The organism is Nocardiopsis valliformis DSM 45023, from assembly GCF_000340985.1.
GTDB lineage: Bacteria > Actinomycetota > Actinomycetes > Streptosporangiales > Streptosporangiaceae > Nocardiopsis > Nocardiopsis exhalans.
This window is the reverse complement of the sequence record NZ_ANAZ01000002.1, coordinates 230687-287456: the sequence shown is the minus strand read 5'-3', so window position 1 is coordinate 287456 and position 56770 is coordinate 230687. Positions and strand designations below refer to the sequence as shown.

Below are 56770 nucleotides of genomic sequence, written 5' to 3'. Positions count from 1 at the left end.
AAACCTCCGCGCACAGAGCACCCACCTCAGGAAAGTCGCCCCTGTCGTCCCTGTCGAACTTCCTGGTGAGGTTGATGCGTGGGTCGTGACCACCCACGAGGCCGTCACCCAGGCCCTGGCCGACCCGCGCATCCAGAAGAACAAGAAGTACTGGACGGCCTTCAACAACGGTGAGATCCCGGCGGACTGGCCGCTGATCTCCTGGATCATCAACGAGAACATGCTGTCCAGGGACGGCGAGGACCACAGCAGGCTGCGCCGTCTGGTCTCCAAGGCGTTCACGCCGCGCCGCGTCGAGCTGCTGCGCGGGAGCGTCGTCGCCATCGTCGAGTCGCTCCTGGACGACCTGGAGCGGGCGGCCGAGGCCAGCGAGGACGGGGTCGTGGACCTGCGCGCCATCGTCTCCCAGCCGCTGCCGCTCACCGTGATCAGCGACCTGTTCGGGGTGGACGAGGAGACCCGGCCCAAGCTGCACGGCCCGGTTGGCGTCTTCTTCGACCAGAGCATCACGCCCGAGCAGGCGATGGCGACCTTCTTCGAGCTGTGGGGCGTGCTCACCGAGCTGGTGGCGGCCAAGCGCGCCGAGCCCGGCGACGACCTCACCACCGCCCTCATCGCGGCCCGTGACGAGGAGGACAAGCTCACCGAGGACGAGCTCATCTGGAACCTGGTGCTGTTCATCAGCGCCGGTTACGAGACCACGATGAACCTCATCTCCAACGCCGTGCGCGCGCTCACCCACCACCGCGACCAGCTGGAGCTGGTCATGGAGGGCAAGGTGGAGTGGTCCAAGGCCATCGAGGAGGTGCTGCGCTGGGACCCGCCCGGCCAGTACGTGCCCATGCGCTACACGACCGAGGACATGGAGCTGGCGGGGGTTCCCATCCCCAAGGGTGAGCCGCTCCTGCTGGGCTACGGCTCCGCCAGCCGGGACGAGGCGCACTACGGTCCCACCGCCGAGGAGTTCGACATCACCCGCGAGGACAGCTCGCACCTGGCCTTCTCCCACGGGCGGCACTACTGCCTGGGGGCGAGCCTGGCCCGCATGGAGATGAACGAGGTCCTGCCGCGCCTGTTCGAGCGCTTCCCCAAGCTGGAGGTGGCGGTGGCCGACGAGGAGCTGGTCCCGGCGCCGTCGATCATCTCCAACGGCGTCGAGGCCCTCCCGGTCCGCCTGCGCTGACGCCCCGCCCACGCTCGGGCCCTCCCGGACGGACACCACCGCCCGGGAGGGCCGCTCCCCCTTGAAAACCCCCTACCCCCCACCCGAGGTCCCCCTGTTATGGGATGCCCCCGAGCCCGACTCCATCACGACGAACCCCACCCCGACCCCTACGCCGTGTACGCCCGGATGCGCGCCGACCACGGCCCGGTCATCCCGGTCGAACTCGAACCGGGCGTCCACGGATGGATGGTCACCGACTACACCACACTGATCACGTGGTGCCGCGACACGATCGCCTTCGGGCACGACGCCCGCCTGTGGAAGGACTTCCGGGAGGGGCGGGTCCCGCCTGACTCCGCTCTGCTCCCGATGATGGCCCCCAGAACGAACGCGTTGTTCACCGACGGCGCCGAACACACCCGCTACCGGAAGGCGATCACCGACGCCTTCCACCCGGTGGGCGTCGAGCAGCTCACCCGCATCACGGAGCAGCACGCCAACGGCCTCATCGACACCTTCTGCGAGAAAGGTGCTGCCGACGCCCTCAACGAGTACGCGCGGGCCCTGCCGCTGCTGGTCATGAACGACCTCTTCGGCTTCGACGAGGAGCAAGGGAACCGGTTCGTCTCGGCGATGCGCGACCTCTGGTCCGGGGTGGACGTGGAGAAGGCGGACGCCGAGTCGGAACGGGTCCTGTCCGAGGTCCTCTCAGCCAAGCACCGCCAGCCCGCCGACGACGTCACGACCCGCCTGATCCAGCACCGCTCGGCGCTCAGCGACGAGGAGGTGATCATGCAGCTCCTCCTTGCGGTGGGCACCGCCAACGAACCGGTCGCCCACCTCATCGGCACGGGTGTCCGGGCGCTCCTGGAGGACCCCTCGGTCAACGGCGTGCCCACCCGGGCGTACCTGTCCGAAGTGATCGACCAGGTCCTGTGGCGGGACCCGCCGATCACCAACTATCCCGTCATCTACCCCAGGGTGGATGTCTCCTTGGAAGGCGGCGGGGTGATCGAGGCGGGCTCGCCGGTGCTGCTCGCCTTCGCCGCCGCCAATCGCTTTTACCTGGAGGAGAACGCGGAGCAGCTCCTGGACACCGCCAACCGGGCCCACGTCGCCTGGGGAGTGGGGGACCACCGGTGCCCGGTCCGGGATGAAGCGACCACGATCGCCGCCATCGCCCTGCGCACCCTGTTCTCCCGGCTGCCCGACCTGCGCGGGGCCGTCCCCAACGACCGAATGCGCTGGCGGCTGACCACCCTCTTCTGGGTGCCGGTCGACCTTCCGGTGTACTTCACCCCGACCCCACCCCCCAACCGGCCCCTGGCCGCAGCGGAAGGAACACCTTGCCCACCCAGCGACTCCTCCCGGGAAACCTCCACGCCCAAGCGGCCCGGTTCAGGGAACAGGGGCCGGTCGTCCCTGTCGAGCTTCCTGGCGAGGTGGACGCGTGGGTCGTGACCACCCACGCGGCGGTCTCCGAAGCTCTCACCCACCCGGGTGTGCGCAAGGACAAGCGGCACTGGCGGGCCTGGCGGGAGGGGCGGATCCCGATGGAGTGGCCGCTCATCTCCTGGGTGATCAGCCAGAACATGATGTCCAGCGACGGCGGGGATCACACCCGGCTGCGCGGGCTGGTGTCCAAGGCGTTCACCCCGCGCCGGGTCGAGGATATGCGCGGGGGAGTGGTCGACCTTGTGGAGTCGCTCCTGGACGACCTGGGGCGGGCCGCGGCCGAGAGCGCTGACGGCACGGTCGACATCAAGGCGGGCCTGGCCGAGCCGCTCTCGGTCGCGGTGATCAGCGAACTGTTCGGGGTCGACGAGGGCGTCCGTCCGGAGCTGGGTCGCCTGGTCGGCATCACCTTCGACCAGAGTGTCAGCCCCGAGGAGACCATGGCGGCCTACGGGGCCATGGAGGGCGTGCTCACCGAGCTGGTGGCGGCCAGGCGGGCCCGGCCCGGGGACGACCTGACCTCCGCCCTGATCGCCGCCCGGGATCGGGAGGACCGGCTCAGCGAGCAGGAGCTGTTGTGGACCCTGGTGCTGCTCCTGGGCGCGGGCTTCGAGACCACCATGAACCTGCTGACCAACGCGGTGCGCGCCCTGGCCACCCACCGGGACCAGCTCGATCTGCTCACCTCGGGCAAAGCGGAGTGGTCGCGCGCGGTCGAGGAGGTGCTGCGCTGGGACGGCCCCGCCGGATTCATGCCGCTGCGCTACACCGCCGAGGAGGTCGAGCTTTCGGGGGCGCGGATCCCCGCGGGTGAGGCCCTCCTGCTGGCCTATGTCGCCGCCGGGCGGGACGAGGCACGCCACGGGCCTACCGCCGCAGTGTTCGACCTCACCCGGGAGGACACCGCACACCTGGGCTTCGCGCGCGGCCGTCACTTCTGTCTGGGGGCGAGCCTGGCCAGGATGGAGGTGGGGGAGGCGCTGCCGCGGTTGTTCGCCCGCTACCCGGGGCTGGAGCTCGCGGGGGAGCCGCAGCCGCAGCCCTCCTTCGTCGCGGTCGGAGTCGAAGCCCTTCCGGTCCGGCTGGCGGCGGGGGTCTGACACGCCCGGATTGGCGGGTCCCGTCACGGGTCACTTCGGTGGCCCGGGGCGGGATCTTCGCTTTTCAGGAGGGTTTTGGGAGGGTCTGTCAACTTCTGGGAACACTGTTGGCACTTTCGGGGGAGCACCAAAGAACGGGCCCGGGCTCCTAGACTCAGCAGGGTCCCCCACGACCCCCGACACCATCCCCCTGTACTGGCCCCTGTACCGTTCCCCCTCCACTGGCCTGCCCTCCTGCTACGGAAGGCCCCCTTCCCCGAAGAGGATTGCGCGCACACATGAACAGTTCGGAAGCCGACCCCGGCCGCATCTTGGTCAACCGGTACCGCCTGGACGAGATCATCGGCGCGGGCGGTATGGGCCGGGTCTGGCGGGGCACGGACACCCTGCTGGGCCGGACGGTCGCGGTCAAGGAACTCACCACGCCGCCGAACCTGCCGCCGCACGAGGTCGAGGTCCTGCGCACCCGCATGATCCGCGAGGCCCGCAGCGCCGCCCAGCTCAGCCACCCGGCCATCATCACGGTGTTCGACGTGGCCGAGGAGGACGGGCGCCCGTGGATCGTGATGGAGCTGGTGCGCGGCCCCTCCCTCGGCGACGTCATCAAGGACCAGGGCGTCCTGGACGTCCGCCGCGCGGCCAACATCGGTGAGCAGATGGCCGCCGGTCTGGCCGAGGCACACGACCGGGGCATCGTGCACCGCGACATCAAGCCGGGCAACGTGCTCATCGCGGGGAACGACCGGGCGGTCCTCACCGACTTCGGTATCGCCCACCTGGACGGGTCCACCCACCTGACCAGCACCGGGCTGCTGATTGGCTCGCCGAGCTACCTGGCGCCGGAGATCGCGCACGGACACTCGGCCACGTCCGCCTCCGACATGTGGGCGCTCGGCATCACCCTCTACCAGGCGGTGGAGGGCGGACTGCCCTTCGACCGGCCCACCCCGATGGCCACGCTGACCGCCATCGTCACCCAGGAGCTGCCGGAGACCCCCAACGCGGGCGCGCTCCGCCCGGTCCTGGAGGCTCTCACCGAGAAGCGCCCCGAGGACCGCCCGAGCGTGCTCGAGGTGCGCACCCTGCTGCGGGAGATCCGGGACTCGGCCGGGGCGGCCACCACCACGGTCGCACCCGCCCTCGCCCCGACCGAACCCGCGCTGGAGCCCGCCGACCCGGCGGCCGAACCGGACTGGAACAAGGTCACCGACCAGGGCACGGTGGACCGCGCGGTGAGCGCCGCCGTGTCGGCCCCGGTCGCCGCCCGGTCCGCGGCCGGGGCCGCCCCGCCGCCCGCCGACGTCCCCCGGCACACCCGTGAGGAAGCGGCGGCCTCCCGCAAGCGCATGCTCATGGTCGTCGCGGCCGTGTTCGTCCTGCTGGTCGCCGCCGCCGCGACCACGCTGTTCGTCAGCATGAACCGCCCGGGTGACCCGGACGCCGGGCTGGCCGGGTCCAGCGAGGAGCAGCCCGCCGCCGGTGCCACCGAGGAAGAGGAGCCCGAGGACGACAGCGATGCCGAGGCCGCCGCGGGTGGTGACAGCGACGGTGGGGACGAGGGCGCCGACGAGGAGCCGGAGGACGCGGAGGAGGAAGACGAGGACGACCGGTGGGACTTCCTCGTCCGCCACGAGGACTCCACCGGCTTCTCTGTGGACGTGCCCGAGGGCTGGGACGTTGAGCGCCGGAACAGCTCGGTCTTCTTCCGCAACCCGGACGGCGGCTACCTCCAGGTCGACCAGACCTCCAACCCGAACGACGACGCCGGTGACGACTGGCGCGACTTCGAGCCGACCGGCCGCCAGAACTTCTCCGGTTACTCGCTGATCGGGATCGAGGACGTGGACGCGGACTGGGCCGACGACTACGTCAGCGCCGCTGACTGGGAGTTCACCTTCCGCGGCCGCAACGGCGAGATGCACGCCATCAACCGCGGCTTCCACACCGAGAACATCGGGTACGCGCTGTTCCTGGTGAGCGGTGAGGACCAGGACTACAACCACGACCTCCTCGACCGCCTCGCGGAGTCCTTCGAACCCGCCGGCTAGCGCCGCGTTCGGACCCGGGGCGGCGGGACCGCCCCGGGGCCCGGGGCGTCCCTCAGAACACCGAGCAGCTGGTGATGTCGGTGAAGGCCTCCAGAGCCACCGCCGCCGACACCGAGTTGCCCTTGGGACCCAGGCCCGGGCCCCACGCCGCCAGTGAGTAGTGGCCGGGCACGATCGCGAGCATCCCGCCGCCGACCCCGCTCTTGCACGGCAGGCCGATCCGGAACGCGAACTCGCCCGCCGAGTCGTAGGTGCCGCAGGTGAGCATCAGCGCCATGATGCGGCGGGCCTCACCGCGGCTGAGCAGGTCGGAGCCGTCGGCCCGCCGCCCGTGCCGGGCCAGCAGGAGCCCGGCCAGGGCCAGCTCCTCGCAGCTGACGGTGATCGAGCACTGCCGGAAGTAGTGGTCGAGGACCTCCGGCACCGGGTTGCGCATGTTGCCGAAGCTGGCCATCAGATAGGCCAGGGACCGGTTGCGGTCCCCCGTGTCCCGCTCGGAGGCGGCGGTCACCGGGTCCGCGTCCAGCTCCGGGTTGCCGCTCTCCGTGCGCAGCAGGTCCCGCAGCGCGCCGAACGCGTCGCCGGTGTTGCTGAGCAGCTGGTCGGTGACCACGATCGCGCCCGGGTTGATGAACGGGTTGCGGGCGATGCCGTTCTCGAACTCCAGCTGGTACAGCGAGTTGAACGCGCTGCCCGAGGGCTCGCGGTGGACCCGTGTCCACACGTTGTGGTTCCTGCGGCTCATCACCAGCGCCAGGGTGAACACCTTGGTGATGCTCTGCATCGAGAACCGGGTGGTCGCGTCGCCCACCGAGTGCACGCGGCCGTCGACGGCGGCCACCGCGAACCCGAACTGGTTCGGGTCCACCCCGCCCAGCTGCGGGATGTAGTCGGCGACGGTACCGGCCCCGATGTGCGGCCGGGTGTGCTCGGCGACCTGGGCCAGGACGTGCTGGTAGTAGTCCTCGCTCATCCCCGGCCGCCCCCGCCGAGGGAGGGTCCGGGCGCGGAGCGGGCGCCGTGGTTGAAGCCCCCGGCCTCGTCCTGGTCGAGTGAGGTCGCGGGCGGGTGCCTGCGCAGGTGCTCGATACTGCGGACCAGGTCGTCCAGGAGCAGGTCGGCCATGTCGCGGCTGAACCCGTGCCGCACCAGCACACGCTGGACGACCTCGTCCTGGCGGTCGGCGGACAGGGGGTAGGCGGGCACGAGCCAGCCCCGGGTGCGCAGCCGGTCGGCGAGGTCGTAGGGAGTGAAGGGTTCGTCGCCGGTCATCCGCCAGGCCACGGCGCTGATGCCCCGGTCCGGGTCACCGCCGTGGATGACCTCGAACGGCCCCAACGCGCTGATGCGCTCGGCCAGGTGCTGTGCGGTCTCGTACAGGGCCGAGTGCACGAGCCGGTAGCCCTCGCGGCCCAGCCGGACGAAGTCGTAGTACTGGGCGACGACCTGGCCGCCGGGCCGGGAGAAGTTCAGGTTGAAGGTCGCCTCGTTCCCGCCCAGGTAGTCGACCCGGAAGACCAGGTCCTCGGGCAGGTCCTCCTCGGTGCGCCAGATCGCCCAGCCCGCGCCCAGCGGCGCGAGTCCGCTCTTGTGGCCGGAGGCGTTGATCGAGCGCACCCGCGGCAGCCGGAAGTCCCAGACCAGGTCGGGGTTGACGAACGGGGCGGCGAAGGCGCCGTTGGCAGCGTCCACGTGGATCCGGATGTCGTGGCCGGTGCGCTCCTGGAAGCGGTCGAGGGCATCCGAGATCCCCTTGACGTCCTCGAACAGCCCGGTGAAGGTCTGACCGAAGTTGCAGACGACCATGACGGTGTTCTCGTCGCAGTAGCGCTCGATGTCGTCCGGGGTCAGGAAATACGTGTCGCCGCTCAGCGGGACCTGCCGGATCTCGACGTCGAAGTAACGGGCGAACTTCTCCCAGCACACCTGGACGGGCCCACAGACGAAGTTGGGCCGGTCAGCCGGCCTGCCCTCGGAGCGGCGGCGCTCGCGCCAGGCGAACTTGGCGGCCAGCCCGCCGAGCATGGCGGCCTCGCTGGACCCGGTGGTGGAGGTGCCCGCGGTTCCGGCCGGGTCGGGCGCGTGCCACAGGTCGGCGAGCATGCGCACGCAGCGCCGCTCCAGCTCCGCGGTCTGCGGGTACTCGTCCTTGTCGATCATGTTCTTGTCGAGTGACTCGTCCATCAGCTTGTGCACCTCGGGCTCGGCCCAGGTGGTGCAGAAGGTGGCGAGGTTCATCCGGGCGACGCCGTCGAGCATGAGCTCGTCGTGGACCAACTGGTAGGCCAGGCGCGCCTCGGTGCCCCGGTCCGGGAAACCGGTCTTGGGGGCGCCGTGGCGCATCAGCTGTTCGGTGTAGACGTCGGCGTCGTTCCTGCTCTCGTGCCTGCCCATCGAAGCCCCCGCGCTCGTCGTCATGGTCCGGTCACGCCAAGTATGCGAGCTGGGGGCGGTCGGAACCGGGAAGGCCAGCGGGGGTCCGGCGTGTCCGGGACGACCGGGCGGGTCAGCCCTGAGCCTCGTCCACGAGGTTCGCGTCGTGTACCAGCAGGGCGACCTGCACCCGGTTGTTGAGGTCCAGCTTGGTGAGGATGCTGGACACGTGGGTCTTGACGGTCGGCACGCTCAGGAACAGCCGCGCGGCGATGTCCGCGTTGGAGCGGCCCTGGCCGACCGCCACCGCCACCTCGGTCTCCCGGGTGTTCAGCACGGACAGCCGGTCGCGGGCCCGGCCCGCGCGCTCACTGTGGTCGGCGTGGGCGACCCGGTCCATCAGCCGCCGGGTCACGGCGGGGGACAGGACGGGGAAACCCCGCGCCACCCGCCGGACCGACTCCACGATCTCCTCGGGCGGGGTGTCCTTGAGCAGGAATCCGGCCGCCCCCGCCCGCAGGGCGCGCAGCACGTGTTCGTCGGCGTCGAAGGTGGTGAGCACCAGCACCTCCGGCGGGTCGGGCAGGGCGCGCAGCCTTTCGGTGGTGGTCAGCCCGTCCACCGTGGGCATCCGGATGTCCATCAGGACGACGTCGGGCGAGTGCCGCTTGACCAGGTCCAGGACCGCGCCGCCGTCCTCGGCCTCGGCCAGCACGCGCACGTCCGGTGCGCCGCCCATCATCATCACCAGGCCGACCCGCACCAGGGCGTCGTCGTCGACGATCAGCACGCCGATCCGTCGTTCCGCGCCCTGCCCGGTGTTCTGCTCTGCTTCGCTCATGAGGGCCACGGTAGCCACGCTGACAGACTCCAGCCACCATCGGCGGTCCGGCCGTACTCCAGCCGGCCGGAGGCAAGGGAGACACGTTCAGTGAGCCCGACCAGGCCCTGGCCGTTCCCGGGGCCGCGGTTGGGGGGCTCCGCGGCACGGGTGGCGGGCCCGTTGAGCACGTCCACGTTCAGCCCCCGGCCCGGGGAGCCGGAGACGCGCACTGACGTGTGGGCCCCGGGCGCGTGCTTGCGGGCGTTGGTCAGCGCCTCCTGGACGATCCGGTAGGCCGTGCGGCCGGTCCGCTCCGGGACGGTGCCCGTGTACTCCTCGACGAACTCCACCCCCGCGCCCGCGTCACCGGCCTCCTCGACCAGCTGCGCGAGGTCGGCCATGGTCGGCTGCGGAAGTTCGCCCACGGGGGCGCGCAGCACCCCGATCACCTCGCGCAGGTCCTGGAGTGCCTGGTGGGCGCTCTCCCGGATCACCTTCGCGGACCGGCCGACCTCCTCGGGCGAGGCGTCCGGGCGGTACTCCAGGGCGCCCGCATGCACGCTGAGCAGGGATAGCCGGTGGCCGAGGACGTCGTGGATCTCGCGGGCGATGGACTCGCGCACCCGGTGCTGGGCGTGCTCGGCGCGCAGCTGGGCCTCGGCCTCGGCGTGCACGGCCCGCTCCCGCAGCGACGCGTACAGCTGGCGGCGGTGCTGGACGGAGATCCCCCACCCGGCGACCGCGCCCAGGAGGACCGTGCTCAGCAGAAACATCACCAGGAAGGGCGCGCCGTGCTCGGCGGGGTGGAGCAGAAGGTTGACGTAGGAGGCCAGGACACCCAGTGCCAGTACCGCGAGCCCCACCTTGGGCGGACGGTGCACGCACAGCGAGAACAGGGCGGCGAGCATAGCCCCGCCCACCAGCGGGAAGACCGCTGAGAGCAGCACCAGCACCACCGCGATCCGCACGGGCCAGCGGCGGCGCCACCACAGGGCCAGGCAGCCGCCCAGCGCGACCAGTTGGTCGGCCATGGTGAACAGCTCGGGTTTGGGCGGGGGCGGTGGTTCGCCAGGGACTGTCACCGCGCCGAGCAGCCCGAACCCCAGGGCGATCAGGAACATCAGCGAGTCCACGACCCAGTCGCGCGCACTGCGCCGGTAGGCCTGGCGGGACAGGGTCGTGTCGTTCATCGCTGAGAGTCTAAGAGCGGACACTCCGCGGGAGGAGTCTCCGGCCAGGGAGCGGTACCAAGGACGCACGATTCCCTACTTTGGTCGAACCCGCAGGTGGTGGCGGTAGACCTGGGTCAGGAAAGGAGAGGCCATCGGCTGATGCGGAAGGGGAGCGGCGCTGCCTAGGTTCGACGGTATGCGTCAGTTCCTCCAGGGCCTGGGAGCCCTCCTGGCCCTCATGGGGGTCAGCGGTGCGATCGACCATCTCTGGACCCAGCCGATCCTCGGTATCGTGCTCAACGCCTTCAACCGCCTGGTGGTCCAGAACGTCGCCGTGCTCCAGGAGAGCGCCCTGTTGGCAAACCTGGGTCTGGGCGCCTGCGGGATCGTGCTCGTCATCGCGGTGGAATCGCTGGCTTCCTCCCGGCAGCGCGACTGAACCCCGGCCCCGAAACGGCCCGGTACGCCGTTTCGCGCTCGTTCCGCGCACGGGAGTAGGTAGCGTCAGCAGGCGGAGCACCCGCGCGTGAACCTGGGGGATCACCCGATGAGCACACTGGTCACTGGCGCCACCGGACAGGTGGGCCGACGTGTCCTGACCGAACTGCGCAGACGTGGCCTGCCCGCCGCCGGTGCCTCCAGGGACGGTGAGGTGCGACTGGACTGGACCGACACCACCAGCTGGGAACCGGCGCTGAAGGACGTGGAGAGCCTGTTCGTGACGGTCCCCATGGCCAGCGGGCTCTCCGACCGGGTCGGGGCCTTCCTCGAACGGGCCGCCGAGGCGAAGGTGCGCACGGCGGTGCTGACCACCGCGATGGGCACCGAGAGCGGGCCGCCCGACTCCGAACAGCGCGTCCTGGAGCGCCGGGTCCGTGAGCTGTTCGACCACTGGACGGTGGTCCGCCCCAACTGGCTGGACCAGGACTTCACCGAAGGCCTCTTCGCCCGACTGGCGCGCTCGCGCAACGGACGGCTGGAGCTTCCTCTGTCTAAGCGCGCTTCGGTCAGCTTCGTGGACGCTCGCGACGTCACCCACACCGTCGTGGCCGCGCTCACCGACGAGGCGCACCACGGCCGCGAGTACACGCTCACCGGCCCGGCACCGGTCACCTTCCGCGAGGTGGTCCGGATGACCAAGGGCACGGAGAGCCCGGTGTGGCGGTTCAAGAAGGTCGACGAGGCCGGGTTCTACTTCCGGGCCACCGACATGGGCTGGTCGGACCGGTACGTGGACACCCTCAACGAACGGTTCCGGGCCATCGCCAACGGCCAGGCCGCGATCGTCACCGAGGACGTCCGCCGGGCTTTGGGTCGCGATCCCGTGCCCATGGCCAAGTTCGTCCGCGAAGCGGTGAAGTAGCCGGGCCGGAACAGGGACGGAAAGCCGAACGCCCGCCTCCACCAGGGGAGACGGGCGTCCGGGGCGGGCTCTGTCAGCTCTTGGGGTCCGTCAGCGGCTTACTTGAGCAGCTGGCGGGCCATCACCATGCGCTGGATCTGGTTGGTGCCCTCGTAGATCTGGGTGATCTTGGCGTCGCGCATCATGCGCTCCAGCGGGAAGTCCTTCACGTAACCGGCGCCGCCCAGCAGCTGCACGGCGTCGGTGGTGATCTCCATGGCGGCGTCGGAGGCGTAGCACTTGGCAGCGGCACCGTAGAAGGCCAGGTCGTCGTCGCCGCGCTCGGACTTGGCGGCGGCAACGTAGACCATCTGGCGGGCGGTCTCCAGCTTCATGGCCATGTCGGCCAGCATGAACTGGATGCCCTGGAAGTCGGCGACGGCCTTGCCGAACTGCTTGCGCTCCTTGACGTAGGCCACGGCGTGGTCCAGGGCGCCCTGGGCGATGCCGACGGCCTGCGCGCCGATGGTGACACGGGTGTGGTCCAGGGTGCGCAGGGCGATTTTGAGGCCCTCGCCCGGGGCGCCGATGATGCGGTCACCGGGGATGTGGACGTCGTCGAAGAACAGCTCACGGGTGGGGGAGCCCTTGATGCCGAGCTTGCGCTCGGGCTCGCCCAGGGTGAAACCCGGGTCGTCGGCGTGCACGACGAAGGCCGAGATGTTGCGGCCGCGCTTGCCCTCGGGGTCGGTCACGGCCAGCACGGTGTAGTACTCGCTGACACCGGCGTTGGTGATCCAGGACTTCTGGCCGTTGAGGACCCAGTCGTCGCCCTTGGGGGTGGCCAGGCTGCGCATGGAAGCGGTGTCGGAACCGGCCTCGCGCTCGGACAGGCCGTAGGAGAACATCGCCTCGCCGCGCGCGACGGGGGTCAGGTAGCGCTGCTTGACCTCCTCGGAGCCGCCCAGGATTACCGGCATGGTGCCGAGCTTGTTCACTGCGGGGATCAGGGAGGAGGAGGCACAGACGCGGGCCACCTCCTCGATGATGATGCAGGTGGCGAGCGCGTCGGCGCCCACGCCCTCGTAGTCCTCGGCGATGTGCGCGGCGTGGAAGTCGGTGGCGACCAGGGCGTCGAGGGCGTCCTGCGGGAAGGCGGACTTCTCGTCCACCTCGGCGGCGTGCGGAGCGATCTTGTCCTCGGCCACCGAGCGGACCGCCGCCCGCAGCTCCTCGTGCTCCTCGTTGGTCTTGAACAGATCGAAGTCGCCCATCACGCTCTCCTTGCTTTGGCACCGCGTGCCTGGATATGGCATTCAGTGCCAGGGTAAGAGATGATCGGTGTGAAGTACACAGACAGGGTCGGATACCTTGTCGCCGGACGAGTCGCCGGGAAAGGTGAGGAGGTGGGCATGGCACCGACACGTGTGTCGACCCGCGAGGCCGTACTGGCGGCCGTGCGGCTGTTCACCGACGAGGGTTTCGACAGCACCACCATGGACGGCATCGCTGCCGCCACCGGGGTGAGCCGCCGGAGCCTCTTCCGCAGGTTCGGCTCCAAGGAGGACCTGCTCTTCGCCGAGCACGACGAGCTCTTCGAGACGGTCGTGCGGTACATGGAGGCCTCACCGGAGAGCCCCATGACCACGGTGGTCGCCGCCGCGCGCCTGGTCTTCCAGGGGTACGTCCGCGACCCCGAGATCACCGTGCCGCGGTACCGGCTGGTGCGCGCCCACCCTCGGCTGCGGGACCGGGAGGTGGCGATGACGGCGCGGTACCAGGCCGCTTTCAGCCGTTACCTGAGCCAGAGTGTCGGTGGTGACCGCCCGTCCCTGGAGGTCGAGGTGGTCGCGGCGGCCCTGATCGCTGCGCACAACCACGTGCTGCGCGGGTGGCTGCGCGAGCCTGACGGGGGCCGGGTGTGGGAACGCTTCGACGAGGCGATGGCCAGGGTCGCCGACCTGGCCGCCCCCCTGCTCGATGGCGGTCGGAGCCCCGGGACGGGGGAAACCGAGAGCGTCGGGAAGGCCGGGAAGGTCCACGGAACGGGAGACGAACGCGTGCTGGTGGCGGTCTACCCGCGCGGGGCCTCCACTGCCGACCTGCTGCGCAGGGTCTCCGAAGCGGTCGAGGGCGACTGGTAGGCGTCGGTAGAGAGCGGTAACGCCTGGTAGACGCCCCGGAATGCGGCCGCCCGCCCGCACGTTGTTCTTGCTGATCCCCCACACCGACGCAGCCCGCCTACGGGTCCCTCACACGGGTCCCAGCCACACCCGCGCGCGCGTAGGCTGGACGGGGCCCGAAACAGGGTGACAGGCGACCAGGGCAGTACACGAGGCGAGGCGGAAAGCGCAGATGAGCGTGGACACGGCGGGAGCGACCAAGCAGGAGTCAGAGGTCGCCCACGAGGCGGAGCGGCGGCGGACCTTCGCGGTCATCTCCCACCCCGACGCCGGTAAGTCGACGCTGACCGAGGCTTTGGCGCTGCACGCCGCCGCGATCTCCTCCGCCGGTGCGGTGCACGGCAAGGGCGACCGCAAGGGTGTGACCTCGGACTGGATGGACATGGAACAGGACCGGGGGATCTCCATCACCTCGGCCGCCCTGCGGATCGACTACGACGACCGTGTCCTGAACCTGCTGGACACCCCTGGTCACGCCGACTTCTCCGAGGACACCTACCGGGTGCTCTCGGCGGTGGACTGCGCGATCATGCTGCTGGACTCGGCCAAGGGCCTGGAGCCGCAGACCCTCAAGCTCTTCGACGTGTGCCGGGCCCGCAAGATGCCGGTGATCACGTTCGTCAACAAGTGGGACCGGCCGGGCCGTGAGCCGCTGGAGCTCCTCGATGAGATCGAGCAGCGCATCGGCCTGCGCCCCACCCCGCTCAACTGGCCGGTGGGTATCGCGGGTGACTTCCGCGGCCTGGTCGACCGCACGAGCGGCACCTACACCAAGATGACCCGCACCCCCGGCGGTGCCCAGAAGGCGATCGAGGAGGTCCTGGACGCCGACCGGGCCGCCGAGGTCGAGCTGGACGCGTGGGAGCAGGCACAGGAGGAGATCGAGCTGCTGGAGGCGCTGGGCGCCGACTTCGACCATGATTCCTTCATGGCGGGCGAGTCCTCCCCGGTGCTGTTCGGCGCCGCGCTGTCCAACTTCGGTGTGGGCCAGCTGCTGGACACGATCGTGGGCCGCGCCCCCGCGCCGTCGGCCAAGGCCGACGACAAGGAGAAGCCGCGCGAGGTGGAGAAGCCGTTCTCCGGCCAGGTCTTCAAGATGCAGGCCAACATGGACAAGAACCACCGGGACCGGATGGCGTTCGTGCGGGTCAGCTCGGGCCGCTTTGACCGGGGCATGGTGCTCACCCACGCGCCCACCGGCCGCCCCTTCGCCACCAAGTACACCCAGGCGGTGTTCGGTTCGGACCGCTCCACCATCGACACCGCCTACCCGGGTGACGTGATCGCCCTGGTCAACGCCCATACGCTGGCGGTGGGCGACACCCTCTACGCCGGCCCCAAGGTCTCCTTCCCGCCGATCCCGAGCTTTGCCCCCGAGCACTTCGTGGTGGCACGCGCGGTGGACGCGGGCAAGTACAAGCAGTTCCAGCGCGGTATCGCCCAGCTCGACGCCGAGGGCGTGGTGCAGGTGCTCACCTCCGACGTGCGCGGCGAACAGGCCCCGGTGCTGGCGGCGGTCGGCCCGCTCCAGTTCGACGTGGTCAAGCACCGCATGGAGCAGGAGTTCCGCAGCCCCATCGAGGCCTCCCCGCTGGAGTACTCGGTGGCGCGGCGCACCGATGCCGAGTCGGCTCCGACCCTGCACGCGCTGTCCGGGGCCGAGGTCCTGCGCCGCCGCTCGGACGGTGAACTCCTGGTGCTGGTGCACAACAAGTGGCGCCTGCGGGTGATCGAGCGGGACAACCCCTCCCTGTTCATGGAGGCGTTGCTGGCCGGCGGCGTCGACGAGGGCGAGTAACCCCCGAGAAGGTTCGTCACCTCCGCGCAACCTCTTCGGGGCGCGTGCCGTCACCGGGTCCGCCACGGGTGCTGGATTCTTCGGCAAAGAGTGTTCGCATTGTTTACCCCGAGTGAATGCTGGTTACTCGTTGTCGACTTTGGTCCTGTTCGGTGGGGAATTCTCGTGCCGCTTCGAGCCTGTCAGCAGGGGTCCCGGCGAGGGGGAGAAATGCCACGTCCGGCTCGTGTGTGAAATCTCGTGCCGGGGGCACATACTCAGGTCCCTGGAGCGGGGGGAGGGGGCGCTCCGAGGGGCGTCCCGGGCCGCCGGGCGGCGTGGCAGAGGCCAAGATCACCGAGCCAGGGCCACCCCGTGCCAGCCCTTGTGATCAGGGCGAAGGTACCCTGATAACAGGCCACTAGGGCGCTTGCGAACAGCTGGCCGCACCGGGCTCTGTTCGGGTATGTCCGCATCTGTGAAGTGCGGGCCGACGCGACGGGGCCGGGCGGAGATCGCGTGTGTTCGGGGCGCCCAGGGGACCGGTTCAGGAGACGAGGGACGGACGGCGGGAGACCCCCGTCGCCGTCCGTGAAGTCTCAGGGCGATCACGGCGTTATCGACGTTCGGCAAAGTCTGTAAATCTTCACTCTGCGGTAATTCTGACCACGTCTGGGTATGTGTTGCATGTCACCTGTTCGTGAATCGGTGAAACTTATATGATTTTGCTTAACCGTCGTTTAACAAAACAGAACAATAACGAGTGAATCAAGAACGTGGAGGCGGATCGCCTCGCGTCTGACACACCTCACGTATCCCCCGCCTGGAAAGGTTGACCTCGGGCATGAGCGATGACAAAGAGCGCACGGTGGAGCTCCACTACGAGGGCGGCGTGCTGAAGCTGCCGGTTTTCACCGGTACCGAGGGTGAGAGCACCATCGAGCTGAAGACCCTGCTGGGGTCGACCGGTATGACGACCCTGGACCCGGGGTTCGGCAACACCGCCTCGTGTAGCTCGAAGATCACCTATATCGATGGGGCCGCGGGCATCCTGCGTTACCGGGGGTACCCGATCGAGGACCTCGCGGTGCACAGCACCTTCCTGGAGACCGCCTACCTGGTGATCTACGGCGAGCTGCCGGAGCCCGGCCAGCTCAAGGAGTTCTCCGAAAAGCTGCGCGACAACTCCGACATCCCGGCCGAGATGGGCGCGTTCATCGACGCGATGCCCCGTAACGGCCACCCCATGACGCTGATCGCCAGCGCCGTGAACACTCTCGCCGCCTACTACGACGACAGCGTCGACCCGGGCGACGAGAACCAGGTCGAGCTCGCCACGATCCGGCTGATGGCCAAGCTGCCGACGATCGCGGCCCGCATCTACCGCAACTCGATCGGCGAGGCGCCGATCGCCCCGGATACCTCGCTCGACTACGTCGACAACTTCATCCGGATGACCTTCGGTGACAAGGCGCCCACGGGTGAGCTCGGCGAGCTGTTCAACAAGGCCGTCGGCATGCTGCTGGTGCTGCACGCCGACCACGAGCTGAACTGCTCCACCGCCACCGTGCGCGTGGTCGGTTCCTCGCTGGCCGACATCTACTCCAGCGTCTCCGCCGGTATCAACGCCCTGTCCGGCCCGTCCCACGGCGGCGCCAACCAGGCCGTCCTGGAGATGCTCGAGGAGATCCGCGACTCCGGTATCTCCATCGAGGACTTCCTGGAGAAGGTCAAGGCCCGCGAGATGCGCCTCATGGGCTTCGGGCACCGGGTCTACAAGAACTTCGACCCGCGCAGCAAGGAGATCAAGGTTCTGGCCAGCCAGATCCTCGACCGGCACGAGAACCCGGACGAGCTCTTCGCGCTCGCCCTCAAGCTCGAGGCCGCCGCGCTCCAGGACTCGTACTTCACCGAGCGCAAGCTCTACCCGAACGTCGACTTCTACACCGGCGTCATCTACCGCACCATGGGCTTCCCGACCAACATGTTCACTGTGTTGTTCGCGATCGGCCGTCTGCCCGGCTGGGTCGCCCACTTCCGCGAGCAGGCAGTCGACCCGGCCTTCCGGATCGCGCGCCCGCGCCAGCACTACATCGGCGCCGCCGAGCGCCGTTACCCCGGCCAGGGCTAAGCCCCTCCGGAGTACCTCGACCGCCCGCCCACGTCACCGACGAGGGCGGGCGTTCGTGTGCCCGGGGGTGGTGGCCCGGACCGGTGCGCACAGGGTCACACCGGAGCAGAACCTCCCTTTCCCTGCATTTTGCGTACTTTCTGTCATCGGTATGCGACGTTGAGGGAAGTTCCAGAGGGTGGTCCCGCACACGAGCGGGACCGCGCAAGTGAGGGGGCTGGCTATGGTCCGGTACGCGTTGGCCGGCAACATGCTCGCAGAGCTGAGCCGTAACTGGTGGGTCCTGGTTGTACGCGGTGTCGCCGCGGTGATCTTCGGTGTGCTCGCTCTCGTCTGGCCGGCGGCCAGCTTGATCGCCTTGGCGATCATCTTCGGTGCGTTCGCGCTCGTGGACGGAGTCGTGCTCGCCTTCACCGCCTTCCGCGCGGGGTCGGGGAACAGGATGCCTCTGGGAGTCCAGGCCGGACTCAGTATCGCGCTGGGTCTGATGGCCCTGATCTGGCCGATGGCCGCGGTCATCGCGCTGGTCTTCCTCATCGGTGCCTGGGCCATCGTCACCGGTGTCGCGGAGATCGTCACCGCGGTGCGGCTGCGCGCCCAGATCAGCTCCGAGTGGCTGCTGATCTTCGTCGGCGCGCTCTCGGTGATCTTCGGTCTCCTGGTGTGGTTCTGGCCGCTGGCCGGTGCCCAGGTGATCATGTGGGTCGTCGGTGCCTACGCGATTGTGTTCGGTGTGGTCATGGCGGCCGCGGGCTTCCGGCTGCGGGGTGCCGCCGACGGCTTCAGCACAGGAGAAGAACAGGCGATGGCCGCCGACACCGAGGACTTCGGCGGGTCCGGCGACGTGGGTGGATCCACGGCGGAGTCCGGTGCGGAGCCCACGGGCGAGGAGCGCCCGGTGAGCGCCTTCGACGAGGGTTACGCGGGCGGCTACAGCGACGGCTACCGCGGCGACCAGCGGAACCCCGACCAGATCCCGGAGGTGGCCGAGGACGAGACCGCGGCGCCCAGAGCCGGTCGGCACCGGGCCCAGAAGGAGCGTCCCGACGACCCCGGCACCCTGTAACGCCACAACGGGTTCGCAGGACCGCGCAGGACCGTGAAGGGTCTCAGCCCTCGCTGACGAGGAGGGGGCCGAGCCGGTTGACCTGGCTTCCGGGGACGACCAGCTCGGCTTTCTCCTCCTGCCATGCCAGGAAGTGCGGGGTGAGCCGGTGCGCGGCCAGCGCGTCCTCGTCCGCGAAGACCTCGTACACCCAGAAGGCGTCCGGGTCCCCGGGGTCGCCGACCACGTCGAAGCGCAGGCAGCCCGGTTCGTCCCGCAGCGCGTACGAGGCGTTGCGGGAGATCCCGGCGAGGAACGCCGCACGCTGCCCGGGCAGGGCCCGGAGCGAGATCACCAGCGCGACGGGGGACGCGGGGGACACGGGCACGACCTGGCTCTTCTCTGTCACGTGTGCGCCCGGAAAAGCGTTGGACGCCGGGCGCAGGGCTGCCCTAGCCTAGGGCGCATGTGCTTCCACCAGATCTACGGCTAGGACCCCCGGCGTCCCCGACCCCCCGCGCCGTCCCCTCCATCCACGCGAACACAGGGGACAGGCGCCCGCCAGTCCTACCCGTAGAGAGCCCCTGGAGAAGCACCTTGACTCGCCGCCTGCACATCGCCATGGTCGGGGTCCCCGCCGTGAGCCACGTCCTGCCCAGCCTGGAGATCATCCGGGAGCTGATCGCCCGCGGCCACCGCGTCACCTACGCCAACGACCCCGTGGACCGGGTCGGAGACTTCATCGCCTCGACCGGCGCTGAACTCGTCCACTTCACCACCACCCTGCCCACCGGGGACGAGGAGTGGGGTGACGACCCGATCGAGGGGATGGACATCTTCCTCGACGACGCCATCAACTCCTTGCCCGTGCTCCGCGAGGCCTACGAGAACGACCGCCCGGACCTGTTCCTGTACGACATCGGCGGCTACGCGGCCCGGGTCCTGGCGATCAACTGGGGCATTCCGTCCGTGCAGCTCTCCCCGACCTACGTGGCCTGGGCCGACTACGCGGACACCGTCCTGGAGTGGCTGCGCGAGCAGCCCGGCGCGACCGGGCACTTCGCCAAGTTCGATTCCTGGCTGACCGAGAACGGCGTCACCGAGCTGGACCACACGAACTTCGCCGGGGTCCCGGACCGCGCGCTGGCGATGATCCCGCGTGAGATGCAGCCCTTCGCCGGCACCGTCTCCGACGCGGTCACGTTCGTGGGCCCGTGCCTCGGTGAGCGCGCGTACCAGGGCCACTGGACCAGGCCCGCGGACGCCGAGCGAATCCTGCTGGTCTCCCTGGGCTCGGCCTTCACCCGGCAGCCGGAGTTCTACCGTTCCTGCCTGAAGGCCTTCGGCGACCTGCCCGGCTGGCACACGGTGCTCCAGGTCGGCGAGTACGTGAACGCCGACGACCTGGGCGCGATCCCCGCCAACGTCGAAGTCCGCTCCTGGGTACCGCAGCTGGACATCCTCCGCCAGGCGGACGCCTTCGTCACCCACGCGGGGATGGGCGGTTCCAGCGAGGGCCTGTACACGGCCACGCCGATGATCGCGGTGCCCCAGGCGGCCGACCAGTTCGACAACGCCGACCGCCTCCAGGAGGTCGGGGTGGCCCGCCGGATCGACACCGCGGACGCCACTCCCGAGGCACTGCGGGCGGCCCTGCTCGACCTCACTTCCGACCCGGCGGTGGACGAACGCCTGGCTGGGATCAGCGCCCGGCTCCAGGAGAGCGGCACCTCCTACGCGGCCGACCTCATCGAGACCGAAGCCCGGAAGGCGGCCGAGGCGGCCGGAACCGCCGAGTAGCCCTCTCCGCGACACCTCTTCCCATGACGGCGGTGCGCCGTGCCCTTGGCGGGTACGGCGCACCGCCGTGCTTCGTCGACGCCACACCACCAGCCACGCATCACTAACAGCAGGGAGCGCGCATGGACCACCTCGTCGTCGTCACCGGCGGACCGGGATCGGGCAAGACGACCCTGATCGACCACTTGGCCGGGCTCGGGTACGGGCGCACGGTCGAGGCGGGCCGGGCGATCATCCGCGACCAGCGGGAGATCGACGGCCCCGGCCTGGCCTGGCGGGACGACACCCTGTTCGCCGAGCTCATGCTCTCCTGGGACATGCGCTCGCACCGGGAGGCCGCCGGACACGACGGACCGGTGTTCTGCGACCGCGGCGTGCCGGACACGGTCGGCTACTTCCGGCTGCGCGGCCTGCCGGTCCCCGAGCACGTGTGGGCGGCGACCCGCCGCTTCCGCTACCGCCGCACGGTGTTCCTGGCACCGCCCTGGCCGGAGATCTTCACCGGGGACACCGAGCGCCACCAGTCATCGGAGGAGGCCGAACGCACCTGTGAGGCGATGCGCGAGGCCTACCCGGCCTGCGGGTACGAGCTGGTTACCCTGCCCCGGGTGCCGGTCGCCGAGCGCGCCCGTTTTGTACTGGACCACCTGGGCGAAGCCCTCGGCCAGACCTCCGGGCCTAGGCCTCCACGGAGCACACCCTAGGCCTCCAGGGACATACCCCGGGCGTTCAGCAGGTCGCTCAGGATGTCGGTGCCCGTGGGGCCCATCCCCTGAAGCTCCAGCAGGTCGCTCTCGCTCACCCCGTCCAGCTGCTCCAGTCTCGTGTATCCGGCGTGTGCCAGGGCCCGCTGGGCGGGGGCACCGATGCCGGGGAACTCTTCTTCCGCTCTGTCCTCTGTTCTGGCCATGGGGGTGTCCTACCCAGCGCATGGGATGCCGCAGATGACGTGTGTGTTGCGGTTGTGGCCGCTCGTGGCCGGAAAACGCGTAGTCCCTTGTGGATCGAGGTGGGCCCGGCCACACTCTTGTCCTAGGTAAAGAGAGAGTACGGAGCGGCTCGGGCAGCCGGGGGTGATACGTCAGGTGGCGAGGGCTTCAGGGTCGGGTGTGCCGCCGATGAGCTGGGAGGGCGTCGACCACGCGCTCAACCGGATCCGCGGCGAAGCCGACCGCATCGCGCTCAACCTCGCCGATCTGGACCGGCACGTGGGATACCAGCTGCTCAGGGAGGCCGACCTGGTTGGCGGGACCAGGAGCCGCTGGGACCAGGCCTCGGTGCACGTCCACAGGCTGTGGACGGTACACGGCGCCTTCGCGGCGGTGATCGACCGGGCGGTCCGGGTGCGTGCGAACGGTGGCGAGGACCCGCTGGGCGAACTCACGTTTCTGCTCCTGGGCGAGTCCGTCACGCTCCCCCTCGCCGAGCAGCCCCTGCACGAGCGCGGACTGCTTGACCCCGACACCGAACACATCACCCTCGCCGAGGCCGTCGCGCGTATGTCCGCCGACTACGAGGAGGCCACGGAGGTCATCTCGGCAGCGGAGACCGCCTGGGACGCCCTGCACCCCAGGCTCGGTGAGCTGGAGTCCATGTGGCAGGAGGTCTGCACCCTCTCGGACCAGGTCGAACTGGGCGACGATCAGCACGAGAACCTCCGCGAACAGCTGTTCCGGGTGGGCGAGACCGTCCGCCGCGACCCCCTCTCCCTGGTCGTCGACGCCCGCGTCGACACCTCGTCCCTGGACCGCCTCAGGGGCCTGCTCGACCGCACCCGCGGCGAACTCCGCGACGCCCTGCGCATGCGCGACTCCTACACCGAGAGCATCGAGCGCCTCGTGTCGGCCATCGACGACGTGGAACAGGTCGTCCGGCGCGCCGGTGAACTGCGCGCCCGGGTCATCGCGAAGATCTCCTCACCCCGGGCCATCGATGTCCCCGACCCCGTGCCGGGGCTGCGCGCCGCCGTGGTGGAGATGGACATCCTGCGCTCCCAGAGCGACTGGTGGGGGCTGGGCGCCCGGCTGGGACAGCTGCAGCGCTCCGTCCACCAGGCCGGTGACGACGCGAAGGAACGGGAGGAGAACCTCACCGGGCTCCTCCAGCGCCGGGCCGAGCTCCGCGGCCGACTCGACGCCTTCCGGGCCCGCTCGGTCCGCCTCGGTCTGGCCGAACACGAACGGCTCACCGAACTCCATGGCCGCGCCCACTGGGAACTGTGGAACGCCCCCTGTGACCTGCGAGCGGCCACCGTGGCGCTGTCCGCCTACCAGCGGAGGCTCCAGGAACTTTCGGGAATCGAACCCCCGGGAAGTAGAACCACACCGGGAAAAGGGGCGTCAGATGGCGAGACTGATGGTGGTGTGAGCAGATGACCAAGTGCACTTCTCCCGGCTGCCAGGGCCAGATCGAGGACGGCTTTTGTGTCGTGTGCGGTCTCGCCCCGGTGGAAACACAGCCCTCTGTGCCCCAGCCGGGTGCCGGGGCGCCGACCGGCGGTCCGGCACCCGGACCTCCCGGCTACCAGGGCCCCTCGGGGCCCCAACGCCCGCCCGGGTACCAGCACCCTTCCGGCCCCCAGGCTGCCCAGCACCCTTCCTGGCCCCAGCCGTCCCAGGCGCCCCCGGGACAGCAGGGACCGCCCGCCCCGCGGTCCCCGACCTCCGGACCCCAGACCGTCTTCGGAGTGCCCCAGCAGGCGAGCCATCCGGGTTCGGGTCCGCACCCCTCCCCGGCCCCCGGCCCCTCCCCGTCCGGGAGCGGTGCCACCGACCAGTGGTTCTCCTCCAGCCCCTCCCTCCGGGACCCCGCGGGCAACGACATGTCCGTGCACTCCCACCCGATCAGCTCGGGCAACATCCGCCTGTCCGGCCGTTCCGGTCCGGGCAGTATCGCCGGGATCGTCGGCAGCTCGCGCACCGGGAGCAGCTCCAGCCGCGGTTCCAAGCGCGGCATGCTGGGCCTGGGCATGGTCCAGGTCCCGCTGGTCCCGGCCCGCGACCCCTCCGAAGCGATCATGACTAACCCGGTCGTGTCGGAGAAGAACCGCTTCTGCGGCAACTGCAGCGAGAAGGTCGGCCGGGCCCGCGGGGGCCAGGACGGTCGCACCGAGGGTTTCTGCCGCCAGTGCGGTACCCAGTTCTCCTTCACCCCCAAGCTGGCTAAGGGCGACATGGTCGGCGGTCAGTACGAGGTCCTGGGCTGCCTGGCCCACGGCGGGCTCGGCTGGATCTACTTGGCCAGGGACCGCAACGTCAACGACCGCTGGGTGGTTCTCAAAGGCCTGCTCAACGCCGGTGACGCCGAGGCGCACAAGGCTGCCGCGGCGGAACGGGCCTTCCTCTCCGAGGTCGAGCACCCCAACATCGTTAAGATCATCAACTTCTCCCAGCACCCTGACCCGCGCACCGGAATCCCCGGCGGCCACATCGTCATGGAGTACGTGGGCGGCAAGTCGCTGCGGGAGCTGCTCGTCGAACGCCGGGAGGACGGCTCCGGAGAGGAGGTCCTCCCCGTCGAGCAGGTGATCGCCTTCGGCCTGGAGTGCCTGCGCGCCCTCGGCTACCTGCACTCCAAGGGTCTGCTCTACTGCGACTTCAAGCCGGACAACGTCATCCAGAGCGAGGAGCTGATCAAGCTCATCGACCTCGGCGGCGTCCGGCGCATGGACGACACGCTCAGCCCCGTCTACACGACCCCCGGCTACCGGGTGCCTGAAAACGAGCTCCGGGGGCCGGGCCCCACGATCAGCGCCGACCTCTACTCCGTCGGCCGCGCCCTGGCGGTGCTCAGCTTCCACTTCAGCTTCATGCGCCAGCACCCGCACAGCATCCCGCCGCGGAACGAGGTGCCGCTGCTCCAGCGGTACGAGTCCTACGACCGCTTCCTGCGCCGGGCCACCAACATCGAACCCGAGTCGCGTTTCCACGATGCCGGGGACATGGCCGACCAGCTCACCGGGGTGCTCCGCGAGGTCCTCTCCGAGATCGAGGGCACCCCGCACCCGGCGGCCTCCGCGCTTTTCGGCGGGGAAACCTTCACCAGCGGCTCCGACGTGGGCGCGCACAACGCCGACCGCATGCTCAGCCCGCCCTCGCCCACCGAGGCCGCCGGGCTGCTGCCCGCCCCGCTCATCGACCCGGTCGACCCGGCCGCCCAACTCCTGCGCAGCTTCGCGGGCATGCCCCCGGCCGAGCTCATCCCGACCCTGCGTGCGGCCCAGGCGCCCACCCCCGAGACCCTGCTGATGCTCGCTCGGGCGCTGATCACGGTCGGCCAGCACAACGAGGCCCTGGACGCGCTCCAACAGTTCAGCTCGGCTGTGCCCGGCGACTGGCGGACCATGTGGTACCTCGCCGTGGCCGAACTCAGCACGGGCAGCTTCCAGGAGGCCCGGAACCACTTCGACGAGCTCTACAACCACCTCCCCGGGGAGGTGGCGCCCAAGCTCGGCCTGGCCCTGGCCTGCGAACGCACCGGAGACCTGGAGACGGCTGCACGCCAGTACGCCACGGTGTGGTCCACCGACCACTCCTACGTGAGCGCGGCCTTCGGACTGGCCCGGATCAGAGTGGCCCAGGGTGACCGGGCCTCCGCAATCCAGGTCCTGGACACCGTCCCCGAGCTGTCGAGCCTGTACATCCACGCCCAGACCGCACTGATCGCCGCGCTCGCCACCGGCGCCACCGACAGCGCCGACTACGTGCGCGCCGGTGAACGGCTCGGCCGGATCGGTCTGGACAGCGAGTCCGCCGACCGGTTGGCCGCCCGGGTCCTCGAGTCCGCCCTGACCTGGCTCCGTTCGGGCGGCAGCGCCCCGGCCGGTCAGCGACTCCTGGACGGTGACCTCACCGAGGAGGGCGTCCGCGCCAACCTGGAGCGCCGCTACCGGTCCCTGGCACACCGGGCCAGCCGGACCTCGGAGCGCTACGAGCTCATTGACAAGGCGAACTCCCTACGCCCGGTGACACTCCTGTGAGGATCGAAGGAACGGCGATGACAAAGGTGCGGACCTGCCCTACCTGCGCCGACATGGTGTCAGCGGGTGACGCCTTCTGTGAGAGTTGCGGTCAGACCCTCCCGAAGGACCCGTCGGCGCGGACGGAGGAGAGCGGTCAACCCGACCGCGTGCCGACCACGCCCCAGCCGAGCATGTCCGAGGTCTCGGCCTCTGAGGCGGAGACGATGGTGGTGGAGCGCCCCGGCCTGACCCCCGCCGACGGCGCCCCGACCGCGCCCCAGGTGAGCCTGCACGGCGCCGTACGCGACGAGCGGGTCGAGGGCGGTGGCCAGGGCGACGAAGACGCTGACGGTGCCGGGGAACCCGACGAGGAGCTCTCGGACTGGGAGGCAGTCGACCTCCAGATCACCCAACCCATCTACCGGAACCCGGTGCCCCCCGCACCCGGGCCCGAACCGGCCGGAGCGCTCCCGGCGGTGGAGGTCGTCCCCGAATGGCCGCCGCCCGCCGTGGGAAGCAACCCGGTCGCCGTGGACAACCCCGAACTGTGCGTGTGGTGCCCGGGACGGGTCGTGGACGGGTACTGCGAGAAGTGCGGTTTCCTCCAGCCCACCGGACGCGACCACGTCGAGGTCCGCGCCGGACGGGCCTTCGGGGTCAGCGACCGGGGCCTGCGGCACAAGCGCAACGAGGACGCGATGGCCATCCGGGTCATCGAGGACGACGCGCCCCGGGCCGCGGGGACCGTCGTGGCGGTCGTCTGCGACGGGGTTTCCAGCTCGCCTCGCTCTGACGAGGCCTCCCGGGTCACCGCCGAGACCGGGGCGACCGTGCTCGCCGAACAGATGCGTCAGGGGGCCGACCCCCGCGAGGCCACCGGGGCGGCGATGACCCGCGCCGCCCAGGCGGTCGCCGCCATCGCCGACTCACCCAGCTCCGCCCCGGCCTGCACCTTCGTGTCCGCGGTGGTGGACCCCGCCACCGGCGCGGTCACCGTCGGCTGGGTCGGGGACAGCCGCGCCTATTGGATCTCCGGCGGCCCCGTTTCCAGCGCCTCAACCCTGCTCACCAGGGACGACTCCTGGAGCGAGGCGATGGTGCAGATGGGTGCGCTCTCCCGCGAGGAGGCGATGCGCTCGGCCAACGCCCACGCGCTCATCGCCTGGATGGGCGCGGACTCGGGGGAGATCGACGCGCACATCTCGACGGTCACCCCCACTGGGCCCGGCGCCATCCTGCTGTGCAGCGATGGCCTCTGGAACTACTACCCGGAGGCCCAGGACCTGACCGAAGCGGTGCCGGGGGCCACCGCCGCCCCGCTGGAGGGGGCCCGCACCTACGTCAGCCTCGCCCTGAGAGCGGGCGGCAAGGACAACATCACCGTCGTCGTCATTCCTGTACCCACCGAACAAGGGGGTCCCCGTGCCGCACAGCTCTGACCGCTCCGGCGAGCCCGAGTTCCGCGTCGAGATCGACCAGAACCCCTTCCTGCCCATCGGTGGTACCGAGGTGCACGCCGTGGTGAGCGTGACCTCGAACAGTCCGGTGCTGGTGGGTTCGGCGGTGCGCGCCGCCGAGGTGATCATCATCGACACCTCCGGCTCCATGTACGGCGAGAAGATCAACGCGGCCAAGCAGGCGGCGCGCGCGGCCATCGAGACCCTGCGTGACGGCGTCCGCTTCGCGGTGGTCGCCGGGCACCGCGAAGCGGAGATGATCTTCCCCGAGACCGCCCACCTGGTGGAGGTCGACGCCTCGACCCGGGCGGCCGCGCTGGACGCGGTGGGCAAGCTGCGCGCCGACGGCGGCACCCGCATGGGCAGCTGGCTGCTCAAGGCCGCGGCGCTGTTCGACACCGTCGACGACGGCATCAAGCACGCCATCCTGCTCACTGACGGCCAGAACAACGAGATGTCCGACGTCTTCGAGGGGGTGCTCCAGCGGCTCGCCGGACGGTTCGTCTGCGACTGTCGCGGGGTGGGCACCGACTGGAAGGTAGCGGAGCTGCGCCGGATCGACGCCGCCCTGCTCGGCGGCGGGCCGGGCATCATCGCCGACCCCGCCGACCTGGAGGCGGACTTCCGGGCGATGGCCCAGGCCTCCATGGGTAAGGCGGTGGCCGATGTGGCGTTGCGCCTGTGGACCCCCCAACACGCGGTGGTGCGCTATGTGAAACAGGTGGCGCCCACCGTCCAGGACCTCAGCGGACGCGCGGTCGAACGGGTCGCCCAGGCCGGGGACTACCCCACCGGTTCCTGGGGTACGGAGAGCCGTGACTACCACGTGTGCGTGGAGGTACCGCCGGGCGATCCCGGCCGTCAGCTGCGCGCGGGCTGGGTCAGAGTGGTGATGCCCGGCGAGGGCGGGGCCCCGGACCAGGTCCTCGCCTCCGGAAACATCCTCGCCGAGTGGACGTCGGACGAGGTCAGAGCCACCGAGATCAACCCCCGGGTGGCCCACTACACGGGTCAGGTCGAACTGGCCCAGGCGATTCAGGACGGGCTCGCCGCCCGTCGCGAGGGAGACGAAGCGACCGCCACCACCAGGCTGGGTCGGGCCGTCGCGCTCGCCAACGAGTCGGGAAACGAGGAGACCGCGAAGCTCCTCGACCGCGTCGTCGACGTCGTCGACGCGGCCACCGGAACGGTCCGGCTCAAGCCCAGCGTCGACAAGGTCGACGAGATGACCCTCGACACCAACTCGACCCGGACCGTACGGACCCGTCCCCGCCAGAGCGGACCGGGAACCGGCGGTGCCCCCGGACCCGGGTAGGAGGGACCCATGCCGAGTTGCCCTTCAGGGCACCACTCCACGGCCACCGACTTCTGCGACATCTGCGGGCTGCGCCTCCAGTCGTTGTCCGTGCCGCCCCCTGGCCACCGACCCGCGCAGCAGCACCCGCATCATCAGCAACACCAGCAGTCGCAGCACCATCTATACCCGCAGCATCCGCAGCACCAACAGCAACCGTTGGCGCGGCCACCGGCACAGCGCCCCGCCCCCGACCAGACACCGCCCAGACCCAGACCGGCGACCCGGGGAGGGCCGTGCCCGGAGTGCGGCACGTCTAGAGCGGGCCGCTTCTGCGAGGAGTGCGGATACGACTTCGCCTCCCAGTCGGGCAGTCACCAGCGGCGCATCTCCGAGCCCGGCAGCGCGCCGATCGGGGTGCGCTGGCGCGCGATCGTGGCGGCCGACCCCGCCTACTACCAGTACATGGTCGACCAGGGGATGCTCGACCCGACGCAGATCAGCTTCCCCGCCGGAGGCCAGCAGCGCCGGGTGACCCTCCAGGGCGACCGGGTGCACATCGGACGACGAAGCAGGTCCAAGGGGTTCACCCCGGAGATCGACCTGGGCGGCCCCGGGGGAGATCCCGCGATCTCCCACATCCACGCGGTCCTGCTCTCCCGCCCGGGCGACACGTGGTCGGTGGTCGACCCCGGGTCGACCAACGGGACCACGATCAACGGGACGGCCAACCCCATAGCCCACCACGTGGAGGTTCCCCTGAATGACAGCGACAGGATCTACGTCGGCGCATGGACCGTCATCATCCTCCAGAAGGGGTGAACCCCGTTGATGCCCCCCAACCCCGACCAGGTGGCCAGGCGGCCGGAACCGGGTGCCCCCTCTCTGCCACTACCGCCCATCGAGCCGACCCCCGGTGGGCAGCCGGGCGGCCGGCAGCCCACCGGACCTCACAGCTCCGGCCCGGCACAGCCGGAGGGCGACGCCACGAGTAACCCCGCAGGCGGCTCCACGGGCGGGCGGTACCTCCGTTCCTGGTGGCCGCGGGCGCGCGCCTCGATGCGGACCACGCCCACCCGGGTGTGGGCGCTGACGCTCCTGTGCGTGCTGACCATCGCGGCTCTGTTCGGCTCCGCGACGGTCACGCTGAACCAGGCCCGTGACGGACTCACCGTCCTGGGCCGCGACGCCGGGCCGCAGGCCATGGCCACCACCGAGCTGTACCTGGCCCTGGCCGACATGGACGCCGGCGTCGCGGACGTGCTGCTCATGGGTACCGACCACGATCTCGGGTCGGGGCGCGAGGCGGCCCTGGAGCGGTACGACGGCAGCCGAGCCCAGGCCAACGCGGCCCTGCTCCAGGCGGCCTCCCTCACCGAGGGCGACACCGTCGAGGAGCTCAACGTCCAGGCTGTCCTGGACGGTATGGGCGTCTACGACCAGAAGGTCAGCGAGGCGCGTCTGCTCAACGACGAGGCCCAGGCCGCTCCGGGGGAGGTGGACCCCGACGCCCTCGAGGCGTACCGGGAGGCCACCCAGCTGATGCACACCGAGCTGCTGCCCAAGGCGTTCAACCTGGGGCTGGACTCCTCGGCGATCGTGCGGGCCAACCACGAGGAGGGGCAGTCCACGGTGGCGCTCGGGCTCGTGTGGGTCGGTGTGGTGGGCGTGGCGACCGTGGCCGCGCTCATCGGCCTCCAGCTGTACCTGCGGGTGCGGTTCCGCCGCCGGTTCAACGCCCCGCTCTTGGCCGCCACGGCCGGGACCGTGGTGCTCACCCTCGGCGTCATCATGGCCCTCAACAGCAGTGGGGCCCACCAGAGCGACGCCAAGGACGAAGGGCTGGACGCCGCCATGGCGCTGGCCCGGGCCGGGGCGATCGCCACCGACATGCAGGCCGACCAGAGCCGCTACCTCGCGGACGGCGACTTCGCCGACAACTACCAGCAGGTGTACCTGGAGCGGGCGCAGCAGGTGTTGTTCCGCCCGGCCAGCACCCTGACGGACTACTACGAGGCGATCGGTGAGATCCCGGGTGCCTACCCGAACCTGCCCGGTTCGGACGGCGCGGACCCCGACGATCCGGGCACACTCGGCTACCTGGGGCAGAGCGCCCAGGACTCGCTGCTGCCCGGTCAGGAGGACGCCCTCGCCGAGGTGCTCACCGCCTACGCCGCCCTCCAGGAGGAGGACCAGCTGATGCGCGAGGCCGCCGAGGAGGAGGACCTGGCCGCGGCGATCGACATCCGAATGGGGGTGGCGCACGCCGAGGACGGGCTCTTCCCCGCCTACACCGAAGCGCTGGGCGGGCTGATCGATCTGCACCAGGAGGAGTTCACCGCCGGGATCGACCGCGGTGACGCCGCGCTATCCCCGTGGACCTGGGGGCTGCCGGTCGGCGCCCTCGCCCTGCTCGCGCTGGTGGTGGTCGGGGTCCGGCCCCGCCTCGCCGAGTACCGCTGACCCCGACAGACTCTGACCCCCGAGAGACAAGGAACAGGCCGATGTGGTTTCGACACCGCCGTGGCGCGGCTGCGGCAGCCCTGGGCACCGTGGCGGTGATTCTGCTGCCCGCCTGCTCAGCGGAGCGGGAGGAGTCCCTGGTCGACGCGGACTCGCTGACGATCGGGGTCAAGGACGACCAGCCCGGACTGGGCCTGGACGTGAACGGCGAGCTGGTCGGGTTCGACGTGGACGTGGCCCATTACATCGCCGCTCACCTCGGGATCGAGGAGGTGGAGCTGGTGGGCATCACCTCGGCCGAACGCGAGGAGAAGCTGGTCAGCGGTGAGGTGGACATGGTGGTGGCGACCTACTCCATCACCCCCGGCCGCAAGACCGAGGTGACCTTCGGCGGCCCGTACTACGTGGCCAAGCAGGACATCCTGGTGCGCGCGGAGGAGGACGCGGTGGACGGGGTGCGCGACCTGGAGGGGCGCAGCGTCTGCCAGGGCGCGGGCTCCAACTCGGCCTTCCGGATCACCGACGGCCTGGGCATCGACGTGCTCGAGCTCCAGGAAGCGGAGACCTACAGCGTCTGCATCGAAAGGCTGAGCGAGGGGTCGGTGGACGCGGTGTCCACGGACAACCTGATCCTCGCCGGGTTCCTGGCCGAGGACCCGGACTCGTTCCGCTTCGTGAACAACCCGTTCACCGACGAGAAGTACGGCGTGGGTCTGCCGCACGGCGACGTGGCGGCCTGCGAGGCGGTGAACAAGGCGGTCAGCGAGATGTACCAGGACGGGACCGCGGTGGACCTGCTGGAGGAGTGGTTCGGCGAGACCGACCTTGAGGTGGTCCGGACTGTCCCGCAGTTCGAGGGCTGCGACTAAGGCGCGTTCGGGGAACGCTGCCGGGGTTGCGTGTACCCGGTGTGACGGCTGAGAACGCGGTGCCACATTCGCCCGGATCAGCGAGGGCTTCCGGGTGGCCCAAGCGGGGCAAATGGCAGATACTGAACCTTATGTAGGGCATTGGGGGGGACAGAAGAGGAGTCGTCCGTTGACCATCGTCGAGTTCCTGAACGCGCGTTTGGATGAGGACGAACGTGCGTCCAAGGCCGTCCCCGTGGGTTCACGCGGCCGGGAGCGCGCACTGGCCGAGGTGACGGCCAAACGCAAGATCGTCCGCGGCTACACCGAGGCGCACACCGCCAGCATGAGCATCATCGAGACCTCCGCCCAGGCGGTGAAGGTCAAGGGCGACCCCTGGTCCGAACTGCTGGCCTGGCGACTCGCGGTCAAGTACCTGGCCGCCGTCTACCGGGGCCACCCCGAATACGACCGCACCTGGGAAGACTAGGGCTCGGGCAAAGCGAGGAGCCGGTCCACGGTCTCGGCCAGGTCCCGGCCCTCGACGTCGGGGCCGACGAAGATCGACGGGAAGCGTCCCTCCACGTGCGCCGACCACCCCGTGACCAGTCCGGCCGCGCGGCCGCCCGCCGCGTCCCAGCCGTGCGCGGTGATCAGACCCAACCGCTCCGGGGCCACATCCAGGGCGTGCGCCGCCGCCAGATAGGGCTCGCGGGCCGGTTTCCACGCCCCGGGGCGGTCACCCTCGGTGAGGATTTCCAGCGGGAGTCCGGAGCGCTCCACCAGCAGGCGCACCTGTTCCCCGTCCCCCTGGCCGAGTACCGCCGTCCGCACTCCCCGCTCATGCGCGGCCGCCAGGGCCCGAGCGGCTTCGCGGCGTGGTTCGAGGCGGGTGAGCCCGTCGAGGATGGTGTCCTCCGCCGCCGGGGCGATCTGGTTTCCGGTGATGTCGCGCAGGGAACCCCGGGCGACCTCTTCGAAGCTGCGGGCCTCGTTCAGCAGGGACAGCGCGAACGCGTCCCGCAGCAGGTGGTCGCGCCACCGGGTCATCAGCACCCGCGGGATCCCGGCCTCCCGGAACCGCCACTCCAGCGGGCCGAGCGGGAAGAGGGTGTCCAGGGCGTCGAGGACCAGGGCCGAGGGACGGACGGGGACGTGCGTGCGAGGGGGCATGGGGTGTGCTCCAACTCCTGAGGGGTGCCGCGGTCTACCTACCCCGCAGCCGCGCTCAAAAGACCACGTAGTCGGAGATCTCGTCCTCCAGGTGCGCCGGGAGGCCAGTGCGGATCAGCGCGTCGGGCAGCGAGATGAACGGCGCGGACGAACGGGCCGTGATCAGGGCCTGTGCGTCCTCGGAGGTCAGGCCGGGGAGCCCGGCGATCACCTGGGCGGGGGCCCGGTTGAGGTCCACCAGGCCACCGTCGTCGTAGCCGGTGTGCAGGTCGGGTCGGCCCACACCCAGTTCACGTGCGAGCGCGGGGTCCTCCTCGGCCAGTTTCCGGGACTCCTTCCTGCGCTGGGCGCGGTCGGCCGCCATCGCCCTGAGCTCCGCGTTGCTGCTGACCTTGCGGGCACCCTCCCCTGAGGAGGGAGCCGGGCCGCCGGGCGCGGCCGTGACTGGTTCGCCGCGCAGCCCCTTGTTGCGGTCGGAGTTCACCCCGTAGATGTCGTGGTAGAGGTAGGCCGTGGCGAGGACGACGAAGACGACGTAGATGCCGCCGGCCACCGTGCCGAGAGTGCTGTCTTCCCCGCTCGCGACGATGACGACGACGAACGGCACGGTGATCAGGGCGCAGATGCCCGCCGCACGAGACCAGTGGCGCAGTGCCGTGTAGCCGTAGACGAAGGGGGCAAGGGCGCCGCAGCTGAGCAGGATCAGGAGCAGGAACGCGCGGCCGCCGGGATTGGTCTCGCTCTGCACGGGTGCCGGGCCCTGTGGGTGGTGCGGGCCCTGTGGGTGGTGCGGGGCCTGCGGGTGGTGCGGGTCATACGAGTGGTGCGGATTCCGACGGTCATACGGGCCCTGACGGTCGTACGGATCATCCGGACCGTAGGGGGAACGGCTGTCGGGCCCGGCGTGGTACGGGCCTCCCTGGCCGTACGGCGCGCCCGGGTAGCCGGGCTGCCGGGGATAGGGAGGAAGCGGTCGCTCCGCGTGACCGTAGTGCGGCTGCTGGGGGTCGGGCTCACCGTAGTGCCAACCATGGCCGGGGGGTGTGTTGGACATAGCACGACTCTATGGTGCGCAAGTGTTTCGTGGTGGCCTTCGGGCTTTTCCGACAAACCGGAAAGGCGGCCCCGGCCGGGTCAGCGCGCGTCGTTGAGCTGCGGAATCTGTTCTGCGGCCCAGGGGCTGATCACCCAGGGTGTCCGTTCGGCGAGCATGACCACGTCCGGCCAGGCTGTCCAGGTGAACTCAGCGACCTCGTTCGCGTCAGGGGAGGGGGTGTCCTCGGTCCGGGCCCAGAACACCGGGCAGAACTCGTTCTCCACGATCCCCTCGGCCGACACCGCCCGATAGCGGAAGTCCGGTAGGGCCTCGGTGACCTCGGTCAACTCGATGCCCAGCTCCTGGCGGACCCGGCGGTGCACCGCCTCGACCATGGTCTCCTCCGGGGCGGGGTGACCGCAGCAGCTGTTGGTCCACACCCCCGGCCAGGTGGTTTTTCCCAGGGCACGGCGGGTGAGCAGGACGCGGCCGTCCGGCCCCACGACATAGCAGGAGAAGGCCAGGTGCAGCGGGGTGTCCTCGGTGTGCACGGTGGCCTTGTTGGCCACCCCCACCCGCTGGTGCCGCTCATCCAGCAGGACCACGAACTCAGGCATTGACTCTCTTCACCGGCTCTCTCGGCTGTTCCCCACGACTGTCCACCCCATGGTCTCCCGTTCCGCACACCCCTTCGCACCGGGTCGGGGGTGCGGACGGGGAGCATCCTGGCCGTCCAGTACCGGAGTGCGCATAAAGTTCCTGTTGGCCCGGCAAAGCGGCCATCGGAACAGCGGCGGGATGCAGTGGTGACGGAAACGGTGACGCGGTCGACGGTCGACGGGATCGACCCGGACAGGCTTCAGGTGTGCCTGGAGGTGCTGGCCGAGGCGGAGCAGCTGCCCGCCGACCACGACGACTCCAGGGCCCTCCAGCGGGCCACGGCCCGGATGTTCAAGGCGCTCAAGGAGTGGCGGCGCAAAGAGCGCCACGCCGCCCGCAAGGCCCACGACGAGGCCGTGTTCGCTGCCACCGCCACGGCCGCGCCGGGCCGGATCGACGACGAGACCAACGGCCGAGCCCTGACCAGCCGGGCACTGGCCGCGAGTGGGGACCCGGGCGACCCGGGCGCCGAAGAGGTCTCGGGCACGGAGGCTGGGCAGCCCGAATCCAGGCAGCTCGCCGGGGTCCTGCGCAAGGCCCGCCCCTGCTACGTCTGCAAGCAGAAGTACCAGGAGGTCGACGCCTTCTATCACCAGCTCTGCCCGGAGTGCGCGGTCTTCAACCGGCAGCGCCGCGAGGCCCGCACCGACCTCGGCGGGCGGCGGGCCCTGCTCACCGGCGGCCGCGCCAAGATCGGCATGTACATCGCGTTGCGGCTGCTGCGCGACGGCGCCCACACCACCATCACCACGCGCTTCCCCAACGACGCCGTGCGCCGGTTCGCCGCGATGCCCGACAGCGACCAGTGGCTGCACCGCCTGCGGGTGGTCGGTATCGACCTGCGCGACCCCGGCCAGGTGGTGCGGCTGGCCGACTCGGTGGCCGAGCAGGGGCCGCTGGACATCCTCATCAACAACGCCGCGCAGACCGTCCGCCGCTCACCGGGCTCCTACGCCCCGCTGATCGCGGCCGAGGCGCAGCCGCTGACCGGGGAGGGCCTGCCCGAACCGCTGGTGCTCGGTGGGGTCCGCCCCCGTGAGCTGGAGGGCGCCCCCGAGTCCGAGGTCGCCGAGGTCGCGCCGCACACACTGACCCCCGAGATGCTCACGTCGCTGGCGCTGACCACCGGCGCGGCGCACCCGGACCGGATCCGCGAGGGCGGGGCGATCGACGCGGGCGGCCTGCTGCCGGACCTGGCCCCGGTCAACAGCTGGACCCAGCGGATCGGCGCGATCGACCCGGTCGAGATGCTGGAAGTGCAGCTGTGCAACGTGAGCGCGCCCTTCCTGCTGGTGGACCGGCTCCGCCCGGCTCTGGCCGCCTCGCCCGCCCGGCGCACGTACATCGTCAACGTGTCCGCCATGGAAGGCGTGTTCGGCCGCGGCTACAAGGGCCCCGGCCACCCGCACACCAACATGGCCAAGGCCTCGCTGAACATGCTCACCCGGACCAGCGCCGAGGAGATGCTGGAGAGCGACGGCATCCTGATGACCGCCGTGGACACCGGCTGGATCACCGATGAGCGGCCGCACCCGGACAAGGAGCGGATCGCCGCAGCCGGATTCCACGCCCCCCTCGACCTGGAAGACGGCGCCGCCCGCGTCTACGACCCCATCGTCCGAGGCGAGCTCGGCGAGGACCTGCACGGCATCTTCCTCAAGGACTACAAGCCCTCGAACTGGTAGCAGTCCGAGGGCTGGGCGGCCTACGGATCACGCGAGTGCGCGGCGTAGATCCTTCATCAGTAGTACGAGATGCATCGGGTCGCTGGGGCTCCGCTCGAACTGAGCGAGGCCGAGGTAGAACTGTCGTGCTGATTCGCTCTCGCAGTGGATCAGGAGGGCTCGGACGCCGATCGTTTCGGAAGCCACCGCGACCCTGCGCAGCGCATCGACTACGAGGGCTTTACCGAGTCCCGTCCCCTGGACGCGGATGTCTACCCCCAGCCGGGTCAGGATGACAACGGGCTGGTGATACTTGCCGGCACCGCGCAGGAGTCGGCTGGGGGCCACCGAGGGGGCGATGCTTCCAGCGGCCAGAGCGTAGTAGCCGACGACCGGGCGATCCGTGTCCGGGTCTTCGTCACACACGACATACACGCGTGACCCACCCGATCGGTGTGCTTGGAGGGCATGGTCGCTCAACCAGTCGGATTGGGCGTGTGATCCGCAGTCGAAGTCGGCCGTCCTGTGCTGTGCGGTGAGCGGCTCGACCGGCCCGAACCTCGGCTTCACGTGTCGTCCTCATGATGCTGAGAGCTGTTCTCATCGAGCACCGTGGGTTCGGTCAGGAGCTTTCGCAATCCGGGGATGTCGCGTGCGGGGCGTTCCAGGGCCGAGTCGAAGGCCGCCCACCCCTGTTCGTCCAACATGAAGACCCGTCGATCCGCCAGCGCGTTTGCCGCCGCTTCGGTGGCCGCACCGAGGACGAAGGCCGAGACCGTGTCCCCCGAGGCGGCGCTCGCGGCCTCGAGCAGGGCCTTCTGCTGGTCGTTGACTCTCAGGTGGATTCTCTCTGACTTCATGCTGGTAGCCATACCCCGGATTGTACGCACAATGTGCACACGCAAGAGTGGGTTTTTGGCGAACAACAATCTCAGGAACTACAAGCCCTCGAACTGGTAGCAGTCCGAGGGCTGTGCGGTTTGGGTCAGGGCGGTCAGGGCTGGAGGACCAGGCGGACCGGGGAGCCGATCCGCTGCTCCAGCTGCTCCACGGCCTTGGGCGCCTCCTCCAGGGAGAACGCGCCGCTGATGGAGCGGCTGAACTCCAGCCGGCCCGACCGCACCAGGTCCACCAGCTGGACCACGTGCTCGGCCTCCGAGCCGTAGTGGCCGAGGATCTGCTGGCGCAGGTAGCTGAACCGGGTGCCGTCCCCGACCTCCAGCGGCTTGTCGGTCAGGCCGACCAGTACCAGGCGGCCGTGCTCGCCGAGCACCCGGACCGCCTGCTCGCGCACGACGGGGACCCCGGCGAAGTCGAAGGCCGCGTCGAGGCCGCGGCCGTGGGTCAGCTGACCGATCCGGGTGAGGAAGTCCGCCGCGGTGGAGTCCAGGGCGACGTCCGCGCCGTACTCCAGGGCACGCGCCCGGGCGTGCTCGTCGGGGTCGGCGGCGATGATCGGGGCGGCGCCCACCAGCCGCAGCAGCTGGACGGCGTGCGCGCCCAGTCCACCCACGCCCCAGACCGCGACGGCCTCGGCCGGGCGCACGTCACCAGTGGCGGTCACGGCGGCCCAGGGTGTGGAGACGGCGTCGGGGATGATCGCGGCCTGCTCGAAGGACAGCTCGTCCGGGATGGGGACGAGCGTGTCCTCACCGGCCAGCGCGTACTCGGCCCAGCCGCCGTCGTAGTCCACGCCCCGGGTGAGCACGCGCCCGTGCCGGTCGTGCTCACCTGCTTGGAGGGCCACTCGGTCGCCGACCCCGACGTCGAGCACCTCCGGGCCCAGCTCCTCGACCACCCCGGACACCTCGTGCCCTGGGGTGACGGTGTCGCCCTCGAGGTGGAGCGGGCTCAGGGTGCCGTCGATGAGGTGGACGTCGGACAGGCACACTCCGGCGGCTCTGACCCGGACCAGGACCTGCCCCCGGCCCGGCACGGGTCTGGGCACGTCGGTGACCTCGAGGGTCCGTTCGGTGATGTTCAGCCGGGCCGCGCGCATGGTGGCCATTGGTCATTCCTCGCAGTCATGTCGTCTGCACCCATTTCCCCACCGATCATCACGCTCGGGACATGGGTGTGTACTCAGGCGACACGGGCGATAAGGGTCAGAACCCGCCCACTTTTTCGTCAAGCGGGGAGGCCCCGGGAGCTGAGCGGTGGCGAGGCGTCCGGCGACTCACTCCATGAGTCCGCTCCGGTAGGCCCAAGCGGCGACCTCCACCCGGTTGCGGGCGCCCAGTTTCTCCTGGACCCGGGCCAGGTGCGTCTTGACCGTGCTGATCGTGACATACAACTCCGAGGCCACCTCCGTGTTGGTGAGCCCGCGCGCGACCGTCCGCACGATGTCCAGTTCACGCGCGGTCAGTCCGCTCTGGCCGTGGTCCCGCCGGGGTGCCTGGGAAGCCGCGAAGTGCTTGAGCAGACGCACCGTGATCTGCGGCGAGACCATCGCATCACCCCGGGCGGCGGCCCGCACCGCCTCGATCAGCAGTGCCGGTCCCGCGTCCTTGAGCAGGAACCCGACCGCGCCGCCGGTCAGCGCCGCGTGCACGTACTCGTCCAGGTCGAAGGTGGTCACCACCACCACCCTGAGCGGGTCCGCCACCCCCGGTCCGGCCAGCCTCCGGGTCGCCTCCAGACCGTCGATGCCGGGCATCCGGATGTCCATGAGGACCACGTCCGGGCGCAGTTCCCCAGCGAGCCGGACCGCCTCGATCCCATCACCGGCCTCCCCGACCACCGAGATCCCCTCCTCAGCGTCGAGCATGTAGCGAAAACCCGTGCGGACCATCTGCTGGTCGTCGGCGAGCATTACCCGAATCGTCACTTCTGTCCGTTCCCCTGGTTGCGCGGTGCGGGGATCGTCGCCCGCACGGTCCAACCCTGCCCGATTCCGTTCGGTCCGGCGGACAGGTCACCGCCGAGGATCCGAGCCCGCTCGGCCATGCCGACCAGGCCGTGGCCGCCGCCGACCGTTCCCCCCGCGCCGCGTCCGGCACCGCCCCACCCGTCGTCCCGCACCCGCAGCCGCACCCCCTCGCTGTCGGCGCACACGACCACGCTCACCCGGCTGGCGCCCCGGGCGTATCGCAGCGCATTGGTGACAGACTCCTGAGCGATCCGCAGTACCGCCGTGCCCACCTCCGCGGGCAGTTCCCGTACCGGCCCGCTCACGTGCACGGATACCTCCGGGCGTCCGTGTGAGGCCGGGGTGGCCAGGGCCGTCAGCACCTCCGACGGCTCGGCGGTCAGCGGGGCCTCCCCGGGTTCGCGCAGCCGAGAGACCATGCCGCGCATGGACTCCAGAGCCCGTGCCCCGGCCGCCTCGATTTCCGGGAGGACCGCCTGGACGGCCTCCGGGTCCCGTTCGGCCACATGCCGCAGGGCCTGGGCCTGCACCACGATCCCGGTCACCTCGTGGGCCACCACGTCGTGCAGGTCGCGGGCGATGGCCAGCCGCTCCTCGGCGCGGACCCGCTCCACGTGTGCGCGGCGCTCCGCCTGGCGCCAGCGCAGGTACAACCCGGGAGCGAGCCCCACCGCGACCATCAGCAGGGCGGAGGTGGGGTCGGGGCTGAACGGGTCGCGGAGGTAGTCCGAGTAGGCGGCCAGGGCGCACAGCACCGACACCAGGGCGACCTGCCAGGCCCTGCAGCGCAGGGCGGTGAGGGCGAGCAGCACCAGCATGCCGAAGACCTCGGCCGCGCCGAGCGGGTAGCCGAACATCCCCTTGGGCGCAGGCCACACCAGTGCCGAGACCGCCAGCACCGACAAGGGGGCCGACGAACCGGCGGCCAGGGTCGCCCAGGGGCCGACGCGGGGCCACACCGCCAGCCCCGCGGCCAGGGCGCAGACCGCTCCGGAGAGCGTGTACGCGAAGTCCATGCGGGAGTGCGGCGGCCCGACCCAGTCGTCGATCTCCCGCGCTGACAGCACGGTGACCAGATCGAGAGTCCACAGCAGCGGCATCACCAGGGTGACGGCGAGCGCGGCGAGGTAGGCCCACACGGGAAAGCCGTTGACGTCGGGGACGAAAAGCCTGTTCAGGCGGGTGGGAACCCAGCTCGGTGACATAGAGCCAAGGCTAGGGCCCGGCCCTCGTACGGACATCGGTCAAAGGGAGGACCCGTGCGCGGCACCGGCCGACGCGTACACGGTGACGGGCCGAAAGTCGGTGCCCGCCGCCTCGGCGTCGGCCGAAAGTCGTACCCCGGGGCGCGGGCGTCTCGGCTGTTCGGGCGATGTGCGGGAAGGGGGCCGCGGACGATCCTGGGGAGGTTGCCAAGGAGGCCCCATGCAAGAGACGACCCCGCATCCGCCTGTGCCGGGCGCAGACCAGTCCGCCGAACCGCCCGAGAGCGCGGCCGTGCCCGCACGTCGGGTCGCCTTCCTCGACGTGGCCCGCGCCCTGGCGATGATCGGCGTGGTCATGATGAACGCGCCGGTCGTCGTCTTCGCCGCCGAGCGCGGCGGGGAGAGGACGGAGTCCACCCTGACGTCGGTGGTCGACGCCGCCCTGAACCTGTTGATGTCCGGCAACGCCCGATCCATGCTCATGGTGCTCCTGGGCGTGGGAGTGGTCCTGGCCTGGCGGGCGGCGGAAAAGCGCGGTGGCCGCCCGATGGTCCTCATGCTCTGGAGGTACGCGGTCCTCGGTGTGGTCTTCGGAGTGCCGCACCTGCTGGTCTTCTCCGGGGACATCCTCACCCTGTACTCGGTGTCCGCTCTGCTGTTGGCCCCGGCGCTGCCGCTGCTGCTCGGCGGATCGCGGGCCCGCCCGTTCTGGGCGGCGGTGGCGCTGTTCGCCGCCGCCCCCGCCCTGGAGTACTTCGTCGGCCAGGGGAACGAACTGCTGTTCCTGGTCGCGATGGTGCCCCAGACCCTGGCCTTCTTCTGCCTGGGTGTGTGGTTGGCCCGCCGCCCCGAGCTCTCCCCGGACTTCGAGGGGCCGATCAGGCTCCCGGTGCGGATGATCTGGGCGGGCCTGCTCATCAAGCCCCTCGGGTTCGTCCTCATGTTCGGTTCCGACTGGCTCTTCCCGATGGAGTTCGACGCCGAGGGGATCCCGGTGCTGGGCGCGGACGGCCTGCCGGTGGTCGATCCGGGATCGCACGCCCTGGTGTCACTGGGCGCCTCACTGGCCGGTCTGGGCGGCGCCCTGATCTACCTGGGGCTCGTGTGGTGGCTGGTCCGCCGCGGCCGTGCCGCCTCCCGCGTGCTGGGAACCCTGGCGCCCCTGGGCCGGATGACGCTTACCGTGTACCTGCTCAGCACCGCCGTGTTCCTGTGCACGAAGCCGCTGGAGGGCGAGATCACCCTGCTGGCGCAGTACGGGCTCGCCGCCGCCTACTTCGCGGTGATGATCCTGGTCGCCCGCTGGTGGATGGGTGCGTTCCGTCTGGGCCCGTTGGAGTGGGTGTGGCGCAGTATCGTCCGGCTCCGTCCGCTGCCCCTGCGCCGTCGGACCGGTGCTGGCCAGGAGACCGACAAGGCGCACACCGGCATCGGCTAGCCGATCGTGTCCGGACGCCCCGCGGCTGGTGCCGTGGGGGCGTCCGCCGGTCAGCCCCCTGCCACAGAGGGCAGCAGACGGACGTCCGCGCCCTCGTGGACCGCGGCGTCCAGGCCTCCCACGGCTCTGCACTCGTCCTGGTCCACGAACACGTTCACGTACCGGCGCAGCTGCCCCCGCTCGTCCCGGATCCTGCGGTCCAGCCCCGGGTGGTGGGCGGCCAGCTCGTCCAGCACCCCGCGTAGCGCGGTGCCGTCGTCGACCTCCACCGGGACGTGGGTGGCCCCGTCGGCATCGGCCCGCAGCACGCTGGTCAGGTGTACGGTCACCCGCATCTCACACCTCCGCGGCCCGGACGCACAGCACGTCGGGCAGGTGCGCGGCCACCGGCTCCCAGCGTCCGCTGTCGTCGGTGGACGCGTAGACGTCCCCGGAGCGGGTGCCGAAGTAGAAGCCGGGGACGTCCGCGCCGTCGGTACAGGCGGCGTCGCGCAGCACGATCCCGAAGTACGGGCCCTCGGGCAGGCCCTCGTTGACCGCCCGCCAGGACCCGCCGCCGTCGTCGGTGCGGTACGCGCTCAGCCGGTACCCCGGCGGGAAGTGCACCTCCTGGCTGACCACGGGGAAGTTCAGCGCGGACTCGGGGCGGTGCGGATGGGCGACCACCGCGAAGCCGAAGTCCGTGGGCAGGCCCTCCTCGATCCGACTCCACCCGTCGGCGGCCGGATCAGCGCTGCGGTAGACCCCGTGGTGGTTCTGGGCGTAGAACGAGCCGTCCGAGGCGGCGGCGACCTTGTGCACGCACTGGCCGTACTCGGGCTCCTCGTCGGGGAGGAACCCCGCCGCTATGCCGCGGTTGGCCGGTGCCCAGCTGGCCCCGTCGTCCTCGGTCTGGTAGACACCTCCGGTAGACATGGCCACGGTGATCGCCTCGGGGGACCGCCGGCCCGAACCGAGCGTGCCGGGTAGGACGGTGTGAATCGCCGCGCCCCCAGCCCCGGGGAACCAGTCGGTGCGGTGCGGGTGGTCCCACAGCGCGCGGACCAGTTCGAAGCTGGTCCCGCCGTCGCCCGAGCGGAACAGGGCGTGCGGTTCCACCCCGGCGTACACGGTGTCCGGGTCCGCGCCGAAGGCGAACTGCCAGGCGCGGGTGAGCGAGGCGCCGGTGTCCTCGGGGAAGGCGATCGGCGGGGCCCCGGGCTCGGTCCAGGTGGCGCCGAGGTCGTCGCTGTGCCAGACGCTTGGACCGAAGTGCCAGCTCTCCGTCCCGGCGAGGAGTCGCTGGGTGTGCGGGTTGATCCCGACGGTGTAGACGGGACTCATCCCGGCGTCGTTACCCTCGTCGAGCCGGTGCGGACCGGTCACCTCCCACCCGCGCCGATCCTCGCTGCGGGCCGTGAACAGGCCCTTGCGTGTGCCGATGACCAGGAGATATGCCATGAGAAACCCCAGGGTGAGAGTTAGATCTCCACTGTGGCACAGGGGTGCGACATTCGGAGGGCGGTCACCCGGTCGGCCGTGTCCGGAGAGTGGGAGAGGGGTGGGAGTGGCTTCGGGGGCGGGGTTGCGGACATCTCGGTAAGTGAATAGTTAGGAACCCGAACGATTTGCCGTGGGTGGTTAATTCACGCCGTTCGGAAATGCTGGGACCCTGGGAGGGATAACTTCCGTGTGGAGGGAACCCTTTCCGAGCAAGGGTGTCAGCGGTGAGTGGAAGGCGGTTGTCAGTACCAGATCTCTTTGCAATAAACTCCCGGGCCAACCGGTGTTCGCGCCGAGACTCCTCCAGGTTTCGGTATACCGGCCACAACCCGTCCTCCAGCCCGGAAGACTTCCCGCTAGCTCGGTCTCTCGGTCCGTTTCGGGACCACCGTCCCAATGGACGGTCCCGCGTACCAACAAGAACTGAGTTCCCACTCGATAGGGTCGCCCATGCACCACCCCCCGGACACGCTCCACGCTCGCAAACGCCGTAAGGCGAGGGCCACGATCGTGTCGGCAGCCTTCCAGCTCTTCGCCGAACACGGATTCGACAACGTCACGGTCGCCGCCATCGCGGAACGCGCCGAGGTCGGCCGCACCACCTTCTTCCGGTACTTCGGCGACAAACAACAGGTGCTGTTCGCCGACGACAGCGCCGAGGTCGACCGCATGTGCGCCTACGTGCTGGACAAAGCGGACCGGCCCCTGGGCACCGACCTCGGGGCGGCACTCACCCTGCTCTGCGAGGCGGCGACCGTCACCCGGCCCTACGCCGCCCTGTCTCCGGCGCACTCGGCGGTCCTGGTCCGGCTCCTGCGAGAGAGCATCGACCTCAGATCCCGCTACCTGCTCACTCGCCAACAACGGGCGCTCCGCCTGGCCGGAGCGCTCATCGAGGCGGGGGCGGTGGAGAACGTCGCCGTCCTGGCCTCCCATACCGCGATGGCCTGTGAACTCACCGCCATGCGCCTGGCCGAGGGCCCCGAGGCGTTCCCCGCCCGCATGGACGAGGCCCACGGGATGCTGCGTACCCTGGGGAACTGACCGGACCGGGGCGCGACCCTCCTGCCCCGGCCCTAGGTTCTCCGCCGTACCGCTTTCGGCCGGTCGCTTTCGGCCACACCGCTTTTGGCCGCGCTGTTCCCTGCTGCACCACCGCTGCCTCCCCCGTCCCGCGAGCCCCGGCCCGCTCCGGAGCCGGGGGAGGACACCGGGAGGGCTCAGACGTCGTGCTCGCGCACCAGGCCGACGAGCCTGCGGCCGAAGAACACCACCACGGCCAGACTGACCGCGCTCACCAGTGCATAGGGGACGCGGAGCGCGTCGGTCTGGCCCAGAGCGGGAGCCAGCGAAGCCACCAGGACACCGCCGGCCGCCATGCCCACGGCGCTCATGCCCCAGCTGACCGTGCGCATGGCGGCGTTCACCCTGCCGAGCAGGTGATCCGGGGTGATGCGCTGGCGGATCGAGGTCATCGCGACCCCGTAACCCAGCACCAGACCCCCCGAGAGGAAGTACACCCCCGCCACTACCGGGGTGAGCGGGAACACCGACACCACCAGGTACAACAGGCCGCTCCCGGCCAGACAGAAGACGGGGAGGGTGCCGTCCGGCAGGAGCACGCGCAGCCGGGAGACCAGCTGGCCGCCGAGGATCCCGCCGACCGCGGCGAAGGCCATGAGCAGGCCGAACCCGGCCGAGCCCAGCCCCAGGGTGTCTCGGACGAACAGCACCTGAGTGGAGAGCATGGTCGCATAGGCGGTGTTGACGAAGATCGCGATGACCGCCACCGCGCGCAGCAGCGGCTGGCTCCACAGCGCCTTCACGCCCTCGACCACGTCCTCCCGCACTCCGCGCAGCCCGCGGGGCGCCTTCGGTGGGGCCTCCGGGCCGGGTCCGGGTGAGTTGTCCTGGGTGGGCGCGGTCGCACGGACTCTCAGCAGGGCCACCACCGAGACCAGCAGCGCGGCGATGTTGAACAGGAACGGCACGAACAGCCCCAGCGCCAGCACGAAACCGCCCAGCGGCCGCCCGGCGAACTCCTGCGCCACGATCGCCCCGGACCGGATGTGCCCGTTGGCGCGCTCCAGGTTCTCCTTGGGGACCAGCGCGGGCACCGTGGTCTCGGCGGCGGTGTCGTAACAGACCTCCAAGGCGCCGAAGCAGAACGCGAAGGCCGCCAGCAGCGGAACCGAGGCCCAACCGGCGAAGACCACCGCGGCGAGCAGCGCCCACAGCAGCAGCCGCAGGGAGTTCGCGGAGACCATCAGGGTGAACCGGGGCAGCCGGTCCACCAGCACCCCCGCGGGCAGGGCCAGGAGGAGCCAGGGTAGCCGCCCGGCGGTGGCCACCGCCGCTACCAGCGCGGCGTTCTCCGGGGCCAGCGAGGAGGCCAGCCAGGGCACGGCGATCATCGCCACGCCGTCGCTCAGGTTCGAGGTCAGCGATGCGGACCAGAAGGCCCAGAAGCGCCCGCCGAGCGGCGCCGTCGTCGCCCGGGTCGTGGAGTCGGACACGGGGGTGACCACCGACCTTTCGTCGCTGTGCCCCTAGCGACTCGCCTACCTCGGGGCGTTTCCGAGCGGGGCACCGGGGGGTGACAGGTGGGTGCCGGGTGAGGCCGTGTGCGGAGACACACAGTGTGACCGGTGTCGGTCAGGCCCTCCCGACCTGTGGGACTGGTGGGAAACGATGTTCTCGGCCAGCATGGGGCGCTGTGAGTGGCACACGCAATACCTCCCAGGGCGGACGACCACGGCACACAGATCCGGATCGGTTCGGTGGGGGTGCGGTCGGCATCCACCAGCCCGAGGCCAGAACCGTGCCGATCCTCCCGCAGCGGGAGACCAGTGCCTTCCAGAACCGCACCGAGGAACCGGCCCTGCTTGACACCCTCCTCGAACACGCGGAGTCCGGCGAGGGCGGCTGGTTGTGGAGCGTGGTCGGCGGACCGGCGGTCGGTAAGACCACCCTCGCCCTCACCTGGATCATTCAGAACCGGCACCCCTTCGGCCACGCCTAGCTGGCCGTCGCCTGCGGCGGCGACCCCGGACTGGGGCGGGGCAGGGGCGTAGAGCAGGTGTGCGACGAGTGCTTCCACGCGGGCGGCGTGGGCACCGCCAAATGCTGGAAGCTCGGCTCGCTGTACGGGCGGGCATCGCCCTACCCCCCTGGGCTTCGCCGAGGCCGAGCAACCGAGCGCCTCCGAGCCGCCCGAGAGCGTCGAGGAACGGCTGGACCTGTGGCTGGGACACCGCCACCTCGTCCACGGGCGCAGCGCCTGGCTCAGGCCCCGCAGGGGCGAGTGGGACCCCAGCCCCGCGGTGTGGTTCGAGGCTCACCTGGAAGTGATCCCGGCCGGCGTGGAGAGCACGGGCCGGGTGTGGGACGCCAACCGCCCCGAGGCCGGCTACGCCTGGCCCGCCTCGCGGAGGCGTACGACCCCCTCAGAGCCGCCACGCTGCTGAACACGGCGCTGGGCCACTTCCTCGCGGCCGACCGCGCCTCACAGGTCGGCAAGGCCCTGGAGTGCCTGGGCGACTTGGTAGGCGCTCCCGAACAGCGGTGGACCACCGCCGTGGAGGTCTTCGACCTCGTCGGAGCCGCCGGAGCGTCCGAGCGCGTCCGCGGGAAACTGGGCTAGGGAACGACCACGGGGCCGGGCACAGAGCACCCGGCCCCGCCCGTTCGTGGAGGTCAGTCGAAGAGCTCGTCGGCGTCCGTCACCTTGACAGCTTTGGCGATCCAGCCGTCGAGTTGATCGGAGTCGGTGCATTCCTCGATCCGCTGACGCGCGTCAGCTCCGACCGAAACAGCGAGCACGTCCAGCAACTGGAGTAGCGCCTCCCGCTTGCCTTGGGTCAAGCCTTCCTCGCGGCCTTCCTCGCGGCCTTCCGCGAGGCCTTGAGCACGGCCTTCCGCGCGCCCCTGACCGACGTACTTGCGGGCGAAGTCGCTCTGCCACTCGTAGGTTCCGGTTGCCATGAGTTCCTCCCACATCAGTCGAGCCGAGGCGCTGAGCTTGGACTCAATGAAGTCATAGTAAATGAGCCGGGTGTGTTCGGGCAGGTCGTCCAGGGCCGATTCGGCGGCCTTGAGTACCGCGGGGTTGTCCCCGTGCGTGGCAGCCGAGAGGACGGCCAGCTCCGGGAGGCGCTTCGCGCGGTCGATGTCGTCGATGACCGGGGTGTTACTCGGTCCCAGGACCGCGGGCCGAAGCACGGCACCACCGGTCTCGAGTTCGATCGGGCGGCGTGCCCACCGCTCCGTCGCCACGTCCGGGCAGACCACCATCAGTCGAACCGGGCAGCGCAGCTGCTCCCGGACCGTGGCCAGGTAGAGGGGCCAGGTGTAGGGCTTGTCGTTGTCCTTCTTCTGCTGAACCTCCGAGAGGATCGCGAGCAGTTTACGGCCGTCGTGGTCATAGAGAACGACGACGTTGTCTGATTTGAACGGCGTTGGTTTGAGTTTGGTGTGGTCGCCACAGCCGAGCTCCGCGCGGGCGAAGTCGGGAACGGGGAAGCCGAGCGTGTCACGCAGCATGAGAGGGACTAGGGACGGCCTGTTCTGGAGCAGGCGGACCTGGAGCTCGTGGTCGAATCCTGGCATGGTGTGAAACTACTGAGCGCGGCCTCATGATTGTGGTGGAATCGGTAAATCAGTCGGCGCTGACCACGAAGGCGGTGCCCATGAGTCGTTAGGACTCGGCCCGGTTTGGAGAGATGGGGGCGGAGGTCGGGTCCGGCCGTGTGATCGGTCGGCGGTGCGGTGCTCGCGCCACGGAGGTACAGGGTTTTCCGGAGCGGTTCGAATCGGTCCCGTGCTGGTCCTCCGCCGGCAGCAGGGATCTCCGTGGATTCCCCTGTGTTGTGGTCGAAGCACCTCGTCGGATACGTTGTGTGAGAAGTTGACAATTGAAAAGAGGAAGGGTGTTTTCGCTTTTTTGGGAAATTTTCTTCCGGTGTCGAGTCCGATGGTGGGCGGGCGTGTCGGTATCCGGTCCCGGCTGCTGCAGGGGTCACTGAAATCCGGATTCACGTGTATCCACGCCGGAGGTCCGGTGGTTTGCCCCCTACCGCTGTGACCGCCTTGATCCCTTGTTGGCGCCGGGGCGAGATCCGATCGTCGGATCTCGTGGAGTGAAGGTGCCGGTGCGATTCCTGGGGAATTGCTTGATCGAATATTGCCTGTCAGGTAACGAATGTTAATGAAGTCTACCCGCTGGTAGTATAACTTGTTATAGTTTCGCGCATCAGAGTGGTCTGGCATCATTACTTCGGGAGTTGTTGTCTGTGCGCCAGTACAAGAGTCCCCCAAAGATCGAAATCACCTCTGAACAGCGCCTTTCCGATGTGGTCTTCGACCGTGCGCGCCGTGAGCCGAACTCCGTTCTGCTTCGCCGAATGGAAGGCGAGCAGTGGCGCGACGTCACCGCCGCCCAGTTCCGCGACGAGGTCGCGGGCCTCGCCAAAGGGCTGATCGCGGCGGGAGTGGAGCACGGTGACCGGGTCGGTCTGATGGCCCGTACCTGCTACGAGTGGACCCTTGTCGACTACGCGGTCTGGACGGCCGGCGGGGTCACCGTTCCCATCTACGAGAGCTCCTCGTCAGAACAGATCCAGTGGGTGCTGGACAACTCCGACAGTGTCGCGACCTTCGTCGAGAACGCCGACCACGAGAGCCGCGCCCGTGCGGTCACGGAGGAGCTCCCGGAACTGCGCTCGCTGTGGCGGATCGACGCCGGGGCGATCGCCGAGCTCACCTCGAACGGGGCCTCGGTCAGCGACGAGGTACTCGAGCAGCGGCGACGTGAGGGGCACTCGGGTGAGATCGCCACCATCATCTACACCTCCGGTACCACGGGACGGCCCAAGGGCTGCGAGCTCACGCACGCCAACATGCTCTCTGCCGTGCGCAACGTGATGGCCGGGCAGCTCCGCTCCCTGTTCACCGTTGGCGACCGCTCGACCCTGCTCTTTCTCCCCCTGGCCCACTCCTACGCCCGGCTCATTCAGGTGAGCTGTGTCGAGTCGGGGACGACGATGGGCCACTTCCCCACCACCGGCCCGGAACTGCTGGACGGCCTCGCCGGGTTCCGGCCCACCTTCCTGCTGGCCATGCCGCGCGTGTTCGAGAAGATCTACAACCGCTCCGAGCAGACCGCCTCATCCCAGGGCAAGGGAAAGATCTTCGCACGCGCCGCCCAGACTGCCATCGACTACAGCATCGCGCAGCAGTCGGGTGGTCCCGGGCTCGGCCTCAGGATGCGCCACGCGCTGTTCGACAAGCTGGTGTACGGCAAGATCCTGGCCCGGGTCGGTGGCCGCGCCACGCATGCCGTCTCCGGTGGTTCGGCGCTCGGTGAGCGGCTCGGCCACTTCTTCCGGGGTATCGGGCTGACCGTCATCGAGGGCTACGGGCTCACCGAGACCTCGGGGCCCGCTACCGTCAACGATCCGAACGCCATCAAGATCGGTACGGTCGGGCAGCCGCTCCCCGGGGTGGCGGTGCGTATCGCCGACGACGGTGAGGTCCTCGTCCAGGGACCGAACGTGATGTCCGGCTACTGGCGTAACGAGGCCGCCACCGCAGACTCCTTCGACGAGGAGGGGTGGTACCGCACCGGCGACATCGGTGAACTGGATGACGAAGGCTACCTGAGCATCACCGGGCGCAAGAAGGAGATCCTGGTGACCTCCGGTGGCAAGAACGTCGCCCCGGTGGTGCTGGAGGACCGGGTCAACAGTCATCCGTTGGTCAGCCAGTGCATGGTGGTCGGTGACAACCGGCACTTCATCGCCGCTCTGGTCACCGTTGATCCCGAGGCGCTGGAGTTCTGGAAGGAGACCCACGGCAAGCGCGGCGGAATCCGTGAGCTCATCAGGGACCCGGATCTGATTGCTGCCGTCCAGGAGGCCGTTGACCGGGCCAACTCGGCGGTCTCACGGGCCGAGTCGATCCGCAGGTTCGAGATCCTGCCGGTCGAGTTCACGAAGGAGGGCGGCCAGATCAGCGATTCCATGAAGCTGAAGCGGCACGTTGTCACCAAACAGTTCGCCGCGGAGATCGAGGGCATCTACGCCGACTGACGCTCTGGCGGGCCGGGACGCGACCGCGTCTCGGCCCGCAGCGCTGATCAGCCTCGGTGGCCCTGCCCGAGGGGCGGAGCCCCCGCCGGTTCGTTCAGGTTGGCCTGGCACCAGCGCCGGAAGGTGGCCAGGCTGATCGTCAGACCCTCGTCCTCACACAGCCGCTGGTGCACGACCGACATCGATGCGCCCTCGCGCAGCTGCTCGGCGATGTGCTCCCGGTATGGGCTGATCACCGGCCAGGTCGGCTTGCGCAGGCGTGTGTCCCCCAGCGCCGGGAACCACTGGTGGGCCAGTTCGGCCCAGCGCTCCCGGGACACGGGTGGGCCGCCGGGGGCCATCCCCGCACGGGCCGCGGGCGCGAGGTACTTGCGCACGGTTTTGCGGTCCATGCCCAAAGACACCGCTATCCGGCTCTGGCTGTGGCCCGCGTGCCACATGGTCAGTACGCGGACGATGTCGTCGGTGGTGAAGGATCTTCTGGCCATAGACATCTCGGTGTTCCTCTGATGTGGACGTCGTCCACGCGGACGGGTGCTGGTCAGCGGGGCACCCGTGGTGCGGCGGCCTTCCGGGCCGCAGCGGCGATACGTTCGGCGTCGTGTCGGACGAACCCGGTGAGCGCTGATCCCCGGCTGCGCATCAGGTACAGCCCGAGGAAGTACAGGCCAGGGTGCTCCCCGATCCCCTCGGTGTGCCGCGGACGCCCCTCGGGGCCCAGAAGAGCCGGGTCCAGCCACGACCAGTCGTTGCGGTAGCCGGTCGCCCACAGGACGGAGGCGGGCCGCAACCGTTCGCGGTCCTCGGTGATGATCTCCGCACCCTCGGCCCGGACCGCTCGGCCCACCCTGCGCACCCGTTCACCGTCGAACAGTGCTTTCAGGTCAGCGCCGAACAGGGGGTCGGGCCTGTCGAGCCGGCGGCCGAGCGGGCTGTCCACGCGCAGGCTCATGAGGCCCACGGCCGACAGCCACCAGAAGATGTCCCGGCCCAGGAAACGCTGGGGTAGGGCGGGCCCCAGGCTGCCCACGCTGACCACGACCCGGCGGTCGGCCGACAGCTCCTGGGCGATCTGCACGCCGGAGTTGCCGGAGCCCACCACCAGCACCTCGCCCGGAGGGAGCTGCTCGGGGTTGCGGTACTCGTGTGAGTGCAGGCTGGTCACCGATGAGTCGAGTTCGTCGGCGAAGGCGGGCCTCACCGGGGTCTGGAAGGCACCCGCGGCGATCACCACCTGCCTGACGCGCACGGTCACGGTCCCGGTGCCGGTCCGAGCCCTCACCTCGAAGCCGTCACCGTCCGGCCGTACCGACAGCACCCGGTGGTCCAGACGCACCGGCAGATCGAACCGGGCCGCGTACTCGGTGAAGTAGTCGGCGACCTCGTCCTTGAGCGGGTAGCGCTCGGGGTCGCCGGGGAAGGGCATGCCGGGCAGTGAGGCGAACCTGGCCGAGGTGAACAGGCGCAGTGAGTCCCAGCGCAGCCGCCACACCTGCCCCAGTTCCTCCGCCGCGTCGAACAGGACGAAGTCCAACCCCGCCTTGCCCAGATGGTGGCCCACGGACAGGCCCGCCTGCCCAGCGCCGATCACGAGGACCTCGGTGTCGTACTCACCCGTCATGCTGCTCGCTCCTTTCGAGGGGCCCGCCGTGGACGGGAGTTCATTTCCGGTATGTTTCGCGCAGTGCCGGGTTGAGGGCCTCGTGGAAGGCGCCGAGGGCTCCGGTGACGAACAGGTTCCGGGTATGGGCGCGCCGGATCTTCCCGCTGGTGCTGCGTTTGATCTCGCCGGGGGCGACGAAGCAGACCCCGTCCACGGGTACGTCGGTGGCGCCGGAGATCTCCGACATCAGCAGCGCGGACAGTTCCTCGGGGCGGGCCCCGGCGTTGGCGGGGTCCAGTTCGTGCACCACCACGACCCGTTCCACGCCGTCGACCGGGACACCGAACGCCGCGCCCGCCCCGGAGAGCTCCGGGTGTGCGTCCGTAGCCAGGCGTTCCAGGTCCTGGGGGTAGAGGTTGCGCCCGCGCACGATGATCAGTTCCTTGAGCCGGCCGGTCACGTACAGCTGTCCCTCGAAACACACCCCCAGGTCGCCGGTGCGTAGGAAGCTTCCCTCCTCCTCACCGGACGGCTGCCCTGTCCCGACCGGCGCGGGTGCGGCGAAGGCCCGTGCGCTCTCCTCCTCCAGACCCCAGTAGCCCCGGGCCACGCTCGGTCCGCGCAGCCAGATCTCGCCGACCCGGCCATCGGGAAGCGCGGTGCCGTCGACGGGGGAGACGATGAGGGTGTCGAAGCCGCAGGGGACCACCCCACAGGAGGTGAGCTCTCGGGCGTCCGCGTCGTCCGCCTCCACCGGGACCAGGCGGTCCCGCTCCAGCGCGCCGGCGGATACGTGGCGCACCACGGGTCGTTCACCCGCCGGGCTGCCGGTGACGTACAGTCCCACCTCGGCCATCCCGTAGCAGGGGCTGACCGCCTCCGCTGCCAGCCCGGCGGGCGCGAACCGGTCGGTGAAGGCGCTCAGGGTCGCAGGGTCGACCGGTTCCGCGCCGTTCAACGCGGTCACGACGGAGGACAGGTCCATGTCGGCGGCCCGTGCGGAATCGATTCGGCGCAGGCACAGGTCGTACCCGAAGTTCGGTGAGACGATGGCATGCACACTGAGGTCCCCGGCCCGTTCCAGCCACAGGGCCGGTTCGCGGACGAAGGAGATCGGCGACATCAGCGCGCTGCTCCCGCCAGACATCAGCGGAGTGAGCACCCCGCCGATCAGCCCCATGTCGTGGTAGAGCGGCAGCCAGCTCACCATGCGGAATCCGTCTGGGACGCCGGTGCCGCGCCTGATGAGCTCCATGTTGTGCCGCAGACCGGCGTGGGTGACCATCACCCCGCGCGGCTCCGAGGTGGAACCGGACGTGAACTGCAACAGGGCGAGTTCGTCGGGGCGCGGGGCTGGCCCGTCCCAGGTCCGGTCGCTCCCGAGGGTGCCGCTCGCACCATCCCGGCCGTCCGTGCCCTCAGAGGCGTCCGTGGCCAGGCAGGCGATCTCCTGGCCGCCCGCCGCGTCGATCTGTTCGGCCAGCGGTCCGATGCTGGCTGTGTCGGTGAGCACGACCGAGGCCTCGGAGGCGGTGACGATACCGCGCAACCGGCTGAAGCGGCTGCCCCGCGGATTGAGGGGAAGCGGCGCGGGCACCGGGACCATGCCCGCGTAGAGGCAGCCGAAGAAGGCCACACAGAACTCGGTCGTGTTGGGGAAGGCGAGCACCACCCGTGATCCGCGCGGGTTGGCGTCGTTCAGGTGGGCTGCCAGAGCCCGGGCCCGCCGGTCCAGTTCGCCGTAGCTGAGGACCACCGGGTCCGCGTCCCGGGGCCGGTCGGGGTAGGAGCGGACCGCCTCCCGGTTCGGATCCTCCTTCGCCGTTCTCCACAGGCTGTGGACCAGGGTCTCGTCGGTGTTGGTGTGTGCGTTGTCCATCTCAGAACCGTTCTCCTCGGTGCCTGGCCGTCGGCCCGGCTGCCGGGCCCGGGGCCCAGTCGCATGGGCCCCGGGGCCGGGGGTGGTGGTTGCGGTTTGCCGGGCAGGGGCCGGGCCCTCAGGCCGGCGAGCCGCCCAGCGGGATCGGGAGCAGAGCGAAGGAGTTCTCCTCCGACCAGCAGCGGAGCATCTCCTCCTCCACGGCGGGGACGCACTCTTCGTCCAGGTACTGGTCCGGTCGCATGCGGGACAGCACGCGGCGCAACGCGAGGACGGCCCACTCCGGTCGGGAGAGCAGGCCCTGCCCGTCCTCCCGGTTGACTAGCCAGGAACGCACACACGCGGTGGCGGCGAACAGCAGGCAGTACCGGCGTGCCACCCCGAACCCCCGGGCGCAGGAGTACAGCGGTCGCCTGTCGGCGGTGAGTTCGTCCACCTCGGCCAGCAGCCGCTCGCGCTCGGTGTCCACCTCCCGCGCCACCTTTGCCAGCGCCCGTTCAGCCGGGCCCAGGCCGGCGGCGGACTCCACCTCCTCCAGGGCTGACGGCCACCCCTGGAACACCTCGTCGGTCCCGCCGTTGCTCATCCGGAACCGCGACAGGTCCATCCGCCACAGGGGCTGTTCGGCGAAGGCTCCGAAGAGGTCGTGCATCAGCGCCGGATCCGGGTCCCGCGACGCCCGGTCCCCGCACCCGCGGAACAACTGCGGCAGCTGTGAACAGACCACGTGTAGCTGGACGTGGCCGGTGCCCTCGAACACGCTGATGATGCGGCCGTCCCGCACCACCTTCTGGAACATGCCGCCGTAGACGCCCTCCCGAAGGAAGTTCCGGGCCGCCATCACCCCGGACAGGCTGTTCAGGACCTCCTCGCCCATGGCCGGGAGCAGGTACTTGGTGATCGAGGACCACAGGCTGGACCGGTTCGGCGCCGCTGCCAGGCCCCGTACCGCCGCCCGGCCCACGCACTCCATGACGAGCATGTCGACAAAGGCCGAGACCACCTGCTCCCGGATGACGGGGAGGTCGTACACCGGTGCGCCGTACAGCTGCCGGGACCGTGTGTGCTGCACGGTGATGCGCAGGGCGGTGTCCGCCAGCCCCATCGCCATGGCGGTCACCGCGATCCGGCTCGCCTGGAGGGTCCTGAGAGCGATGTCCAGGCCACGCCCCCGGACTCCCACCAGGGCGTCGCCGGGCAGCTCACAGTCCTCGAAGGTGAGCCCGGACAGGTCGATGGCGCGCAGGCCCGACGTGCGCACGCGGGGCTCCGGGTGCCAGGTCCGCGGGTCCAACTCGGACTTGTCCACGAAGAACGTGGAGAACGCGCGGGGCCCGGCGCGCCCGGTGCGGGCGAAGACGGTGGCGAACGTTCCCCGGTTCCCGTTGCCGATCGGCCACTTGGTGCCGTTGAGCCGCCAGCCTCCTGCCTCGGTCGCCTCCGCGGACAGGGTCGCCGAGAGCACGTCCCCGCCGCTGGCGGACTCGGAGAGCCCGAAGGAGCCCAGTCCGCCTTCGAGCAGGAGCTCAGCCAGCCGCTCCCGCTGCTTTCCGGTACCGCACGCCCACACGGGCAGTCCAGCCAGGAGGTTGATCCCCGAGGACAGGGCCGGTGCCATGTCCCGCCTGCTCAGAGCCCGGATCATCTCGTACAGCTCGGGCAGGTCGTGGAAGTCGCCGCCGTGCTCGGGCGGCACGTAGTGGGCGGTGTAGCCGCCGGCACGCATTGCTTCCAGGCACCGCAGCGGAGCCTCCTCCCGCTCGTCGGCCTCCAGCTGCATGGCGAAGGTGACCGGAGAGGCCGGGTCCTCGGGGTCCCCGAAAGCCCGTTCCAGGGCGGCCGCGGCACGGTGTGTGGGAGGCAGGAGCCGGTCCTGGGGGTGGTCGCGCAGGGAGGTCCCGTTCACACCGCACCCCCGGCCGCGCCGTTCACCACGGGCCGTTCGACCCAGTGCCGCCGTTGTTCGAAGGGGTAACCGGGCGGTTCGGCCCGGCCCGGCGGGCGCTTGCCCAGGGCCTCGTCCCAGCGCACGCGGGCCCCTTGCGCCTCCAGCGTGGCCAGGGACGCCAACGCCACCGGTGACGGCAACGCTGCCCCGTTGAGGCCCCCGGCGGGCAGCGGGACCAGCGGACCGTCCACCGCCGCGGAGCCGAACACGAGTGCGGTGTCACAGCCCAGTGCCACCGCCTCGGACAGGCCCGCCTTCAGAGACACCCCAGCGGCGGGTGACCACACACTCTCGGGTGTCTCGTCGCTTATCTTCGTCGCCACGTCCGCTCCGGGGCCCTCCCCGACGAGGGCCACCGGTTCCACCCCCCACCAGCGCCACCACCGCACCGTCGCCTCCAGTTCGCGGGACTCGACGTCCCCGCCCAGGGCCATGACGACGCGGGGGGCGGAGCCCCGCGCGGTCCGACCTCGCACCACCTGTGGCGTGCTCGGTCCTTCGGGCTGGTCCACGACGGCGCGCAGGCCCTTGCGGAGCTCGGCACCGGTGCCGGCGAGCACGACGGCGTTGTGCGTCAACCGGGCACGGTTGACCGTGGTGTGCCAGCAGTGGGAGTCCAACAGACCCTTGGGCAGGTTCTCCAACCGATCCAGGTGGGCGGCGGCCAAAGCGGACAGCGCGCTCGGGGTGGCCGCTGACAGACGTAGGACGTGCTGGCGGCCGGGTACGGGTACCGGGGCTTCGGCGCCGGTGTTCGTCCCGGGCGCTCCGGAGAGCACCACGTGCGCGTTGGACCCGCCGATGGCGAAGGCGCTGACGCCCACGACCCGGTCCGCACCCTCGGACGGCCACGGCCGCGCCTCGGTGACCAGCTCCAGTCCCGCCCGTTCGACCGCAGGGTCGACGGTGCCGGTCACCCGGTGTGCGGGGATCAGGCCCCGGTCCAGGGCCAGGGCCGCCTTGATGATCCCGGCGATCCCACCGGCAGACTCGGCGTGGCCGATGACCGACTTCACCGTGCCCACCAGACAGGGCTCGTCCGCCGGGCGGCCGTGTGCCATCACGCCGCGCAGCGCCTCCAGTTCGATACGGTCGCCCATCAGCGTGCCCGTACCGTGTGCCTCCACCAGGTCCACGTCCCGCGCCTCCAGGCCCGCGCGGTCCAGGGCGGTGCGCACCACCTCGGTCTGGGCGGCCGGGCTGGGCGAGGTCATGCCGTTGCCTCGGCCGCTGTGCGAGACGGCGGCTCCGCGTACCAGGGCGTACACGTGGTCGCCGTCGGCCAGCGC

General features: G+C 70.2%; 51 protein-coding genes (2 of these 51 cut by a window edge). 27 read left to right on the top strand and 24 right to left on the bottom strand.

What is annotated here, in order from left to right; genetic code table 11:
- From D457_RS0101885 to D457_RS0101865, 5 genes are all read left to right on the top strand, one after another.
- A protein-coding gene (locus D457_RS0101885; RefSeq protein WP_026116236.1) for a cytochrome P450 family protein crosses the window boundary here: on the top strand, window positions 1-89 show its 3' portion. 1198 nt of this gene lie to the left of the window's left edge; only the last 89 of its 1287 coding nucleotides appear in the window; its start codon lies beyond the left edge, outside the window; its stop codon occupies window positions 87-89.
- Window positions 86-1183, top strand: a complete 1098-nt coding sequence (locus D457_RS0101880; RefSeq protein ID WP_017578943.1) for a cytochrome P450 family protein — start codon at window positions 86-88, stop codon at window positions 1181-1183. The genes D457_RS0101885 and D457_RS0101880 overlap by 4 nt, the downstream gene beginning before the upstream one ends.
- Before the next feature lie 99 nt (window positions 1184-1282).
- Window positions 1283-2626: a cytochrome P450 family protein gene (locus tag D457_RS0101875; RefSeq protein ID WP_017578942.1), complete on the top strand. Its 1344-nt coding sequence runs from the start codon at window positions 1283-1285 to the stop codon at window positions 2624-2626.
- Window positions 2623-3720 carry a cytochrome P450 family protein gene (locus tag D457_RS0101870; protein ID WP_026116234.1) on the top strand — a complete coding sequence of 366 codons (1098 nt, stop codon included), beginning with the start codon at window positions 2623-2625 and terminating at the stop codon, window positions 3718-3720. Before D457_RS0101875 ends, D457_RS0101870 begins: the two co-directional genes overlap by 4 nt.
- Window positions 3721-3998: 278 nt before the next feature.
- Window positions 3999-5768, top strand: a complete 1770-nt coding sequence (locus D457_RS0101865; RefSeq protein ID WP_017578940.1) for a serine/threonine-protein kinase — start codon at window positions 3999-4001, stop codon at window positions 5766-5768.
- A gap of 52 nt (window positions 5769-5820) precedes the next feature.
- On the opposite strand, the gene D457_RS0101860 is transcribed toward D457_RS0101865, so the two are convergent.
- The 4 genes from D457_RS0101860 to D457_RS0101845 form a co-directional block, all read right to left on the bottom strand.
- Window positions 5821-6741, bottom strand: coding sequence for a glutaminase (locus D457_RS0101860; RefSeq protein ID WP_017578939.1), 921 nt, complete (start codon window positions 6739-6741; stop codon window positions 5821-5823).
- The gene (locus D457_RS0101855) at window positions 6738-8186 is read right to left on the bottom strand and encodes a glutamate decarboxylase (protein ID WP_239645979.1); all 1449 of its coding nucleotides are present in this window, start codon (window positions 8184-8186) and stop codon (window positions 6738-6740) included. The genes D457_RS0101860 and D457_RS0101855 overlap by 4 nt, the downstream gene beginning before the upstream one ends.
- Before the next feature lie 88 nt (window positions 8187-8274).
- The gene (locus D457_RS0101850; RefSeq protein WP_086002177.1) at window positions 8275-8982 is read right to left on the bottom strand and encodes a response regulator transcription factor; all 708 of its coding nucleotides are present in this window, start codon (window positions 8980-8982) and stop codon (window positions 8275-8277) included.
- Entirely contained in the window at window positions 8979-10154 is a 1176-nt protein-coding gene (locus D457_RS0101845; protein WP_017578936.1) for a sensor histidine kinase, read from the bottom strand. The genes D457_RS0101850 and D457_RS0101845 overlap by 4 nt, the downstream gene beginning before the upstream one ends.
- A 178-nt stretch (window positions 10155-10332) precedes the next feature.
- On the opposite strand from D457_RS0101845, the gene D457_RS0101840 reads away from it, so the two are divergent.
- Both D457_RS0101840 and D457_RS0101835 read left to right on the top strand, forming a co-directional pair.
- The gene (locus D457_RS0101840; RefSeq protein ID WP_017578935.1) at window positions 10333-10575 is read left to right on the top strand and encodes a hypothetical protein; all 243 of its coding nucleotides are present in this window, start codon (window positions 10333-10335) and stop codon (window positions 10573-10575) included.
- Window positions 10576-10683: 108 nt separating this feature from the next.
- Entirely contained in the window at window positions 10684-11499 is an 816-nt protein-coding gene (locus D457_RS0101835; RefSeq protein WP_026116232.1) for an NAD-dependent epimerase/dehydratase family protein, read from the top strand.
- A gap of 98 nt (window positions 11500-11597) precedes the next feature.
- On the opposite strand, the gene D457_RS0101830 is transcribed toward D457_RS0101835, so the two are convergent.
- Entirely contained in the window at window positions 11598-12752 is a 1155-nt protein-coding gene (locus D457_RS0101830; protein WP_017578933.1) for an acyl-CoA dehydrogenase family protein, read from the bottom strand.
- 138 nt (window positions 12753-12890) lie between these two features.
- Here D457_RS0101830 and D457_RS0101825 point away from each other — a divergent pair, with 138 nt between their 5' ends.
- The 4 genes from D457_RS0101825 to D457_RS0101810 all read left to right on the top strand — a co-directional run bounded on the left by D457_RS0101825 (window position 12891) and on the right by D457_RS0101810 (window position 18635).
- Window positions 12891-13622 (top strand): TetR/AcrR family transcriptional regulator, encoded by a 732-nt coding sequence (locus D457_RS0101825; RefSeq protein WP_169542720.1) that lies wholly within the window; start codon window positions 12891-12893, stop codon window positions 13620-13622.
- 211 nt (window positions 13623-13833) lie between these two features.
- On the top strand, window positions 13834-15459 hold the full coding sequence (locus D457_RS0101820; RefSeq protein WP_017578931.1) for a peptide chain release factor 3: 1626 nt from the start codon (window positions 13834-13836) through the stop codon (window positions 15457-15459).
- Between the two features lie 823 nt (window positions 15460-16282).
- The gene (locus D457_RS0101815; protein WP_017578930.1) at window positions 16283-17569 is read left to right on the top strand and encodes a citrate synthase; all 1287 of its coding nucleotides are present in this window, start codon (window positions 16283-16285) and stop codon (window positions 17567-17569) included.
- Between the two features lie 223 nt (window positions 17570-17792).
- Window positions 17793-18635 (top strand): HdeD family acid-resistance protein, encoded by an 843-nt coding sequence (locus tag D457_RS0101810; RefSeq protein WP_017578929.1) that lies wholly within the window; start codon window positions 17793-17795, stop codon window positions 18633-18635.
- A gap of 43 nt (window positions 18636-18678) precedes the next feature.
- Here D457_RS0101810 and D457_RS0101805 read toward each other — a convergent pair whose 3' ends face one another.
- Window positions 18679-19002, bottom strand: a complete 324-nt coding sequence (locus D457_RS0101805) for a putative quinol monooxygenase (RefSeq protein WP_017578928.1) — start codon at window positions 19000-19002, stop codon at window positions 18679-18681.
- 233 nt (window positions 19003-19235) lie between these two features.
- Here D457_RS0101805 and D457_RS0101800 point away from each other — a divergent pair, with 233 nt between their 5' ends.
- Together D457_RS0101800 and D457_RS0101795 are read left to right on the top strand one after the other, a co-directional pair.
- Entirely contained in the window at window positions 19236-20414 is a 1179-nt protein-coding gene (locus D457_RS0101800) for a macrolide family glycosyltransferase (RefSeq protein ID WP_051072847.1), read from the top strand.
- 122 nt (window positions 20415-20536) lie between these two features.
- The gene (locus tag D457_RS0101795) at window positions 20537-21118 is read left to right on the top strand and encodes an AAA family ATPase (protein ID WP_017578926.1); all 582 of its coding nucleotides are present in this window, start codon (window positions 20537-20539) and stop codon (window positions 21116-21118) included.
- Here the strand turns inward: D457_RS0101795 and D457_RS0101790 are convergent.
- Window positions 21115-21324 carry a helix-hairpin-helix domain-containing protein gene (locus D457_RS0101790; RefSeq protein WP_017578925.1) on the bottom strand — a complete coding sequence of 70 codons (210 nt, stop codon included), beginning with the start codon at window positions 21322-21324 and terminating at the stop codon, window positions 21115-21117. The two genes, D457_RS0101795 and D457_RS0101790, sit on opposite strands and share 4 nt — an antisense overlap.
- Before the next feature lie 208 nt (window positions 21325-21532).
- Here D457_RS0101790 and D457_RS0101785 point away from each other — a divergent pair, with 208 nt between their 5' ends.
- The 8 genes from D457_RS0101785 to D457_RS0101750 all read left to right on the top strand — a co-directional run bounded on the left by D457_RS0101785 (window position 21533) and on the right by D457_RS0101750 (window position 31926).
- Entirely contained in the window at window positions 21533-22789 is a 1257-nt protein-coding gene (locus D457_RS0101785; protein ID WP_017578924.1) for a hypothetical protein, read from the top strand.
- Entirely contained in the window at window positions 22786-25392 is a 2607-nt protein-coding gene (locus D457_RS0101780) for a tetratricopeptide repeat protein (protein WP_026116230.1), read from the top strand. Before D457_RS0101785 ends, D457_RS0101780 begins: the two co-directional genes overlap by 4 nt.
- Before the next feature lie 17 nt (window positions 25393-25409).
- Window positions 25410-26813, top strand: a complete 1404-nt coding sequence (locus D457_RS0101775) for a PP2C family protein-serine/threonine phosphatase (RefSeq protein WP_039830862.1) — start codon at window positions 25410-25412, stop codon at window positions 26811-26813.
- Complete coding sequence (locus D457_RS0101770; RefSeq protein ID WP_017578922.1) at window positions 26797-28146, top strand: vWA domain-containing protein; 1350 nt, start codon at window positions 26797-26799, stop codon at window positions 28144-28146. Before D457_RS0101775 ends, D457_RS0101770 begins: the two co-directional genes overlap by 17 nt.
- A gap of 9 nt (window positions 28147-28155) precedes the next feature.
- Entirely contained in the window at window positions 28156-28947 is a 792-nt protein-coding gene (locus tag D457_RS0101765; protein ID WP_026116229.1) for an FHA domain-containing protein, read from the top strand.
- A 237-nt stretch (window positions 28948-29184) separates the two neighbouring features.
- Window positions 29185-30588, top strand: a complete 1404-nt coding sequence (locus D457_RS0101760) for a hypothetical protein (protein ID WP_017578920.1) — start codon at window positions 29185-29187, stop codon at window positions 30586-30588.
- A gap of 41 nt (window positions 30589-30629) precedes the next feature.
- Window positions 30630-31457: a glutamate ABC transporter substrate-binding protein gene (locus D457_RS0101755; protein ID WP_017578919.1), complete on the top strand. Its 828-nt coding sequence runs from the start codon at window positions 30630-30632 to the stop codon at window positions 31455-31457.
- 169 nt (window positions 31458-31626) lie between these two features.
- A complete protein-coding gene (locus tag D457_RS0101750; protein ID WP_017578918.1) occupies window positions 31627-31926 on the top strand; it encodes a DUF6221 family protein in 300 nt (99 codons plus the stop codon).
- Here D457_RS0101750 and D457_RS0101745 read toward each other — a convergent pair.
- From D457_RS0101745 to idi, 3 genes are all read right to left on the bottom strand, one after another.
- Complete coding sequence (locus tag D457_RS0101745; RefSeq protein ID WP_017578917.1) at window positions 31923-32609, bottom strand: HAD family hydrolase; 687 nt, start codon at window positions 32607-32609, stop codon at window positions 31923-31925. The two genes, D457_RS0101750 and D457_RS0101745, sit on opposite strands and share 4 nt — an antisense overlap.
- A 55-nt stretch (window positions 32610-32664) precedes the next feature.
- On the bottom strand, window positions 32665-33663 hold the full coding sequence (locus tag D457_RS0101740) for a type II secretion system protein GspK (RefSeq protein ID WP_239645978.1): 999 nt from the start codon (window positions 33661-33663) through the stop codon (window positions 32665-32667).
- 80 nt (window positions 33664-33743) lie between these two features.
- Entirely contained in the window at window positions 33744-34262 is a 519-nt protein-coding gene (gene idi / locus D457_RS0101735; protein WP_017578915.1) for an isopentenyl-diphosphate Delta-isomerase, read from the bottom strand.
- Between the two features lie 189 nt (window positions 34263-34451).
- On the opposite strand from idi, the gene D457_RS0101730 reads away from it, so the two are divergent.
- Window positions 34452-35990: an SDR family NAD(P)-dependent oxidoreductase gene (locus D457_RS0101730; protein WP_026116228.1), complete on the top strand. Its 1539-nt coding sequence runs from the start codon at window positions 34452-34454 to the stop codon at window positions 35988-35990.
- A 27-nt stretch (window positions 35991-36017) separates the two neighbouring features.
- Here the strand turns inward: D457_RS0101730 and D457_RS0101725 are convergent, their stop codons facing one another.
- From D457_RS0101725 to D457_RS0101705, 5 genes are all read right to left on the bottom strand, one after another.
- Window positions 36018-36539 (bottom strand): hypothetical protein, encoded by a 522-nt coding sequence (locus tag D457_RS0101725; protein WP_017578913.1) that lies wholly within the window; start codon window positions 36537-36539, stop codon window positions 36018-36020.
- On the bottom strand, window positions 36536-36841 hold the full coding sequence (locus D457_RS0101720; protein ID WP_017578912.1) for a type II toxin-antitoxin system TacA family antitoxin: 306 nt from the start codon (window positions 36839-36841) through the stop codon (window positions 36536-36538). The genes D457_RS0101725 and D457_RS0101720 overlap by 4 nt, the downstream gene beginning before the upstream one ends.
- A 122-nt stretch (window positions 36842-36963) precedes the next feature.
- Window positions 36964-37977 carry a zinc-binding dehydrogenase gene (locus D457_RS0101715; protein WP_017578911.1) on the bottom strand — a complete coding sequence of 338 codons (1014 nt, stop codon included), beginning with the start codon at window positions 37975-37977 and terminating at the stop codon, window positions 36964-36966.
- A 168-nt stretch (window positions 37978-38145) separates the two neighbouring features.
- Window positions 38146-38796, bottom strand: coding sequence for a response regulator (locus D457_RS0101710; protein WP_026116227.1), 651 nt, complete (start codon window positions 38794-38796; stop codon window positions 38146-38148).
- Window positions 38793-40043: a sensor histidine kinase gene (locus tag D457_RS0101705; RefSeq protein WP_017578909.1), complete on the bottom strand. Its 1251-nt coding sequence runs from the start codon at window positions 40041-40043 to the stop codon at window positions 38793-38795. The genes D457_RS0101710 and D457_RS0101705 overlap by 4 nt, the downstream gene beginning before the upstream one ends.
- 220 nt (window positions 40044-40263) lie before the next feature.
- On the opposite strand from D457_RS0101705, the gene D457_RS0101700 reads away from it, so the two are divergent.
- Window positions 40264-41481, top strand: a complete 1218-nt coding sequence (locus tag D457_RS0101700; RefSeq protein WP_083926631.1) for a DUF418 domain-containing protein — start codon at window positions 40264-40266, stop codon at window positions 41479-41481.
- Between the two features lie 50 nt (window positions 41482-41531).
- Here the strand turns inward: D457_RS0101700 and D457_RS0101695 are convergent, their stop codons facing one another.
- The gene (locus tag D457_RS0101695) at window positions 41532-41816 is read right to left on the bottom strand and encodes a MoaD/ThiS family protein (RefSeq protein ID WP_017578907.1); all 285 of its coding nucleotides are present in this window, start codon (window positions 41814-41816) and stop codon (window positions 41532-41534) included.
- Window position 41817: 1 nt separating this feature from the next.
- Window positions 41818-42921 carry a WD40/YVTN/BNR-like repeat-containing protein gene (locus D457_RS0101690; RefSeq protein WP_017578906.1) on the bottom strand — a complete coding sequence of 368 codons (1104 nt, stop codon included), beginning with the start codon at window positions 42919-42921 and terminating at the stop codon, window positions 41818-41820.
- A 492-nt stretch (window positions 42922-43413) separates the two neighbouring features.
- On the opposite strand from D457_RS0101690, the gene D457_RS0101685 reads away from it, so the two are divergent.
- The gene (locus D457_RS0101685) at window positions 43414-44007 is read left to right on the top strand and encodes a TetR family transcriptional regulator (protein WP_026116226.1); all 594 of its coding nucleotides are present in this window, start codon (window positions 43414-43416) and stop codon (window positions 44005-44007) included.
- Between the two features lie 176 nt (window positions 44008-44183).
- Here D457_RS0101685 and D457_RS0101680 read toward each other — a convergent pair whose 3' ends face one another.
- Complete coding sequence (locus D457_RS0101680) at window positions 44184-45479, bottom strand: MFS transporter (protein WP_026116225.1); 1296 nt, start codon at window positions 45477-45479, stop codon at window positions 44184-44186.
- A gap of 200 nt (window positions 45480-45679) precedes the next feature.
- On the opposite strand from D457_RS0101680, the gene D457_RS0101675 reads away from it, so the two are divergent.
- Window positions 45680-45985: a hypothetical protein gene (locus D457_RS0101675; RefSeq protein ID WP_152514108.1), complete on the top strand. Its 306-nt coding sequence runs from the start codon at window positions 45680-45682 to the stop codon at window positions 45983-45985.
- Window positions 45986-46345: 360 nt separating this feature from the next.
- Window positions 46346-46606, top strand: coding sequence for a hypothetical protein (locus D457_RS0101670; RefSeq protein ID WP_017578901.1), 261 nt, complete (start codon window positions 46346-46348; stop codon window positions 46604-46606).
- A gap of 53 nt (window positions 46607-46659) precedes the next feature.
- Here D457_RS0101670 and D457_RS0101665 read toward each other — a convergent pair whose 3' ends face one another.
- A complete protein-coding gene (locus D457_RS0101665) occupies window positions 46660-47571 on the bottom strand; it encodes a hypothetical protein (protein ID WP_026116224.1) in 912 nt (303 codons plus the stop codon).
- 683 nt (window positions 47572-48254) lie between these two features.
- On the opposite strand from D457_RS0101665, the gene D457_RS0101660 reads away from it, so the two are divergent.
- Window positions 48255-50051, top strand: coding sequence for an AMP-dependent synthetase/ligase (locus D457_RS0101660; RefSeq protein WP_017578899.1), 1797 nt, complete (start codon window positions 48255-48257; stop codon window positions 50049-50051).
- 47 nt (window positions 50052-50098) lie between these two features.
- On the opposite strand, the gene D457_RS0101655 is transcribed toward D457_RS0101660, so the two are convergent.
- The 5 genes from D457_RS0101655 to D457_RS31685 form a co-directional block, all read right to left on the bottom strand.
- Window positions 50099-50539, bottom strand: a complete 441-nt coding sequence (locus D457_RS0101655; RefSeq protein ID WP_017578898.1) for a hypothetical protein — start codon at window positions 50537-50539, stop codon at window positions 50099-50101.
- A 53-nt stretch (window positions 50540-50592) separates the two neighbouring features.
- Window positions 50593-51672, bottom strand: coding sequence for a flavin-containing monooxygenase (locus D457_RS31695; protein ID WP_017578897.1), 1080 nt, complete (start codon window positions 51670-51672; stop codon window positions 50593-50595).
- A 40-nt stretch (window positions 51673-51712) separates the two neighbouring features.
- Complete coding sequence (locus tag D457_RS31690) at window positions 51713-53533, bottom strand: fatty acyl-AMP ligase (RefSeq protein WP_017578896.1); 1821 nt, start codon at window positions 53531-53533, stop codon at window positions 51713-51715.
- A gap of 118 nt (window positions 53534-53651) precedes the next feature.
- Window positions 53652-55439, bottom strand: a complete 1788-nt coding sequence (locus D457_RS0101640) for an acyl-CoA dehydrogenase family protein (RefSeq protein WP_017578895.1) — start codon at window positions 55437-55439, stop codon at window positions 53652-53654.
- Window positions 55436-56770 carry the 3' portion of a type I polyketide synthase gene (locus D457_RS31685; protein ID WP_017578894.1) on the bottom strand. It continues 1143 nt past the right edge of the window, so 1335 of the gene's 2478 nt are visible here — the last part of the coding sequence; its start codon lies beyond the right edge, outside the window; the stop codon is at window positions 55436-55438. Before D457_RS31685 ends, D457_RS0101640 begins: the two co-directional genes overlap by 4 nt.

What these genes read in the sequence shown, in the direction of transcription:
- D457_RS0101875 (WP_017578942.1), top strand. Translation starts at nt 1,283, where the DNA reads ATGGGATGCCCCCGAGCCCGACTCCATCACGACGAACCCCACCCCGAC.
- D457_RS0101865 (WP_017578940.1), top strand. Translation starts at nt 3,999, where the DNA reads ATGAACAGTTCGGAAGCCGACCCCGGCCGCATCTTGGTCAACCGGTAC.
- D457_RS0101860 (WP_017578939.1), bottom strand. Translation starts at nt 6,741, where the DNA reads ATGAGCGAGGACTACTACCAGCACGTCCTGGCCCAGGTCGCCGAGCAC.
- D457_RS0101855 (WP_239645979.1), bottom strand. Translation starts at nt 8,186, where the DNA reads ATGACGACGAGCGCGGGGGCTTCGATGGGCAGGCACGAGAGCAGGAAC.
- D457_RS0101850 (WP_086002177.1), bottom strand. Translation starts at nt 8,982, where the DNA reads ATGAGCGAAGCAGAGCAGAACACCGGGCAGGGCGCGGAACGACGGATC.
- D457_RS0101845 (WP_017578936.1), bottom strand. Translation starts at nt 10,154, where the DNA reads ATGAACGACACGACCCTGTCCCGCCAGGCCTACCGGCGCAGTGCGCGC.
- D457_RS0101840 (WP_017578935.1), top strand. Translation starts at nt 10,333, where the DNA reads ATGCGTCAGTTCCTCCAGGGCCTGGGAGCCCTCCTGGCCCTCATGGGG.
- D457_RS0101835 (WP_026116232.1), top strand. Translation starts at nt 10,684, where the DNA reads ATGAGCACACTGGTCACTGGCGCCACCGGACAGGTGGGCCGACGTGTC.
- D457_RS0101830 (WP_017578933.1), bottom strand. Translation starts at nt 12,752, where the DNA reads ATGGGCGACTTCGATCTGTTCAAGACCAACGAGGAGCACGAGGAGCTG.
- D457_RS0101825 (WP_169542720.1), top strand. Translation starts at nt 12,891, where the DNA reads ATGGCACCGACACGTGTGTCGACCCGCGAGGCCGTACTGGCGGCCGTG.
- D457_RS0101820 (WP_017578931.1), top strand. Translation starts at nt 13,834, where the DNA reads ATGAGCGTGGACACGGCGGGAGCGACCAAGCAGGAGTCAGAGGTCGCC.
- D457_RS0101815 (WP_017578930.1), top strand. Translation starts at nt 16,283, where the DNA reads ATGAGCGATGACAAAGAGCGCACGGTGGAGCTCCACTACGAGGGCGGC.
- D457_RS0101810 (WP_017578929.1), top strand. Translation starts at nt 17,793, where the DNA reads ATGGTCCGGTACGCGTTGGCCGGCAACATGCTCGCAGAGCTGAGCCGT.
- D457_RS0101800 (WP_051072847.1), top strand. Translation starts at nt 19,236, where the DNA reads ATGGTCGGGGTCCCCGCCGTGAGCCACGTCCTGCCCAGCCTGGAGATC.
- D457_RS0101795 (WP_017578926.1), top strand. Translation starts at nt 20,537, where the DNA reads ATGGACCACCTCGTCGTCGTCACCGGCGGACCGGGATCGGGCAAGACG.
- D457_RS0101790 (WP_017578925.1), bottom strand. Translation starts at nt 21,324, where the DNA reads ATGGCCAGAACAGAGGACAGAGCGGAAGAAGAGTTCCCCGGCATCGGT.
- D457_RS0101785 (WP_017578924.1), top strand. Translation starts at nt 21,533, where the DNA reads ATGAGCTGGGAGGGCGTCGACCACGCGCTCAACCGGATCCGCGGCGAA.
- D457_RS0101780 (WP_026116230.1), top strand. Translation starts at nt 22,786, where the DNA reads ATGACCAAGTGCACTTCTCCCGGCTGCCAGGGCCAGATCGAGGACGGC.
- D457_RS0101775 (WP_039830862.1), top strand. Translation starts at nt 25,410, where the DNA reads ATGACAAAGGTGCGGACCTGCCCTACCTGCGCCGACATGGTGTCAGCG.
- D457_RS0101765 (WP_026116229.1), top strand. Translation starts at nt 28,156, where the DNA reads ATGCCGAGTTGCCCTTCAGGGCACCACTCCACGGCCACCGACTTCTGC.
- D457_RS0101760 (WP_017578920.1), top strand. Translation starts at nt 29,185, where the DNA reads ATGCGGACCACGCCCACCCGGGTGTGGGCGCTGACGCTCCTGTGCGTG.
- D457_RS0101755 (WP_017578919.1), top strand. Translation starts at nt 30,630, where the DNA reads ATGTGGTTTCGACACCGCCGTGGCGCGGCTGCGGCAGCCCTGGGCACC.
- D457_RS0101745 (WP_017578917.1), bottom strand. Translation starts at nt 32,609, where the DNA reads ATGCCCCCTCGCACGCACGTCCCCGTCCGTCCCTCGGCCCTGGTCCTC.
- D457_RS0101740 (WP_239645978.1), bottom strand. Translation starts at nt 33,663, where the DNA reads ATGTCCAACACACCCCCCGGCCATGGTTGGCACTACGGTGAGCCCGAC.
- idi (WP_017578915.1), bottom strand. Translation starts at nt 34,262, where the DNA reads ATGCCTGAGTTCGTGGTCCTGCTGGATGAGCGGCACCAGCGGGTGGGG.
- D457_RS0101720 (WP_017578912.1), bottom strand. Translation starts at nt 36,841, where the DNA reads ATGGCTACCAGCATGAAGTCAGAGAGAATCCACCTGAGAGTCAACGAC.
- D457_RS0101715 (WP_017578911.1), bottom strand. Translation starts at nt 37,977, where the DNA reads ATGGCCACCATGCGCGCGGCCCGGCTGAACATCACCGAACGGACCCTC.
- D457_RS0101705 (WP_017578909.1), bottom strand. Translation starts at nt 40,043, where the DNA reads ATGTCACCGAGCTGGGTTCCCACCCGCCTGAACAGGCTTTTCGTCCCC.
- D457_RS0101700 (WP_083926631.1), top strand. Translation starts at nt 40,264, where the DNA reads ATGCAAGAGACGACCCCGCATCCGCCTGTGCCGGGCGCAGACCAGTCC.
- D457_RS0101695 (WP_017578907.1), bottom strand. Translation starts at nt 41,816, where the DNA reads ATGCGGGTGACCGTACACCTGACCAGCGTGCTGCGGGCCGATGCCGAC.
- D457_RS0101690 (WP_017578906.1), bottom strand. Translation starts at nt 42,921, where the DNA reads ATGGCATATCTCCTGGTCATCGGCACACGCAAGGGCCTGTTCACGGCC.
- D457_RS0101685 (WP_026116226.1), top strand. Translation starts at nt 43,414, where the DNA reads ATGCACCACCCCCCGGACACGCTCCACGCTCGCAAACGCCGTAAGGCG.
- D457_RS0101665 (WP_026116224.1), bottom strand. Translation starts at nt 47,571, where the DNA reads ATGCCAGGATTCGACCACGAGCTCCAGGTCCGCCTGCTCCAGAACAGG.
- D457_RS0101655 (WP_017578898.1), bottom strand. Translation starts at nt 50,539, where the DNA reads ATGGCCAGAAGATCCTTCACCACCGACGACATCGTCCGCGTACTGACC.
- D457_RS31695 (WP_017578897.1), bottom strand. Translation starts at nt 51,672, where the DNA reads ATGACGGGTGAGTACGACACCGAGGTCCTCGTGATCGGCGCTGGGCAG.
- D457_RS31690 (WP_017578896.1), bottom strand. Translation starts at nt 53,533, where the DNA reads ATGGACAACGCACACACCAACACCGACGAGACCCTGGTCCACAGCCTG.